The sequence below is a fragment of the Nocardiopsis sp. KDC1DS13DA1 genome, assembly GCF_055632325.1.
Genome location: NZ_JBVMUY010000058.1, coordinates 1 through 42,158, shown reverse-complemented (window position 1 = coordinate 42,158; position 42,158 = coordinate 1). Strand labels below are relative to the sequence as shown.

The following is a 42,158-nucleotide window of genomic DNA, read 5'->3' as shown; positions in this document are numbered from 1 at the left end:
CGACGCCGAGGAGGAACAACCCCTGTCCTTAGGGCGCCCGAACCCGGTCCGAAGCCAAGCGCAGGACCCAGGAAACACAGCCTAGTGCCGGCCCCGCCGGCCCCGCAGGGTGCGCAGCCACTCCCCGAACCGCCGGGGCCCGCGCGGTTCGGGGACGCGGTCCGGTCCGTGGTCCGGGGGCGCGGTGTCCCCGGCGGCCCCGCCCGCGAGGGGCGGACGGGTGTCGGGGGCCGGCCGCGGCGGCGGCGGGACCGAACGGTAGAGCGACAGGTCGGTGAGGGTCTCCTCGCCCGCGTGGATGCGGTAGCGCCCGTGGAGTTCGGCCACCACGTCGCCGAGGTCCTCCCCGTCCCGGCGGACCCGCAGGGCCCGGGCCAGGGCGCGGGTCCGCCAGAGCCGGACCCCGGCGTCGCGGGTGGGCGAGGTCGCGGGGAACAGCTCGGTGATCCCGGCGCGGGCGCGTTCGGCACTGGCCAGCATGCGTGAGACGGCCACCTGCCCCAGCCCCCAGGTGACGGGCACCCGCAGCAGGAAGGGCGAGGGGAACCCGGTCCGGGGGGCGGACGAGGCGAAGGAGACGCGGGGGTCACGCAGGTAGTTGGCCTGGACCAGGCGCAGGTCCAGGTGGGGTCCGCACGGAGGGGCGGACTCGGAGCCCGCGCCCTCCCAATCGGCGACCAGGGTCAGGCCCAGGTCGGTCTCGGCGCTGTCCAGGATGCGGTCGACGCATCCGCGCACCAGGTCGTAGGGGGCTCCGGAGACGTCCACGACGGCGTGCACCAGGGGGACGCGTCGGCGGTGGGCGGGCAGGGGTTCGCGGTAGGCGTGGGGGTGGGGCATGAGCTCGGCGAGCACCTCGGTGCGGAAGCGTTCGGAGGGCAGGCGGGTGCGCGCGGTGGTGGCGCGGCCGATGTGCCAGGCGGTGGCGGCCCTCTCCGGGACCATGACGGCACCCGCCTGCCAGAGCCGGTAGCCGAACTCGGTGTCCTGGCCCAGGTCGAGGTCGGGGTCGACGCCTCCGGCCGCCTCGTACAGGCTGCGCCGCAGGCCCGCCGCGGCGCCGACGTAGGCGTGGAAGCCCAGGTGGTCGGCGTCGCGCAGGTCGCCGCTGTCGCGCAGGAGGTGTTCGACCCACTCGTGGTGGCGGCCGGTGTCCAGGGTGTCGTGGAGGGTCCGGGTCCGGGCGCGCGCGATCACGTCGGCGGGGTCGGTCGGTCCGGTGTCGGCGAAGCGGACGCGACCGAGGGTGACGGCCTCGGCGTGGGTGTGGTGCCACCGGGCCTGCGCCTCGACGAACTCGGGGCAGGCGACCATGTCGGCGTCCATCCAGAGGAGGATGTCGCCGGTGCTGGCGTGGGCTCCGAGGGCGCGCGCGTAGCCAGCGCCCCAGACGCCCTCGGGGGCGCGCACGAGGAGGCAGTTCCGGGGGCGGACGGTGGGCAGCCGCAGGGGTGGCGTGGTGTGGATGTCCACGACCACGACCTCCAGGAGGCGGTCGGGGTAGGTCTGCACGGCCAGGGCGGCCAGCGCGAGGTCGAGGCGGCGCTGGCCGCCGCGCGCGGGGATGACGACGCTGACGCGCAGGTCGGGTGCCCACTCTCCGGGGGACGGCGGCGTCAGCGCGCTCCAGTCGTTGCGGAAGACGCGGGTACGCACCCGTTCCACACGGCCTCGGTGGGAGACCCCGTCGACATGAGACGCTACGTGATTATTCAGTGACACAGGGTCACTATAGCCATGATTACCCACGGCGGGGCGCCGATCACCGATGTGTTACGAATCGGTCGTGTCCGCCGATCCCGGCGCCGGTCGCGTGCCGGGCGCCGTCACGTGCGGCGCGTTCCGCGGGAGCCGGCCCACCTCAGCGCGCGGAACCGCCCCCACCGGCCCCGAGCATCCTGATCCCGAGCCAGACCACGCCGACGAGCAGGGCGATCATCAGACCCCACACCAGCACGCCGACCACGATGGACAGCAGCCAGAAGAACACGAGCACGACCGCCAGACCCGCGGCGATTTTCAGCAGAAGACGTCCCATTCGACACAGAATACGCGGATGCGCCGGTGTCCGCAGTGGTGATCCGCCCCGGACACCGGCGCACCGTCAGGCCCACGCCCCTAGCCGACGCGCACGGCGGCGGTGAACACACCGTCCCAGTAGTCGGCCAGGGCGACCTCCTCCAGCGGCTTGGACGGGTTGGAGCCGTGGATCATGTTCCCGTTGCCCGAGTAGATGCCCACGTGGCTGGGCGCCGACTCGTCGTAGAAGAACAGCAGGTCACCGGGCTGCACCTGGTCGCGGGAGATCCGTGTACCGGCGTTGACCTGGTCGTAGGTGGTCCGCGGCAGGTTGACACCCGCCTGGGCCCAGGCCGCCTGGACCAGGCCGGAGCAGTCGTAGGAGTCCGGTCCGGTGGCGCCCCACTCGTAGGACTTGCCGATCTGGGCGCGGGCGAAGTCCAGGACCGCCTGCACGTCGCCGGAGGCGGCGACGGGCGCGGCCGCAGCGGTGTCCGCGCCCGCGGCCGAACCCGAGGTCGGGTCCACCCCGCCCAGCTCCGCCAGGACCTCGGCCTGTTCGTCGAGCGCGGCCTCACCGTCGGCCTGGGCGGCCTCGGCCTCCTCCAGCGCCTCGGCGGCGGCCGTCTCGGCCTCCTCCGCCTCCTCCCGCAGGTCCTCGGCCCGTTCGACCTCGGTGACGTAGTCGGCGAGGACGACCTGCTGGCCTACGGACAGGTAGTCCAGGTCGGCGACGCTCCGGAGGGCGTCGTCCGGCGCGCCCTCGAAGATCACGTTGAGGAGGCTGTGGGTCCCTCCGGTGTAGGCGGCCTGGGCGATGTGGACGACGTCGCCGGACATCGCGTCCAGGTCCTCCTGGGCCCGGGCCAGGCGTTCCTCGACGTCCTCCAGTTGGGCCTGGGCCGCCTCGTGGTCCTCTTCCGCCTGGTTGTAGGCCTCGTTCAGCTCCGAGAGCTCACGCTGGAGCTCCTCGTAGCGGCCCTGGGCCTCCTCCTGGGAGGTGTCGGCCAGGGCGGCGCCGGACGAGAGCAGCACGGCGCCGGCGGCCACGCATCCGACCGTCGCGAGTCGGTGCCGTACGCGTGCACGGGGTTCCGGGTTGCGAGTCAAGGGATGACTGCCTTTCTCCCACACCCGTCTACCGCCGCCGGGCAGCGCCGAGGGCACGCCGGTGTCGGGCGTGGGGCTCTGCGTGGGCGGGGGATCCGGCGTCGGCGCGAAGGGGCCGCGGGAGGTGGGCCGGGTCTGCTGCGGCGGCCTCTGCTCGTGGGAAAGAGGACTACGAGCGAGCAGAGTGCAACGGAAACCGGACACTGTCCCCCTTGTGGGGATCACTCGGGCGTTCCGGCTTGGTGGGAACACTAAACCATCATGGAAGGATTCGCGACCCGTTCGTTACCTTCCCTTGGGCAACCCTCTTGACCTGCGAACATACCCCTCCGAAGGGGTGGATCGCCGTCCACGCCGAGGACGTCGCGGCGCGGACCCCGCGCGCACCGCCCCCCGAACCGGAGCGGACGACGCCGCATGGTGTGACATGTATCACACACACCGCGGGAAGGGGGCGGGCCCCACGGACCCGCCCCCTGAGCTGGTCAGATGTGGCGTGACCACCAGTCGAGGATCGCCTCGAAACGGGCGACCCGGTGGCTGGGCAGCCCCGACCGCGACAGCTCGTGCCCCTCACCCGGGAAGAGCAGCATCTCGGCCTCGTGCCCGCGCGTGCGCAACGCCACGAACAGGCGCTGGGCCTGCTCCACCGGACAGCGCCAGTCCTCCTCCGAGTGGATGATGAGGACCGGGAGGTCGATCCGGTCGGCGTAGGTGAGCGGGCTCTCCTTCACCCACGTCTCCGGTGGCCCGTACAGGGGGCCGGGGAAGAAGGCGCCGATGTCGGAGGAGCCCTGGAAGCTGTCGATCGCGTTGACGGCGCGCTCGGTGACCGCGGCCCTGAACCGGTCGCCGTGGTGCGCGGCGAGCCAGGTGGTCATGAAACCGCCGTGCGAGCCGCCCATGACACCCACGCGCGAGGCGTCCAGGCGTTCGTCGCGCAGGGCCTCGTCGAGGAAGGCGAGCACGTCCGTGGCGGTGACCGGGCCGACCGACCCGATGATCGCGCGGCCGTGCTCGTGCCCGTAACCGGACGAGCCGCGCGGGTTGCACATGACCACCGCGTACCCGGCCTCGACGTAGACCTGGGTCTCGTCGAAGAGCTGCCAGCCGTACTGGGCGAGCGGACCGCCGTGGATCATGAGCACGACGGGGTGCGGCCCCTCTCCCTCCGGCAGGGTCACCCAGCCGTGCACGGGGTAGCCGTCGGCGGTGCGGGCGGTCAGCTCGGTCATCGGCCGGGGGTCCAGACCCTCGGAGAAGGAGGTCAGGTCCTGTTCGCCGTCCTCGGTCACGCGCACCAGCTCACCGCTGCCCGCGCCGTCGGCGACCACCGCGACGGTCACACCGCCCCGGTGGTCGAAGGACTGGGCCTCCACGGCGCCGCCGACCAGCGTGGTCGGCTCCCCGCCCGCGAAGGGCACCCGGACCAGGTGCACCGCACCCCGGTCCTCGATCCGGGTCACCAGTCCCTCGTCGGTCACCCGGACCTCACCGGTCGCGCGCGGGCCCTCCTCCGGGGTCAACCGGGTGGGGGACGCCGAGCCGTCCGCCGGGACCGACCACACGCCCGTGGTCCGTCCGACGAAGTCGTTCAGGTCCGAGCCGAGCTCGTCGGCCAGGAAGTACACGGTGGCTCCGTCGGCGGCGAAGACGGGCGCCCCCGCGAACAGGTCGCCCGCGGTGAGGCGGCGCGGCACGGCGCCCGACTCGGGAGCGCACACCCACACGTCCTCGACCAGGTCGGTGTCGCGGGTGTCGTGCCGCGCCGCCGCGAAGACCAGCAGGGAGCCGTCCGGGCTCCACGCGGGGGCGCCGTGGTCGGTGTCGGCACCGGTGACACGGACCGGCTCGCCCGGCTCACCGGAGGGGTCGATCGGCGCGGTGACGAACACCTGGGAGCGGCGGTCGCCGGTGAAGCCGAGGCCGTCGAGACGGTACTTGAGCCGGGTGATCCTGCGGGGCGGCTCCTTGCCCGGCTCGGCGCCGGCGTACCGCCCGTCCTCGGGGATCCGAGCGGTGTAGGCCAGGCGGGTGGAGTCCGGACTCCACCGCACCGCGGAGACACCGAGCGGGTGACCGGTCACCTTCCAGGGCTCACCTCCGTCGGCCGGCAGCACGTGGAGCTGGGCTCTCCTGTCGTCGTCCGGACGCAGGAAGGCGATCCACCTGCCGTCGGGCGACCAGACGGGCGCGTCGTCCCTCGTGCCGCGGGTGAGCTGGCGGGGCGGCGCGGAGCCGTCGGTGGGAACCGACCACAGGGCACCGGTGTAGGTGTCCTCCTCCAGATCCGGGCGGATCACGGAGAAGACGGCGTGTGTGCCGTCCGGCGAGAGCGTGGGGGCGCTGATGCTGTGCAGGTGGACGATGTCAGAAGGTCGCATACGCCGATCTCGGCCGTCGCGGCACGGGGGTGAGCCGGACGGCCCCTCCTTTTCCTTGGCGGCGGGTCCGTTGTCCGGGGGCACCGCGTGGCTGGCACGACGGAGGGGTGGTCGTATCCCGAGCAGGTGGGACGGGACCGCCATCCGGACGGGCCGACTCCCACCGGTCCGGAGGGAACCGACCCACGGGGACCCTATCCGCGTCCCACTCGGGAAATCCAGGACGCAGGACCCGCCGATCCGTGCGCGCGGCACCGGAGCCGTGCCGCGCGCCACGCGGCCGCCGCGCGGGGCGGCCCGCCCCGCGGGCCCCGCCTCACCCCGGGGTCTGCCGGGACCGCGCCAGCGACCCGTGCACGCGGTCGGTCTCCAGGAGGGTGCACACCCACCGGCCGCCCGCGCGGTCGACGCGGAAGGCGAACGCCCGCGCCCGCAGGTCGCAGGCGATGACGGCGCTGACCTCCAGCGACGCGGGAGGACGGGCCTGGTGGAAGACGCGCCCCAGCCTGGGCGCGATCCCGCACGGGACGCTGCCGCGCAACCGGCGCAGCTCCTCCCGGACCGGGGCGGCCAGTTGGTCGCGCATCACCTCCGGGGCGCGGCGGCCCACCAGGACCTCCGCCATCCGCTGGGCCAGGTGGTACACGTCGCCCGGGGTGCGGTGGCCCTGGAGCGGAGCACCGCACCGTCCCCCGCGCGGTCGGCGCAGCGGGGTCCTGGCGGGGGTGGCGACGGGCCGGTGCGCGGGAGTGCGGCCGTTCCGGCAGTCGGGGCGCGGGCACAGCGGGTGTCGGGCGGCGTGGGCCATGGAGGGGTGTCCTTCCGGGAGAGGTCGTGCACCTTCACCCGGACTCGGAGGACCCGACGCCGCCGACACGCCACCGGGAATTCCAGGTTTCTTGGCCACGGCGCCACACGTCCGGGGAACGGGCCGTCCCGGACAGGCGGCATACTGCCAGTGTGACCAACGCGTACCTTTCCTCCCCCACTCCGTTGGCCCTCGCGCACCGGGGCGGGTGGTTCACCGACGACCGGGGCGTCCGGCGCACCGAGCTGGAGAACACCGCCGTGGCCTTCCAGCACGCCGTCGACCTCGGGTACACCTATCTGGAGACGGACGTGCACGCCACCAGCGACGGCGTCCTCATGGCCTTCCACGACGACACGCTGGACCGGACCACCGACATGAGCGGCGCCATCGGCGACCTCCCCTACCGGGAGGTGGCGCGGGCCCGGGTCGCCGGACGCGAACCGGTGCCGGTGCTGGAGGACCTGTTGGGGTCCTGGCCGGAGGCGCGGTTCAACATCGACCTGAAGTCGGACTCGGCCGTCCTGCCGATGCGCGACGTGCTGCGCCGCACCAACGCCTGGGACCGGGTGTGCGTGGGCTCCTTCGACCAGTTCCGCCTCGACCGCGCCCGGCGCCTGTTCGACCGCCCGGTCGCCACCTCCTGCGGCCCCGTCGACGTGGCGCGCCTGCGGGTGGCCTCGCTCTCCCCCCTGCTGCGCGCCCTGGCCAGCCGGGTGCCCGTGTGCGCGCAGATCCCCCTGTGGCAGGGCACGTTCCCGGTGCTGAGCCGTGACCTGATCCGCACCGCGCACCGCCTGGGCCTCCAGGTGCACGTGTGGACGGTCAACGACACGGACGTGATGAGCCGTCTGCTCGACGCCGGAGTGGACGGGATCGTCACCGACAACACCGTCGGGCTCAGGCGGGTCCTGACCCGGCGCGGCCGGTGGCGGGCCCCCTCCCGCGGCACCGACGGCACCCTGAAGAACGGATAGCGTCCCCCATGGCCAACACCCAGGAGCCGACGACCCAGGGCTCCCCCTCCCACGACGCCGCCCAGCGCAGACGCGAGCAGCGCGGCTGGTACGTCTACGACTGGGCCAACTCGGTGTTCATCACCTCGGTGGTCACCGTCCTCATCGGCCCCTACATGAGCAATCTGGCGTGCGCCTCGGCCGGAGCCGCCGACGCCGGCGCGTGTCAGGACTCCTCGCTGTCGATCACGCCGCTGGGCGTGGACGCGGTCACGCTGCACCCGAACGCGCTCTACCCGGCGCTGACCACCGTGGCCATCCTGCTCCAGATCGTCCTGCTGCCCGTGGTCGGCGCGATGGTCGACCAGTCCAGGCACAAGCGGCGGTGGCTGTTCTGGCTGGCCGCGGGCGGTTCGGCGTGCACGGCGGGCCTGTACGCGGCCACCGGGGGCTACCACCTGGCCGCCGCGCTGTTCGTCCTGGCCAACGTGCTGTACGGGCTGTCGATCGTGGTCTACAACGCGTTCCTGCCCGAGATCTCCACCCCCGACGAGCGCGACCGGGTGTCGGTCACCGGCTGGGGGATCGGCTACCTGGGCGGCGCCCTGCTGCTCGCCGTCCACCTGGGCCTGGTCCTGTCCGCCGACTCGCTGGGGATCGGCACCGACCACGCCGTCCGGATCGCGTTCGCCTCGGTGGGCCTGTGGTGGGTGGGCTTCACGGTCCTGGCGGTCCGCCCGCTGCGCGACCGCTACGGCGCGCTGGCCGCGGGGACGCGGGGGCGGCCGAGGGTCGGAGCGTCGCTGCGCCAGTTCGGGCACACCCTGCGCGACATGCGCCAGTACCCGAACACCATCCTGTTCCTGCTGGCGTTCATCTTCTTCAACGACGGCATCCAGGCGGCCATCCGGTACGCCGCGCCGTTCGCCAGCCAGGACCTGCGACTGAACGAGAGCGCGCTGATCGCGACGATCCTGGTCATCCAGTTCGTCGCCTTCGTGGGCGCCTTCACCGCCGGGCGGGTGGCGCGCGCGGTCGGCACCAAGGCGACGGTCCTGGGATCGCTGGCGGTGTGGTGCGCGCTGGTCGCCCTGGCCTACTTCCTCCCCGTGGGGAACGTACCGCTGTTCGTGGCCATGGGCGTGGGTATCGGCCTGGTGCTGGGCGGCACCCAGTCACTGGCCCGGTCGATGTTCTCCCAGCTGATCCCCAAGGGCCGCGAGGCGGAGTACTTCAGCCTGTTCCAGATCTCCGACCGCGGGTCGACGTTCCTGGGTTCGCTGGCCGTCACCATCGCCGTCAGCCTCACCGGCGGCTACCGGACGGCGATCCTCTCCCTCATCCTGTTCTTCCTCCTGGGCGGCGCCCTGCTGTGGCGGACCCGGATGCGCGAGGGCATCGCCGCGGTCGGCAACGAGGTGCCCAGCCGCCTGTGAGGCGGCGGTCCCGGCCTGTCGTCGGGCCCGGTCATACTGGGGCGTGGTCCGCGGACACCTACCCTGCCGCGCGACGGGCGGCGTCCACGGGACACGCCCTGAGAACCGACGACAGGACGGGGAGGCGCGGTGCTGGTCCTGCACGGGTCGTGGGTCGGGGACGCGCTGGCGGTGTGGGGTGAGCGGCCCCGCCCGGCGTCGGCTCCCCCGGGCCCGGCCGGGACTCCGGAGCGGCACCCCTTCGCCCTGCCCGCCGACGACCTGCGCTCCCTGCTGAGGCCCCTGGGCGCCGGGGGCCCGCCCGCCGACGACCTGCGCCTCGTCCTGCCCGGAGACGGCCGGGCCCCGTCACACTCCGCGGCGGGCGCCGACGGCCCCGGAGGCGCCCCCGCCCACCTGACGCCCTGGCGGGTCCCGGCGCTGTTCCTCGACGCACGGACCGCCGAGACGCTGCTGGCGGCCCTGGACACCCCGCGCGACGGTCTGGCGGTGGGTCCCGCCCTGGCGCACCTGAGGGCGGTACGCGGCTTCGCCGAACGGCTCGTCGAGACCGGGTGCGTCCTGCCCGACCTGGTCGGCGACCCGCCGCGCGCCCGGTGGCGGCCCGCCCCCGTCGAGGCCGCCGAGGAGCACCTGGCGGCGCTCACCGACTCCCTTCCGACCGCGGCCCGCGCCCACCTTCCCGACGAGGCCCCGGACACGGTGGCACGGGCCTGCGTGCTCGCGCCCCTGGAGCTGCTCACCGACGCCGTGGCCCGCCGCCTGGCCCGCCGCCCGGAGGCCGGCGGACGGACCGGGGCGGACGGACCGGCGGAGCACCTGGCGGCCGCACTCACCGGCGGGGACACCCGGGTCGACGCGGCCACCGCCGGGGCACTGCGCGCTCCGCTGCGCGAGTGGCGGTCGCGGGTCCGCGGCTCCGGCCGGGCCCAGCTGCTGTTCCTGCTGCGCGAACCGGACCGGGAGGGGCCGTGGGAGGTCGGGTTCTGGGTGCGCTCGGTGAGCGACCCGAGCCTGCGCCTGCCCCTGGAACGGGTGTGGCTGGGCGAGGGCGCCGCGTGGCTGCCCCGCGACGTGGGTGAGACCGCCCTGGCCGACCTGCGCCGGGCCGCCCGCCACTACCCCGCCCTGCACCGGGCGCTGCGCGACCTGGCGCCCGCCCGGCTGCTCCTGGACACGGCCGGGGCGCAGGCGTTCGTCTCCGAGGCGGCGCCGCGGCTGGGCTCGGCGGGGTTCGGGGTGGTGCTGCCCGAGTGGAGCGGCCGCCGGGCGCTCGGTCTGCGCATGACCGTGGAGGAGCAGCCGCGGCGGCGCAAGGGGGGTGTGGGCGTCGACGACCTGGTCCGGGTGTCCTTCGAGGCGCTGGTGAACGGGTCCGGGTCCACCGAGCCGCTGTCCGGGGAGGAACTGGACGAGCTCGCGGAGCTGGCCCGGCTCAAACGCTCGTTGGTGCGGGTGCGCGGCAGATGGATGGAGATCGACCCGGAGAGGGTCGGTGCCGCCCTGGAGGCGCTCCGGAAACGGGGCCGGGGGTGGACGCGCAGGGACGAGGCGGTGCGCGCCGCCATCGGGGTGGCGGACGCCGCCCCCCTGCCCGTGACCGACGTCGTCGCCGAGGGGCCGATCGGCGCGCTGCTGGAGGGCGGTGTCTCGGCGCGGCTGCGTCCCGTGGGCACACCGGAGGGGTTCGCCGGCACCCTGCGCCCGTACCAGGACCGCGGTGCGTCGTGGCTGCGCTTCCTCGGTGAACTCGGGTTGGGCGCGATCCTCGCCGACGACATGGGGCTGGGCAAGACGGTGCAGCTGCTGGCCCTGCTGACCGACGAGCGGGACCGCTCACCGGCCCCGGGTCCGACACTGCTGGTGTGCCCGGTGTCGCTGGTGGGCAACTGGTCGCGCGAGGCCGCCCGGTTCGCCCCGGGCCTGCGCGTGCACGTCCAGCACGGCCCGGACCGGCCGTCCGGGAACGCGCTGGCGCGGCTGGTGGGCAACTGCGACCTGGTGGTGACCACCTACGGCGTGGTCACCCGCGACGCCGAGGAGCTGGCCGCGCTGCCCTGGCACCGTCTGGTGTGCGACGAGGCCCAGGCGCTCAAGAACCACGGCACACGGCAGGCGCGGGCGGTGCGGTCGCTGCCCGCCGCCACGCGGATCGCCCTGACCGGGACCCCGGTGGAGAACAACCTGGGTGAACTGTGGTCGGTCATGGACTTCGCCAACCCCGGGCTGCTGGGGTCGGCCCAGGACTTCCAGCGCGCGGTGACCGACCGCGCCGACGATGAGGAGGCGGGCGCCGCCACCGACCTGGTGCGCCGCCTGACCCGGCCGTTCGTGCTGCGGCGGCTCAAGACCGACCGGTCGATCATCGCCGACCTGCCGGAGAAGTTCGAGATGCGGACGTGGTGCACGCTCACCCCGGAGCAGGCCTCGCTGTACAAGGCGGTCGCCGACGACATGGCCGAGCGGATGTCCGAGGCCGACGAGAGGGAGCGCAAGGGCCTGGTCCTGGCGACCATGGCCCGGCTCAAGCAGATCTGCAACCATCCGGCCCAGTTCCTGGGGGACGGGTCGGCTCTGGCGGGACGCTCGGGCAAGCTCGACCGGTTGGAGGCGATCCTGGGCGAGGCCGCGGCCGAGGGCGACAAGGCGCTGTGCTTCACCCAGTACGCGCGGTTCGGGGAACGGCTGGCGCCCTATCTGCGCTCCCGGTTGGGGGTGCCGGTGCTGTGGCTGCACGGCGGCACCCCGCGCTCCGAGCGCGAGGAGCTCATGCGCCGTTTCCAGGACGCTCCCGGACCCATGGTCTTCCTGCTGTCGCTCAGGGCGGCCGGGACCGGGCTGAACCTGACCGCCGCCAACCACGTGGTGCACGTGGACCGGTGGTGGAACCCCGCGGTGGAGAACCAGGCCACCGACCGGGCGTTCCGGATCGGGCAGCGGCGGGACGTACAGGTGCGCAAACTGGTGTGCGTGGGCACCGTGGAGGAGCGGGTGGACGAGATGATCGAGCGCAAGAGCGCACTGGCCGACGGCGCGGTGGCCACCGGGGAGCAGTGGCTGGCGGGGCTGGCGGTGGAGGACCTGCGCGCGGTGGTGCGGCTGGCGCCGGAGGCCGTGGCCGGATGAGCGCGACGTGGTCGGCCCTGGTGGCCGGGGCCCTGGGCAGCGGGGACGGCGACCCGGGTGGCGGTGTGGAGCGGTTGGCGGTGCGCCCCGGTGAGGTCCTCGCCCGGGTGCGCGACGCCCGCGGCGCCGTCCACGAGGCGAGCCTCATCCGTACGGTGCTGCCCGACTCCGAGTGGGAGCGGGCGTGCGCGGCGCTGGCCTCGCAGCCGGTGTTCCGCGCCCGGCTCGCGGCCGGGGAGCTGCCGGTGGCCGCCGCACGGGTCTTCGGGGTCCTGGGGCTGGACCTGGTGCCGCGCGGGTGGGCCGACCTGGTCGCCACCTGCTCGTGCGACCGGTGGGAGGGCCGGTGCTCCCACCTGTCCGCGACGGCCGCGGCACTGGGCGGTGAGGCCGACCGGGACCCGTTCGCCCTGGCCAGGTGGGCCGGGCGGGAGCGTCGCGCACTCGTGGAACGGGTGACGGCGCTGTCCGGCCCGGGAAAGGGGACGTCGGCGGATCCGGTGCGGAGGCTCCCCGGGAAAGCGGAACCGGATGCGGGGGAACGGCCCGGCGGAAACGTCCGGGTGGGAGCGCCCTTCCGCGCGGCCGACTTCTGGTCGGCGCCCGAACCCCCCTCACCACCGCGCTTGCCGGAGGCGGCGGGAACCCGTGTGCGGGCGGCGGCGCCGGGCGCGGTCGCCGACGGACTGCCGATGTTCCCCCGGGGCGGAGGCCCCTCCCGGAAAAGCGAATAAACGCCGTCGGATTTTCTGTGGAAAACGCCGATGGGTGCGTAGTTCCACGGTTACGATTCCGGTGGAGACCGCACCGCGCGAACGAGCCGCGGGGGTGTGCCTCCGCTGCGGTGCCCGCTTCCGCCGCCCCTGTCGTGGAGCCAGCCACTCCACGCGAGGGTGTCGACGCCCGCCGCGTCCCGCACCCGCCCCGGCCCGCTCGTGCGATCGGCCTTCCCGCCGTGACCCGCGCCGACGCCCACCCACACGACCGTCGGTCGCACCGCACCCGGCGGCCGTACCCGCATCGCACAGAAGGAGGCAGGGATCCGCCCCGGCTCCAGGAGTCGGCGCGCCCCGGACCACACATGGCCGATCGCTTCCCCCCCGACATCGACATGGACACCCCCAGCATCGCGCGCATGTACGACTACCTGCTGGGCGGCAAGGACAACTTCGAGGCGGACCGGGTGGCCTGCGACGTACTACTGGACCGTGTCCCGGAGGTGCTGTCCCTGGCCAACGACAACCGCGCGTTCCTCTCCCGCGCGGTCGAGTACGTGGCCGCACGGGGCGTGGAGCAGTTCCTCGACCTGGGAGCGGGCCTGCCGACGGCCGACAACACCCATCACGTGGCGCAGCGGACCAACCCCGAGGCCCGGGTCGTCTACGTCGACAACGACCCCATCGTGGCCGTCCACGGCCGCGCGCTGATCAGCGACGAGGGCCGCACCGCGTTCCTGCACGACGACATCCGCGCCACCGACCGGATCCTGGACGCGCCCGAGACACGGCGGCTCATCGACACCGGCCGGCCGGTGTGCCTGATGGCCGTCTCCCTGCTGCACTGCGTGCCCGACGAGGACGACCCCTTCGACGCCATGCGCGCCCTCATGGACCGGCTGGCGCCCGGTTCCTGGCTGATCTTCTCCCACTGCGTCACCGACGACCCGGCCGCCGGGGACTGGATCACGCGCAAGATCCTGTCCTTTGGCACCCCCTGGGGCCGGGTGCGCGGTGAGCGGGAGGCGTCGGCGGTCTTCCGGGGTCTGGAGCTGGTCAGCCCCTGGAACGACGATCGCGACCACGGGCCGCGCACGGTCGACTGCGCCACCTGGCGCCACCCCGAGCGCGCCCCCCTCCCCCGCCCCTCCGACCCCGGGGTGAAGCTGTGGGAGATGGCGGGGGTGGCCGTCAAGCGCTGAGCGGTGGCCGTGCCCCGCCCGGCGCGTCGTCGCCTCCCTGCGGGGAGGACCCGGGACCGGGACGGGGAGGGCGGCGGGCCGCGACGCGTCCGCGGCCGGGGGCTGCGCGTGTCCTCAGCCGGTGAGGTGCTCGGTCAGCAGACCGTTGACCCTGGCGGCCCGTTGCCAGGAGAGCAGGTGGGCGGCGTCGTCGAGGACCACCATGCGGGCACCCGGTACGCGCTGGGCGATGAGGTCGCCGTGGCCGCGCGGGGGCGTGGCGGGGTCGTCGGCACCCGCCACGACCAGGGTGGGCGCCCTGATCCGGGACAGCTCCTCGCGCACGTCGTGGTGTTCGATCGCCTCGCAGCAGCCCGCGTAACCCTCGGCGTCGGTGGCGGCGATGTCGTCGCGCATGAGGATCACGTCCTTCGGGTGCTCCTCGGCGAAACCGGGGGTGAACCACCGCTGCACGACCGCGTCGGCGAGTGCGGCCGGGCCCTGGTCGCGGGCGACGGCGGCACGGTCGCGCCACGCGCTCGGCGGCCCCATGTACGGGGAGGTGGCCAGCAGGGCGAGGCGGTCGATCCGGTCGGGCGCGTGGACGCCCAGCCACTGACCGACCATCCCGCCGATGGACAGCCCGGCGAAGTGGGCGCGCTCGACGCCCAGCCGGTCCAGGAGCCGCAGGACGTCCCCGCCCAGGTCGGCCATGGAGTAGGGGCCCCGGGGCGCCGGGGTGCCCCCGTGGCCGCGCTGGTCGTAGCGGATCACCCGGAACGCGGTCGAGAGCGCCTCGACCTGGGGCCCCCACATCCGGACCGTGGACCCCAGTGAGCCCGCCAGCACCAGTGGCGGGGCGTCCTCGGGCCCGCTCTCGACGTGGTGGACGTCGACGCTCATCGGGTTCCTCCTCGTTCGGTGTCGGTACCTTCCACGCCGCCGGTCCTACCCCTCTTCCGGCTGGCTGATCCGCGCACCGGGGGAGTGACGACAGCCGGACGGTGTGACAGCATCGCAGCCAACACGGGCGTTCCCGCTCCCGCCCGCCCCCAGTCCCGACCAGGAAGGCCCCATGTCCACCGAAGCCGAACCGGCCCGCGGCACCCACTTCGTACAGTCCCTGGAGCGGGGACTGACGGTGATCCGTGCCTTCTCCGCCGAGCGGCCGTCCATGACCCTGAGCGACGTGGCCCGTGCGACCGACCTGACCCGCGCCGCGGCGCGGCGCTTCCTGCTCACACTGACCGACCTGGGCTACGTGCGCACCGACGGGCGCCTGTTCTCCCTCACCCCGCGCGTACTCGAACTCGGCTACGCCTACGTGTGCTCGGCCGGGCTGCCCGACGTCGCCCAACCCCACCTGGAGGACCTGTCGGCCCGGGTGAGCGAGTCGGCGTCGGTGTCCGTCCTGGACGGGGACGAGATCGTCTACGTCGCCCGGGTGGCCACCCTGCGCATCATGACCGTGGCGATCACCGTGGGTACCCGCTTCCCGGCGGCCGCGACGTCGATGGGCCGTGTCCTGCTCGCCGGATTCGACGACGGGGCGTTCGACGCCTTCCTCGCCAGGGCCGAACTCCCCAAACTCACCCGGCACACCATCACCGACCGGGCCGAACTGCGCGCCGAGGTGGTCCGCGTACGCGGCCGCGGCTACGCGGTCGTGGACCAGGAACTGGAGGAGGGCCTGCGCGCCCTGGCCGCACCCGTGCGCGACGCGTCCGGCCGGGTGGTCGCGGCCGTGAACGTGTCCGCGCACGCCGCCCGTTCCTCCCTCGAGGACGTCCACGACCGCCTGTTGCCCGCCCTGTTGGAGACCGCGGCGCTGATCGAGGCCGATCTGGTCGCGGTGGCGCGCCGGGACGCGGAGCGGTGAGCGGGGCCGCCCCTCGGCGGTACGCCTATGTCGGACCCGCCGAACCGCTCACCCTGGTCCGCGCCGGGGCGGGCGGTCGGGCCGTGCGCGGGACGGACGACCTGGCCGCGTGGCTGGCCGCGCGCGCACCCGGCGAGCGGGAGGAGCCGTTCACCTTCGTCGTCGGGCTGGACGGCGTGCTCCGCGTGGCTCCCCGGCGCGGTGAGCACGTGGTCTGCGCTGGTGGGGAGCGGGTCCTGGCCGCAGGGGAGATCACCTTCGGGTGGCGCCGGGGCGACTGGCGCGTGGTCGGGGTGAGCAACCAGTCGACCGGGTACTGCCCCGATCCCGACTGCTGGCCCGCCGTGGCCGCCGCGCTGGACCGGGCCGGGATCGTCCGTCCCGACGGCCTGACGTCGCCGTGCGTCTTCCGGCGCTGCCCGGCGTGCGGTGAGCGCAACCTCGTCAAGGACGGCTTCTTCGTCTGCGCGCTGTGCGACGCGGACCTGCCCGCGGTGTGGAACCTGGACCCGCCGGGCGGAGGGCGCGGGGACCACCCGGGCGGCTGACCCCTCACGGGCGCACGTACACCCCGGCCCGGGCGGCCTCGAAGGCGGCCCGGGCCGCGCGCCGCGCGCTCTCCTCGTCCAGCGGGTCGCCGCTGGCGAGCGCACGGTAGTACAGCGGCGCCGACACCGCCCGGACCACCTCGCGGGCGTCGGTGCCCCGCGGCACCTCCCCCCGCCCGACGGCCGCCTCCACGCAGGGCGCCCACTCGCCGACGCGGGCGGCGTAGAACCGGTGCAGGGCGCTCGCCGTCCGGTCGTCGCAGGTGGCCGCGGCGATCACCGCACGGAACAGCGCCCCCTGGCGCGGGTCGGTCAGGGTGTCGCGCACCAGGCGGGCGTTGGCGGTCAGGTCCTCCAGCAACGACCCCGTCTCCACCCTGGGCAGGGACTGCTCGGCCATGTCCTCCAGCAGGTCGGCGACCAGGGCGGGCACACTCCCCCAGCGCCGGTAGACGGTCGTCTTGCCGACTTCGGCGCGCCGGGCCACGTCGGCCAGGTCGAGCCGGTCGACGCCGTGCTCGGCCAGCGCGTCACCCGCCGCGCGGAGCACCGCCGCGCGCACGCGCGCCGTCCTCCCGCCGGGCCGTACGGTGCCCGGTTCCTCACCCGTCACCATTAAAGGGACTCCTGTTCCGTTAATGCGCGTTCCGTGCTAGCGTACATCGCGCACTAACGGAACCAAAGACCCGTTAGTGGTTGAGGGAGGATCGTCATGCAGTACCGAACCCTGGGTGCGAGCGGCCTGCGCGTGCCCGAACTGAGCCTGGGAACGGGAACCTTCGCCGGACGGGGGCCCCTGTTCGGTGAGTGGGGCACCAACGACCACCGCCAGGCCCGCCGCCTGGTCGACATCGCCCTGGAGGCGGGGGTGACCCTGTTCGACAGCGCCGACGTCTACTCCGACGGCGCCGCGGAGGAGGCCCTGGGCGCGGCCCTGCGCGGCCGCCGCGACCAGGCCCTGGTCTCGACCAAACTCGGCCTGCCCATGGGCGAGGGCCCCCAGGACGCGGGCACGTCCCGCTCACGGATCATCGAGAGCACCGAACGGGCGCTGCGCCGCCTGGACACCGACCGCGTCGACCTGCTCCAGCTGCACGGGTTCGACGCCGCCACCCCGGTCGAGGAGAGCCTGTCCGCGCTGGACACCCTGGTGCGCGACGGCAAGGTCCGCTACGTGGGCGTGTCCAACTACGCCGGGTGGCAGCTGATGAAGGCCCTGGCCGCAGCCGACCGCCTGCACCTGCCCCGGTACGTCGCCCACCAGGTGTACTACTCGCTCGTGGGCCGCGACTACGAGTGGGAGCTCATGCCGCTGGCCGCCGACCAGGGGGTCGGCGCCCTGGTGTGGAGCCCGCTGGCGTGGGGGCGTCTGACCGGGCGGATCCGGCGCGGCGCGCCGCTGCCCGAGCGCAGCCGCCTGCACCGGACCGCGTCCCTGGGGCCCGCCGTGGACGAGGAACTCCTGTTCGACGTGGTCGACGTCCTGGTCGAGGTCGCCGAGGAGGCCGGACGCACGGTGCCCCAGGTGGCGATGAACTGGCTGCTGCGCCGGCCCACGGTCTCCTCCGTGATCGTCGGCGCGCGGGACGAGGACCAGCTGCGCGAGAACCTGGGCGCGGTCGGGTGGGAGCTGACCCCCGGACAGGTGGCGCGCCTGGACGCCGTCAGCCACCAGGAACCGCCCTACCCCCGCTCGCCGTACCACCGGCAGGAGGGCTTCGCCCGGCTGGACCCGCCGATGTTCGCCAAGGCGTGAACACGCGCGGGCGGCCGTGTCCGTCAGGTGGGGCGCATGCGGAACACCTGGAGGCGCATGCCGTAGTACTTCTCGGTCTCGCCGACCCACTCCATGCCGAGCCGGCGCGCCACCGAGATCGCCCGCTCGTTGTCCGGCCGCGCGACCGCGAAGAGCTCCTCGATGCCCTGTTTGAAGGCCCAGTCCGAGACGGCCTGGCTGGCCTCGCTCGCGTACCCCTGGCCCCACAGGTCGGGGCGGATCGCCCAGGTGAGTTCGAAGTCCTCCTCGAAGGGCGGGAGCAGTTTGAGTGAGAGTCCTCCCACCAGTTCGCCGTCGGAGACGCGCACGATCGCCCACCGGCCCGCGGGCGGAACCAGGTTGGGCCCCGCCTCGATCCAGGCGTGCAGCACCGAGCGCATCGCGTCGATGTCGGTCACCGGTTGCCACTCCGGCGTCAGCCAGCGCGCGATCTCCTCGGCCCCGTAGATGCGCAGGGCCGCCTCCGCGTCGTCCAGCTCCCACTCCCGGATGAGGAGTCGTTCGGTCGGCAGCTCAAGGCTCATACGATCCACGGTAACCCGGACGGCCCGGCCGCGACAGGGGGCCGCCGCACATACGTGCGATATCCGCCGGACCCACCGTGACCTGGGCGGTCATCCCGACCAGACGTCCTCCACGTACCGGTCGGAGGCGATGAGGCCGTCCAGCCAGCGCCGCGCCCCCGCGTGGTCCGACCCCGTCATCTCCCGGTGGATCCGGGCGAGGGCGTCGCGCACCCCGGGCGCCATGGCGCGCCCGTCCCCGCACACGTGCACGCGGCCGCCCTGCTCCAGCAGCGACCAGACCTCGGCGGCCTCGGCCACCAGCCGGTGCTGCACGAACCGGGCGCCGTCCACCGGCGCCTCGCTGAAGACGGGGCGGAGGCTGACCGCGCCGGACCGCTCGGCCGACTCCAGCTCCTGGCGGTGCAGGAAGTCCACGTCCGGGTGGTCGCACCCGAAGTAGAGCAGGGCGGTGCCGTCCGCACCCGCGTGGACCCGGTCGGCGACCGCGCCGCGGAAGGGCGCCAGACCGGTGCCGGCGCAGACCATGATCAGCGGGGTGCCGTCCCGGGACGGCCGGAACCGGTCGGCGCAGGGCAGGACGCGCGCCTGCACGGTGTCCCCGGGGGCCAGGCGGGCCGCGTGCCGGGAGGCCGTCCCGTGGTAGGTCCCCCGGCCCCGGCGGTGCGGCCCGGTGAGCTCGGCGACCATGAGGTCGACGGTGTCCGGGTGGGCGTCCGCGGAGGAGGAGACCGAGTAGCGGCGGGGGCGCAGCTCCGGGAGCATCCCCAGGTAGTGCTCCAGGGGGAGCTGGCAGGAGGGGTGGTCCTCCAGCAGGTCCAGGACGCTGACGCCCGGTCGCGTCACCCGCCCGGCGAAGTCGTCGTCGGACAGCCCGGCCAGTTCCAGGAGCGGACGGCGCTCGGGCGGGCAGGGCGTGTGTTCGGCCAGGACCGCGACCTGGGCCGGGGTGGCTGGCGCCTGGAGTTCGACGTAGTCCGACAGCAGTCGCTCCAGGGTGAGGGGTCGGTCGACGGGCAGTGCGCCGCGGGTCCGGCGCCGGGGCGTGATCCGCACCGTGCGCCGCAGGTCCAGGCCGAGGCGGGCGGCGGCCCGGCGCACCAGCTCGGGGGCGTTGCTCGGGAGGACGGCCAGGTGGTCGCCGGTCCGGTAGGCGACGCCCTCGGGAAGTTCGAGGCGGACGAACCGCTTGGACCGGCCCAGGAGATGGCCGGTGTCGACCAGTTCACCCGTCTCCAGCACCCGCATGGGCCGCAGGCCGTGGTGGTGGGCGAGCTCCTCCCCCGCGGACGCGGCGGCGTCGGTCACGGTGTAGGGCGGGGCCTGGGCGCCGTCGCGGTCCGCCTCCGCGGAGGGTGCGCCCGCGACCTCCTCGCCGTGGCGGTCCAGCAGGAGTGCCCGGGTGGAGGCCGTCCAGGCGTCCACGGCGGTGGCGAAGTCACCGGAGGTGTCGGCCTCGCCGCGCGGCCCCAGACGGGTGGCGCCGGCGGCGTGCAGGAGGTCGTCGACGAGGGTGGGGACGCGCTGGTAGGTGGCCGCCCAGTTGCGGTCCCCGATGCCCAGCACCGCGTACTCGACCCCGTCCAGCGCCCCGGGGTCCAGCCCCTCCAGCCAGCTGACGAACTCCGCGGCGTCGTCGGTGGGCCTGCCGTTGTAGGAGGCGGTGGTGACCAGGACGGGGCCCGAGTCCTCGGTGAGGCGGTCGACGGACTGGTCGAGGGTGGCGGTGATGGGCGCGAAGCCGTGCTCGGCGGCGTCCTCGGCCAGGTCGCGGGCGATCGCGGCGCAGGTACCGAGGTTGGAGCCGTACAGGACGGTCAACGCCGTGCCGGGGGCGCGGCGGGTCGTGGCGGTGCCGGCGGCGTCGGTTCCCGCGGCGGGCCCGGCGGCGGCCGGCGCCGGGGTGGCGGCGCGTGTCCGGTCGGCGCCGGTACGGCGGGCCAGGCGCAGCGTGAACCCGTCGGGTTTGACGGTCAGGGTCTCCTTGACCCTGAGCTCGTAGTCGGCGTGGTCGATGAACCGGTAGCGGTGGATGAGCAGACCCAGCACCATGACCGCCTCGTGCAGGGCGAACTGGCGGCCGATGCAGGCGCGTTCACCGTTGCCGAACGGCTTGAAGACGTGCGGGGGCCGGGCCTCGGCCCGGTCGGGAGCGAAGCGGTCGGGGTCGAAGAGTTCGACGTTGTCGCCCCATTCCGGTTCCCGGTGCAGCCCGGGGATGAAGACGACCAGGGGCGTGCCCGCGGGGACGCTGTGGCGGCCGCCGACCACGGTGTCCTCCAGGGGCTCCACGGAGAAGGCGGGTGCGGTGGGCCACAGCCGCAGGGACTCGTTGAGGATCTGGCGGACGTACGGGAGCCGGCCCACGTCGGCGTAGGTGGGTTCGGGCAGGTCGGTGTCGCCCCACAGGGCGTCGACCTCGGCCTGGGCCCGGGCGAGGACCTCGGGGTGCTTGGTGAGGTAGTGCAGCGCGAAGGACAGGGCGCCGCTGGTGGTCTCGTGTCCGGCGATGAGGAAGGTGATCACCTGGTTGCGGATGTTGACGTCGTCCAGGAGTTCGCCGGTCACCGGGTCCGGGGTGTGCAGCATCCGCCCGAGCAGGTCGGAGGTGTCGGTGTCACCCGAGCGGCGGCGCCGTCCGATCACCTCGTCGACGGTGGTGTTCATGTAGGCGACGTCGGCGTGGAAGGAACGGTTCGCCCGGACGTGGAGGGGTTCGGTGCCGGGCAGGTAGGTGCTGCGCTTCTGGGCGTACCCCAGGCTCCCCGCCATGGCGGTGACGAAGGGGTGCAGGTCGTCGCGGTCGAAGGAGCCGAAGTCGTAGCCGAAGCCGCAGCGGCCGATGGTGTCGAAGGTGAGCCGGGTCATGTCGCCGACCACGTCGACGGGCCCGTCGCCCGCCCGGTCCCACTTGGCGAGCAGGCCGCGCGCGACGTCGAGCATCGTGTCGTGGTAGTCGCGCATCGCGCCCAGGGAGAAGGCGGGCATGAGGATGTCGTGGGCCTTGCGCCAGTTGGGTTCGTCGCTGAAGGCGGTGAACAGTCCGTCCCCGACCATGGTGCGCAGGAACAGCAGGGCGTCGTGGACGCCCTTGCGGAACCGGGTCTCGTCACAGACCTCGGCCACCAGGTCGGCGCCGGTCACACTGAGGAACTCCTCCCCGGGCACGCGGACGCGGATGATCGGGCCGGTCTCCCGGTGCATCCGGGCCAGGCCGCCGACGAATCCGCGCTGTCCGGCGATCTCCAGGGTGTGGCCGAGCAGGGGCAGGCCCTGGGGTTCGGGAATCGGGGCGAGCATCGGTGCGGATGTCATGGTGTCCCCCTCGGACTCAAGGAATACGACTGACTTTGTCACATGACAAAGTTACATGACCAAGTCATGGTTACAAGTAGGGGTGGTGCCCTCGGTACGATGGGCGCCATGGCACACGTCCCCGCGGCCCGACGGCGCGCACAGCTCATCGACACGGCGATCGACCTCATGACCAGGGAGGGAGCCGCGGCGGGCAGCACGCGGGCGATCGCCGCCGAACTGGGCGTGGCGCAGATGACCGTCCACTACGTGTTCGGCTCCAAGGCCGAGTTCACCCGGGCGATCATGGACGAACTCAGCCGCCGGGTGGTGGACCGGGTCCGCCCCACCGCCGAGCGCACGGGCGGCGAGAGCTTCGGCGGAGACGTCGCCGACACCGTCGCCGAGCTGTGGCGCGACGTGCGCGAGGACACGGCGGAGAAGCTGCTGTGGATCGAACTGTGCGTCCAGTCCCTGCGGGATCCCGTGCTGCGCGCCGCCATCGCCGAGCACAACGCCAACATGTACGCGGTGGCCGCCGAGCTGCTGGGCACCATCGGCCGTCGGCACGGGGTGGCCTTCGCCGTGCCCGTCGAGTCCGTGGCCCGCTTCCTCCTGTGCGGACTGGAGGGGATGATCAACCAGCACCTGGCGGAGCCGGACGAGGCCGCCGAGCGCACGTGCCTCGACCAGCTGGTCGCCGCCACCACGGCCCTGGCCCTCGGCGGCTACACGCCCTCCCCCGCCTTCCGGTCCTAGGAGGATGGCCACGGGCGGCGGCGCGTGTCAGGGTGGACGGCGACCGGGGCGGCCCCCGCGGCCCGCCCGTCCCCCACCGGCGAAGGACACCCCCCATGCCGTCAGCCCCCCGACGACGCGCCGTACTGGGCGCCACGCTGACCGCCGCGCTCGGCCTCCTGGCCGCTCCCCCGCCCGCGTCCGCGTCCGCGGCCACCGCCGCACGCACCTCGTGGATGGGACGCCTGCCCGACACCACCCGCCTGACCGCGCTGTCGCTGCCGGGCACCCACGACAGCGGCGCGTGGACCGGCAGCGTGTGGTCGCGCACGCAGGACCTGACGCTCACCGGCCAGCTCGACTCGGGCGTGCGCTTCCTGGACGTGCGCACGCGCCACTACCGGGACGCGTTCACCATCCACCACGGCGCCGAGTACCTCCACCTCAACTTCACCGACGTCGTGCGCGACGTCAGCGCCTTCCTCGCCCGGAACCCCACCGAGACGGTGCTGATGCGGATGAAGAAGGAGCACACCGAGGAGGAGAACACCCGCACCTACCAGGAGACCCTGGAGCACTACATCGGTCGGAACCCCGACACCCGCGACCTGCTCGCCGCACACCTGTGGGTTCCCGGGCAGCCGGGCGGCGACCGCGTGCCCGACCTGGGCGAGGCGCGGGGGCGGATCGTGGTCGTGCAGGACTTCGCGGCCACGCGCGACTACGGCGTCCGGTGGAACGGGAGCGCCCTCGACATCCAGGACGACTACCGGGTGCCCACCCTGTTCGACATCCCCGACAAGTGGGAGAAGGCGCGCGCCCACCTCGACGCCGCCGCCTCGGGCCCGCAGGACGTCCTGTACGTCAACCACCTCAGCGGCAGCGGCGCCCCGTGGGCCAACCCGCGGGAGGTGGCCTGGGGCGCGTTCGGCCTGTGGGGGGTGAACGACCACGCCCTGGACCACCTGCGGGGCTCGACCGCCCACCGGACCGGGGTCGTGGTGGCGGACTTCCCCAGCCAGGAGCTCACCGACCTCGTCGTGGCCCGCAATCCGCAGGTCTAGGGCCGGTCGTGCGCAACGGTCACCCGGGGGGTCGCCGTTCGGGCGTCGGGGCTGTGCACGACGGGTGGAGCCGCGGGCGGGGATCGAGCCTCAGGCCAGGAGGGGGAGCCCCTGCCTCCCGGGCGCCCGGGCCCGGTCGACAGCGCGGCGGAGGATCCGACGGCACCGGCCGGGTCCTCAGTCGTCGACCACCAACTGCCACGCCGTCACGGCGACCTCGCCGCCCTCGGCGATGTCGGTGGGGACCGGCCAGGACTCGCGGACCATCCCGGCGTGCGGTGCGACGTACAGGACCGAGGTGACGCGCACGCCCGCCGTGGCCATCGCGTCCCAACCGAGGACGAACTGCGCCGTGCCGCCCGGCGGCACGCTCAGTTCCACGGCACCGGCGTCCTGGGCCATGAAGGAGCTCCCCCGCACGAGGGTCACCCCGGGAACCTCCCCGCCCTCGTCCGCGAAGGCCACGTCGGGGTAGCCGTTCAGGACGCAGGGCTCGTCGGAGTCGTTCGTGAGCCGTACCGGGAGTCCCCGGTGGCCGGTCGCGGGGACCGGTTGACCCTCCGGACGCAGCGTGCTCTGCTCCGGTCCGCACCAGGCGGGGTCGGGTTCGGGAACTCCGGGGGCCACCTCGGGCAGCGGGACGGTCTCCGTCCCGGCAGACCCGGTGGGCTCGGGCGCCGAGGACGCGCCCGTGTCCTGGAACTGCTGATCCAGGCCATCCTCGGCGAGCCGGTCCAGGAAGTCGCGCGTGGCCGCGGCGGAGACGACGGCGGACAGGAGCACGGTCAGGACGAGCAGGACCGCCAGGACGATCCGGCCGGTCACCACCTCGCCGCGGGCCGGAGGCCGCGCGCCGGAGGCTCTCCGGGCCAGGAGCGCGGGCAGCCACCCCCACACCAGGCCCCAGTAGGCCCCCGCGAAGGGGGCCTCGTCGGAGAGGAGCAGGAACGCCACCGAGCCCATACCGAGGTCCGCCGCGGTCGCCCCGGCCACCGCCGCCAGGCTCGCGGTGGCCCCGGCCGCGACGGCGGCCGACCACAGGGCCGGCAGACGGTACGCGCGGGGCGCGGAGGGCCCGGTGGGCAGGAGGGAGGCGACGAACAGGTAGGCCACGAGCAGGACCGCGGTCGAGGCGGCCACGAACAGGAGGGTCCAGGCGGAGGGCCACCCCCAGACCACCGTGGGGATCGTCCGCGGCACCGCGTAGCCGAAGACGCGGTTGAAATGCGGTCCGACACCGCCCAGGAGGACGTGGGCGTAGGAGCAGCCGACCCACAGCGCCGACGCGGTGAGCCCGGCGGGCCAGAGAGCTCGGAGGTCTCGTGTCACAGCCATGCGGGGAGGGTAGCGGTTCGCGTTCCGGGGCCCGCGCCGGGGTCGCACCCCAGCCCGGCGGCCCGTCGGCTCCTCCCGCCGCCCCGGCACTTCCGGAAGTTGCCCTGTTAGGCAAGCCTTGCTTTACTGGACGCCGCCCCGACCCCGAGGAGGACCCCATGCGCGCCGCGATGTCCGGCCATCAGACACGGGATCATCGGACACCGCGCACCGGGACCGCCGCGTGAGCGCCCCCGGACGCGCCGTACTGCGGGACGCCCTCAGGGGCCAGCGCCGCCGTGTGGCCGGCGCCTCCGCCCTGGCCGCGGGCCACCAGACCGGCGAGGCCCTGGTCCCGGTCGTCATCGGCGCGGTCATCGACCTCGCCGTGGCCACCGGGTCCGGCCGCGCCCTGCTGGGCTGGCTGGCGGCGCTCGCCGCCGTGTTCGTCGTCCTGTCGTTGAGCTACCGCTTCGGCGCGCGGATCGCCGAGCGCTCCGCCGAGCAGGCCGCCCACGACCTGCGGCTGCGCGTGACCCGCCGGGTCCTGGACGCGCGCGGCGGCGCCGAGCGCGGCCGCCTGCCCGGCGCCCTGACCAACATCGCCTCAGGTGACGCCGAACGGGTCGGCCAGGCCGTGGGCGGGTTCCCCGTGGGGGTGGCGTGCGCGGCCGGCCTGGTGGTCAGCGCCGTGGCCCTGCTACGTCTGTCGGTCCCCCTGGGGTTGCTGGTGCTGCTGGGGACACCGCCGCTGCTCTACCTCACCCATCTGGTCGGCCGACCGCTGGCCCGTCGCAGCGAGGGGGAGCAGGAGCGTGCCGCCCAGGCCTCCGGTACCGCGGCCGACCTGGTCGCGGGTCTGCGCGTGGTCAAGGGTCTGGGCGCCGAGACCGCCGCCGCGGACCGCTACCGCGCCACCAGCCGTGCCTCCCTGACCGCCGCGCTCCACGCCTCCCGCGCCCAGGCCGGGCACGACGGAGCCGTGCTGGCGCTGACCGGCGGCTTCATCGCGGCCGTGGCCCTGGCCGGGGCGGTGCTGGCCATGCGGGGCGACATCACCGTCGGCGGACTGGTCGCCGCCGTGGGCCTGGCCCAGTACCTCCACGGGCCCTTCCGCGGGCTCGGCTTCGTCAACGGCGTGTTCGCCCGGGCGCGTGCCTCCGCCGACCGGGTCGCCGAGGTGCTCGACTCGCCGTGGGCGGTGCCCGACGGCACCGCCGCCCTGCCCGCGGAACCCGAGGGCGCCCTGCGGCTGCGCGACCTCCACCACGGAACCCTGCGCGGAGTGGACGCCGCCGTCGACCCCGGCGGTCTGGTCGGCGTGGTCGCACCCGACCCGGCGGCCGCCGCCGACCTGCTCGCCTGCCTGTCCCGCGACGTGGACCCCGAGCACGGTTCGGTCGAGGTGGACGGTGTGGACGCGACCACACTCGCCCTGGCCGACCTGCGCCGCGCGGTCCTGGTCGCCGAGCACGACGCCGCCCTCTTCGAGGGGTCACTGTCCGACAACGTGGCCGTCGCCGCGTCGGGGCCGGTGGAACAGGCCCTGGTCGCGGCCACCGCCGACGAGGTCGCCTCCGCACTGCCGCACGGCGCGGCCACCCGGCTGACCGAGCGGGGACGGTCCCTGTCGGGCGGGCAGCGCCAGCGCGTCGCGCTCGCCCGTGCGCTGGCGGCCGACCCGCCGGTGCTGGTCCTGCACGAACCGACCACCGCCGTCGACACCGTCACCGAGGCACGTGTGGCCGAGCGTGTGGCGGCCGCGCGCCGGGGCCGGACCACGGTTCTGGTCACCACGAGCCCCGCCCTGCTGGACGCGGCCGACACCGTGCTCCTGGTGGAGGAGGGCACCGTGACGGCCCGCGGGCGCCACGCCGACCTGGCCCGCCACAGCGACTCCTACCGAAGGGCGGTGCTCTCGTGAGCGCGGACCACCTGCTCCCCACCGCGACGTCCGCCCGGGTCCGGGAGACCGTCAAAGCCCTGCTGCGCGAGCGCTGGGCCACGGCGCTCTGGTCCGTGGGCGCGCTCACCGGCGCCACCGCCGTGGGCCTGGCCACCGCCGCGCTCCTCGGCCGCATCGTCGACGCGGTCGTGGCGGGGAACGGAACCGACGCGCTGGTCGTTCCGGTCGTCGCGCTGCTGGCCGTCGCCGTGGTCAGCGGTGCCGGGAACGCGTTGGGTGTGGCCGGAGTGGCACGCCTGGGGGAGAGCGCGGTCGCCGAACTGCGCGAGCGGTTCGTGGACCGGGCGGTGCGACTGCCGCTGGAACGCGTGGAACTGGCCGGCTCCGGCGACCTGACCTCCCGGGTCACCGGAGACGTCACGGCGGTGACCCGGTCCGTGCGGGACGCCTTCCCCCAGCTGGCCCAGGCACTGCTCACCATCGTCCTCACCCTGGGCGCGCTGGCGCTGCTGGACTGGCGGTTCCTGCTGGCGGCGCTGCTGTCGGTACCGATCCAGGTGATCGCGCTGCGCCGTTACCAGCGCGGGGCCGCACCGGTGTACGACGAGCACCGCCGCGCGGCGGGCGCCCGCCAGCACCGCCTGCTCGACACGATCAGCGGGGCGCGGACCGTGCGGGCCTTCGGCCTGGCCGACGCGCACACCCGGGGGGTCGGCCAGGCCTCGCAGCGGGCCGCTGACCTGGCCGTGGCCGGGACGGCCGTGGCCACGCGGTTCTTCAGCAGTCTCAACCTGGCGGAGTTCGTCGGTCTCTCCGGCGTGCTCGTCGCCGGTTTCTGGCTGGTGGAGCGGGATATGGCCACGATCGGGACCGCGACCGCGGCGGCGCTGTACTTCCACAACCTGTTCAACCCGATCAACACGGCCCTGGGGCTGGCCGACGAGGCGCAGAAGGCGCGCGCGAGCCTGGCCCGGATGATCGGGGTCTGCGACCTGCCCGCCAAGGAGGAACCCGGCCCCCTCCCCGCCCCGGACGGCTCACTCGTCCTGTCGGGGGTGGGCCACTCCTACCTCCCGGAGGTCCCCGTCCTGTCCGACGTCGACCTGGAGGTACGCCCCGGGGAGCGGGTGGCCCTGGTCGGGGCGAGCGGAGCGGGCAAGTCCACCCTGGCCAAACTGGTCGCGGGGGTCCACCCCGCCGCGGAGGGCTCGCTGGGCGTGGGCGGCCTCGACCTGGCCGACACGGGCACGGCGGCGGCGCGTCAGGCGGTCACGATGGTCAGCCAGGAGGTGCACGTGTTCGCCGGGCCGCTCGCCGAGGACCTGCGTCTGGTCCGCCCCGGAGCGGACGAGGCCGAACTCCTGCGCGCCCTGGAGACCGTGGGGGCGCGGGCGTGGGCCGAGGCACTGCCGGACGGGATCGCCACGGTGGTGGGCGCGGGCGGACACCGCCTGACCGCGGCCCGGGCACAGCAGCTCGCGCTGGCGCGCCTGGTGCTGGCCGACCGCCCGATCGCGGTCCTGGACGAGGCGACCGCCGACGCGGGCAGCGCGGGCGCACGCGAACTGGAGGAGTCCGCCGCCCGCGCCCTGGACGGCCGCACCGGTCTGGTGGTCGCCCACCGGCTGACCCAGGCGGCCGAGGCCGACCGTGTGGTGGTCCTCGACGGGGGCCGGGTGGTGGAGTCGGGCCCGCACGAGGAGCTGGTGGCGGCGGACGGACCCTACGCCGCGCTGTGGAGGGCCTGGTCCCAACGGCGCTGAGGTGTCCTCCCGCCCGGCGACGGTGGCGATCAGCGGGCGTCACCACCCGAGGCTGCCGACGGTCCCGGTCGACAACGCACACGACGCGGCCCGGGCCCGAACCCTGTACACCGGCGTGGGTGCCGCCGTTCCGCGGGACCTGGCGGACCGGGGATGATCCGCCCCCCGCACGGCACGATCCGGCGGTGCACGGATGAGCCGTGCACGATCCGTGCAGGAGGCTTCTACGATCCAAGTCGGTCAACGACCGCCTCGGCCGGATCCCGGCCCGCAACGCCTCCCATGGAAAGGCCAGACAGTGCGTCCCCTCCGACTCGCCCTGCCGCTGACGTTCGCGGCCCTCTCGCTCTCGGCATGCAGTTTCGCCGCCGGCCTGACGGTTTCCGGAGAGGCGCTCGCGGACGCGGCGGCGGACGCGCTCGAGCAGCAGACCGGGGAGCGGCCCGACGTCGACTGCGGCGACGACAGCATCATCGCCGCCGAGGGCGAGGAGGTCGACTGCGCGGTGACCGACCCCGGGACCGGCGACGCGTACGACGCCGTCGTCACGTTCACCGGGGTCGAGGGCGACCAGTGGAACATCAGCGTCGAGGTGGCCTCAAGCCCGCAGGGGCAGGGCGCTGAGGAGACCGAGCAGGCCGAGCCGGATCCCGCCGCGGCCTCGGAGGACCCCGACGACCAGGCTGGCTCGGGCGGTGCGGTGGACACGGTCGCGGTCACCGCGGTCGAGGCGGCGGCCGCGGACGCGTTGGAGGCCCAGGTCGGCGAACGCCCCGACATCGACTGCGGGGATCTCAACGTCAACCCGTTCAACGGCAGGACCGTCGACTGCACGATGACCGACGCGGCGACCGGCGCGGAGTACGACACCACCGTCACGTTCACCGGGGTCGAGGGCGACCAGTGGAACATCAGCGTCGAGGTGGCCCCCACACCCCGTTAGGAGCTCGCCTCCAGGGCCGACCGCGTGTTCGGCCAGGTGCCTTCGGCAGATGAGGACGCGAGGATCCCGAGGGCGGCCGGGAAGCCGGAGGCGCCGCGCTCCCAGCGCACGTTCGGCCTGGCCTGGCGCCCGGTCGGGCGATCCGGAGTTCGGTCCTGCACCGGTGTCCGCCCGACCGGTGTGGGCGCTCGGCGCCGGTGCGGGCCGGACGCACCCCGATGACGCGTTCGCGCCGCCACCGGCACCGGTCCCGGAAGGGGCCCTGTCCCCCTGCGGCGACGCCGCCACCGACGGCCGAACCCGGCACGGGACACGGCGCCGGGTGCTTGGGCGAACACGCTGACCGGTCGCATACTGGTCACGATCCCGCCGGGCGGTCGGACGGTTCTTCCACACCTGGGTCCAGCCCCCGGCAGGCTCCCTGTCAACACGCGCCTACTGCGGCATCCCGGCCGGGGGTGACGCGCACGATCTCCGGACGGACGTCAGGGGCGGGGGCGAAGGTCCGGTGTCCGTACCGGTCGGCTCCGGGTCCCTGGTCCCGGGTGCGAAGGTCGTGGTCGGTCACCGTCACCGTGGTCGCCGCCCACCCTCGCGCCTCTTGCCGCGTTCCATCGATCCTGTCGGTGCACGGCCCAGTCCGGCCGGGCGCGGAGGGAATGCCGAACCGAGGGAGGCCCCATGACCGCCCGCCCGCGCGCCGTCGCCTTCGACGTGCTCGAAACCCTGGTGAACCTGGATCCGCTCCGCGCCCGGCTGGAGGACATCGGCCAGCCCGCGCAGCTGTTGGAACCGTGGTTCATGCGTTTCCAGCGCGACTCGATGGCACTGACCCTCGCCGGGGACTACGGGTCGTTCGAGCCGGTGGCACGGCAGGCGTTGCGCACCAGTACCGGCCACACCGCCACCGAGGGCGACATCGACCACGTACTCGAGGGGTTCGGCAGGCTGCCCGCGTATCCCGACGCCGAACCGGCGCTGCGCCGGCTGTCCGACGCCGGGCTGCGGGTCGGCTGCCTGACCGTCGGCAGCACGGAGAACACGGTGCGCTGCCTGGAACGGGCGGGCCTGGCTCGCCACGTGGACCAGGTGATCACCGCGCAGAAGGCCGGTACGTGGAAACCCGCGCCGTCCGTCTACCGCGTGACGGCCAGCGCACTCGGCACATCACCCGGCGACATGGCCCTGGTCGCGGTACACGCCTGGGACTGCCACGGAGCCAAACGCGCCGGTTGTCTCGCGGGTTGGTGCCAGCGGCTGGAAGGCCGCTACGGCGACGTCTTCACGGCGCCTGACGTCAGTGGCGCCGATCTCGTCCAGGTCGCCGAACGCCTGCTGGAACTGTCCTCCGACTGAGTTCCACCCAGGGTGCGCCGCCCGGGATGCGGTGGAGGCTCGGGCGTGTGTCCGTTCAGGAACGGGTGGGGACAGCAGTTGTCCCGGCCCCTCCCCCGAGGCTTGCCGGTGGGCGGGCGGCTGTTTTCCGTCCACGGCACCGACGACGGCCCCGGCTTCGACCACGTGGGCGCGGTCGGCCGCGATCCGCGCGTCGGGTACCGGGCCCGCCCGGTCGACGTCGAGGAGCTCTTCCCCGAGCTGCGGCCCTGGCGCAGGGAAGCGGTACGCCTGCACCCGCGTTCGGGCCGCCCCTCCATCCAGGACAGCTCCGTCGGCGGCCCGCTCCTGTGGCCGCAAGACCAGCCCTGTCCCGTATACGACGGCCAACACCACGACCCCGACAGCCATACGCCCTACGAAGGAGAGGTCTACCTCGTCCCCGTCGTCCAACTCCACCGGGACCACGCCCCCGACTCCCCCTTCCCCCGGGACTCGACCTCCTCCAGATGCTGTGGTGCCCCTCCGACCACGGCGAACTGCGCTGCCCCCTGACCCGGGTGTACTGGCGCAGCTCACACGACGTAGACCAGGTCAGGGCCACACCCTCCCCGCACGCCGAAGCGTCGAAGGAGTACGTCCCCGACCCCTGCGTGGTCCACCCCGAACGGGTGACCGAGTACCCCGACGGGGATCTGCCGGAGGACCTGTCCGACCTCCTGTGTGAGCGCTTCGACCGACTGAGGCGGGAGACGGGCTGGAGCTACCGGTACCACCTCTCCGACGCGCCCGGGATCAAGGTCGGCGGCTATCCGGGCTGGACCCAGGAGCCGGTGTGGCCGGAGTGCGGTTGGTGTGAGCGGGCCCGCGCGGCGCACAACCCCGCCGGGCTGGTGCTGGGAGACGCCGGAGGCGTGTACGTCTTCGAGTCCCGGTGCTGCCCCGAACGCCCCACCGACCACTGGTTCGGCTTCTCCTGAACCCACCACTCCCCTCGCCACCGCCGAGGCCCCCGTGCCCCGACCACCCCCGCGGCCGGGCCCGGCTCGCGCCACGACCTCCGGTCCGGCGGGGCTCACGCGTAGGCGATTCCCGCGGCCGGTACCGCGAACTTCGCGGGTACGTCGGTGTCGTGGTCCGCCTCGGGGCCGTCGCTGACCGGACCGCCGTCGCCGCCCATCGACACCCGCGGCATGGGCGGACCGCACTCCTCCACCGCACCGGGGAGACCGACTCCCGCGGATCGCCCGGCGTGGTTGAATGACCACGACCGCCGGGAGAAGCCCCCGCCCCTCCGCCGGTACCGGCTTCCCCCAGATCCTTTCGGCGCTGCCAGGAGGCCCGCATGGCGACCCCGCCAGGGATACGCAGGATCTGCCTGATGCTGGACATCGAGCGCTACGGGGCTCGGGCGGGCGCGGACCAGGTATGGATGCAGGAGCACCTGGCGCGGGTGGTGTTCACCTCGCTGGAGCACGCCGGGACGCTCGGGCGCGGCACCGACATCCAGGAGCAGGGCGACGGCCTCCTCGTGCTGCTGCCGCCCTCGGTCGACGAACCCCGGGCGCTGCCCCGCCTGTTCGGCGGTTTGGGTGCGGCCCTGGGCCAGGTCAACCGCCGGGCGCTGAGCCGCAGGCGGATACGTCTGCGCCTTGGGGTCAGCCAGGGCGTCACCCAACGGGGCGCCACCGGCTGGGTCGGCACCGGAGTCATCCGGGCGTGCCGCCTGTGCGACGCCGAACCGGTGCGCGACGCCCTGGCCCGGGCACCGGGCCTGGACCTGGCCGGGATCATGTCGCACGACGTCTACCAGGACGTGGTGGAGCAGCGACATCCCGGTCTGGGACCCGACGCGTTCACCAGAGTCACGGTCACCACCAAGGACTTCGCCGGCGACGCGTGGACCTTCGCGCCCCGGCAGGATCCGGACACGGCACCGGTGAAGCGGGCCGGGCCGGGCCGGACCCGGCTGTGGCCGGGCCGGGCCGCCCAGCGGATGGGGCGGTACGCCGCCGGAGGGGCCGCCAGCGCCGGGGCGGGGTGGCTGTTGGACCAGTGGCTCACCGAGGACACCACCGGTGCGGACCACGCGGCCGAGAACGGGATCGACGGTTCCTGAGCCCTGGGGCCGGGCCGGACCGCACGGCCCCAGGGGTGTGGTCCTCCCGGCGCGTCGCTTCCGGTGCGCCGGGAGGAACGGACGGGGAGCCGTTCCCGAACGCGGCGCCGCACCACGGGGGGTGGCTCGGGCGCCCACGGGACCGGGGCCCCGGGCGCCCGGGCGAGAAGGGAGCGGCGCCGGAGGCGTCCACCGGTCGGCGACGGGTGGGCGGGCAGGCCCGGAGCCTAGGCCAGAGCCCAGCCCTGGATCACCGCGGCGGCCCTGCGGTCGACCTCGGTGAGGGTTCGGCGCATCTCGAAGAGCCGCTGCCGGGCCCGCTCCGCCGACCCCTTGGCCTCCTCGCGCGAAGCGAGGACGAACTGGACCTGCTCGTCGATGGCATCGATCGCCTCGGCGAGGTTGTGGTCGATCCGGCGCCTCTGCTCGTCGAGCTGTTCGTGGGCCTTCACAGCGATGTGTCCCGCCCGCTCCCGGGCCTCCTCGCTGAGCTTGTCCGCCATCTCCTTGGCCACGGTCTCGACGATCCTCCGGTTGATCCGGTCCAACTTGACCAGCGTCTGCGTCAGTCCCGCCCCCAGCAGGACCGCGGCGAAGAAGAGCGGGTTGGTGAACCCGAGCAGGGCCAGGGCCACCGAGATGCCGATCTGCGGCAGCAGGCTCCTGACCATCTCCTTGAAACCGAACTGGGTCCCGATCACGGCGGCGCCGGGGTTGAGGAGCAACCCTCCGACTCCCCCGCCGATCCGCGACCACGTGGACGGCGTGTCCGGCTGGGAGACTCCGTCCACCTCCAGCAGGGCGCTCTTGACATCGTCGAGGTCCCGGGCGAAGGCGACCAGGCGCTCGCCGATCCGCTCCTCCAGGTCGTCGGCGCGCGCGGTGAGCAGGTCGGCGAGGTCCCCCTCCAACCACTCCTCGGAACGGGCGATGACGCGTTCGCTCAGTCCGTCGACCACCTCCCGGACCATGGCCTCCATGTTCTGTTTGGCCTTGAGCGGGTTCATCGTGACAGCGTTGCCCACCTCCATCTCCTCGGCCCAGACGGGGCACAACGCGGCGGTGGAGCGCAGGAAACGGGAGGCCTCCTCCTCGATCTGGGAACGCGTGGCCGTCAGGTGGTTGTCGATGGTGCGGCCGATGCTCTCCCGGTCCCGGCGCAAGCGCTCCAGAGGCTCCCGCTGGCGCTCGTACTCCTCGGTGAGCCGGACCACGTCCTTGTCCAGGAGAGCGGACATCTCGTCCACGTCGGCCCGTGCGATCTCGACCAGCCGCTGCACCTGGAGGGCCGGGGGGACGATCTTGAGCCGGCCGCGGTTCGTGGTGAGGAAACGCTCCAGCTCCTCCTCGAACCGCGGCAGCCCCGACCTCTCGACACGGTCCGGTTCGCCCGCCTTGCGGCCCTTGAGCGCGGTCAGGGAATCGACGAACATCACCCGGTCCTCGCCCAGGCCCCAGTACTCCTTGATCCGGGAGCGCAGATCGTCGACGACCTCGTCCACCTCGTCCTCGTCCACCTGGTTGACCCGGTTGACCAGAACGAACATGTTGTCGTGGCTGAAGGCGCGCAGCTGCTGGTCGACCACCTCACGCTCACTCTCCGACAGCGCCTGCAGCGCACTGAGGACGAGCACCACCGCGTCGGCCCGGTTGACGAACTCCAGGGTGACGCGGGCCCGGTCGGCGTTCTCGTTGAGGCCCGGGGAGTCGACGATCTCCACCCCCTGCCGGCACAGCTCCAGCGGCCAGCCGATCTCGGCCTTTCCCCAGGAGTCGGCCCGTCCCGGCCCCGCGTCCACCGTGATCGTCCTGTCCAGGTCCGCGACCGGGACGGACACACCGTTCGGGTCGAGCCCGTCGGGGTGGTGGGGGTCGATCCGGTAGAGCACCGCTCGACGTTCCTCGGCCCAACCGACGACGGTGAGGACCGCCGTGGTCGGCTTTCCGGTGGCCGGGAGGACCTTGTGCCCCAGCAGGGCGTTGATGGTGGTGCTCTTGCCCACGTTGAACTCACCGAGCACCAGCACGCTGAAGGTGTCGGTGGCCACCCGTTCACGCAGTTCCGCGGCGGTGTGCGCCAGGGCCTCCTGGCCCATGTCCTTGCCCACCTCGCCGAGGCGGGCGATGGCCTGGTCGAGTTCCCGGCGCATCCCCTGGAAACGCTCGTATCCGGCGTCCATGGTCACCCGTTCTCCTTCGTGTCGTGGTCCGATGCGGTGTCGATGACGGCGATGAGCTCGGCGGCCCGCGCCGCGACGGTGTCCCAGTGCGAGGCGCCGGAGGGGATCTCGACCGTCGCGGCGCCCCGCCGGTGCTCCTCCCTCAAGCGCACGACCTCCTCGCGCATGTGGCCGTACAGGCCGTCCAGACGCGCCCGCACCACCTCGGCGTGTTCGTGCAGGGCCCGGTCCACCAACGGGGGCAGCTTGGAGCGGACCGCCTCACGCTGTTCCTCCACCAGGTCGCGCAGCCGGATCTCGGCCAGACCCGTGCCGACCAGTGACGCGCTGAGCGCCACCGCCGGACCGATCCCGGGCAGGATGAGGGCGCCGAGGACCGCGGCTCCGGTCGGTCCCATCCGGTAGGTCAGCCTGCGCCGTCGCAGGTCGAGCCGGGCCGGGGAGTCGTCCACGGCCACCGGGGGCGGCTCGGCCGACTCCCGTGTCCGGTCCGGAGCTCCCAGGCGCACTCCGAAGGCAGCGGACAGCTCCTCGTCCAGGGACGCCAGGTCGGTCAGGGCCGCGTCGCGCACCTGGACGCCCGCGGCGCGGTCCCACTCGGCCAACTCGGCCTCCAGCCGCTCCCCCAGTTCCCTCTCCCACCACCGGCGGGGGTCGGATGAGGAGTCCACGCCACGGACCAGAGCCCGCACCAGCGTGTGACGGAACCGGTCGCGTTCGCGCATGAACCAGGCCAGGGACTCGTTGTGCCGGGCCCGGACGTCCTCACCGAGCCCGTCGAAGCAGCGCAACTCGTCGCCGAGCACCCCAGCGGCGGCCTCGGCCCCGGCCAGCGCCTGCTCGCGCAGGGCCCGTACCCGGTCACGGCCCCGATCGGCCTCGGACTCCACGCGGCGCAGGCACGCGACCAGCCGTCCGGACAGGTGCCGGACACGGGCGTCGCCCGGTTCGTCGAGGACCCGGCGCATCCACGGCCAGACCTCGTCTGAGGGGAGCACGCGCAGTTCGGGGGAGATCCGCGCCGCGCGCTCGCGCACGTGCGCGGTGACCTCCGCACGGTCCCCCTCGTCCACCAGGTCGAGCCGGGTGAGGGCGACCAGCACGCGGTCGGGCGTCAGGCCCCGGTCGAGCAGGTCGGCCAGGAGCCGCGTCTCCTGGAGGGACATGGCGGCGGCGGCCATGACCGGTACGACAACGGCATCGGCGGAGGCGACCATCGACGGCTCGCCCGGCGCGACGAGAAGCTCGCTTCCCTCCGGCAGCGGGGATTCCCGCGCCGTGACCTGGACGCGGAAGGACAGCACGGCAGGATCGCCCTCCTCCCACCAGGCCTCGCCGGGGACGGGCGACCGGCGGTCCCATCCGTTCGAGGTCTGGATCTCCACCCACTCGTCGGAGCCCGGGGAGATGAGGACGGGGGCGTCGGGTCCGACGTCGGACGGCAGGACCCGGCGGTCCAGCAGACCGTTGACGAACCGTGCGCGGGCGCGGGTGTGCAGGCCGGCCACGGCGATCCGCTGCGCCGCTCGGTCCGCATGGGCCGCGATCATGGTCAGCTCGGCGACCAGTTCGCCGGTTCCCGCCTGCTCCACCAGGTCTCGGGTGGCGGCGATCCAGTCCGCCAGGTGGTCGGTCATCGTTCTCCTCCGAAGTGGTCGACGGGGGTGGTGTCGGCTGCCTCACGCAGTCGTCGGCGTTCGTCCGCCACGGCGGACCGCCTCAGCGCCGCCTCTTCCCGCCTGTGGGTCAGGGCCAGGCGCCTGCGGTCGAGCAGGTCGTGCTCGACCCGTTGCGCGTCGGTGACCGCTTCGACGGTGGACAGGTAGGCCTCGCGGTAGCGCTCCACCCTCCGGTGCAGCTCCTCGCGCGCCCGGCGGGCCCGTTGAGCGGTGGAGCCGCGCAGCTGTCCGCGCACGTCCTCGAAAAGCGGGCCGACGGCCCCGACGGCTTCGTCCGTGACCCGTTTCTTCACCTTGGACACCGAGGGGGCGAAGACGGTGTTGGCCAGGACGGACCCGAGGACCCCGCCGACGAACACGCCGAAGCCGGGGAGGACGATGCCGCCGATCACCGCGCTGGCCAGGGCCACACCCGTCCTGGTCGCGCCGTCGCGGAGCCTGCCCTGCCAGGCGGCGGTGCTCGCGCCCTGGAAGGTGTCGTCCGCCACCGCCACGGCGGTGCCGGAGGACGGCCACGCGACGTGCACCGCTTCGACGTCGGGGGCCACGCGCTCCAGCCGTGTGTGGACGGCGCCGAACGCCTCCTCCAGCCGGGCCCAGGCCCTCTCCGCCTCTCGGTGCAGGACGGTGGCGGTGGTCGCGGTCCGTTCCCGGACGAGGTTCTCCACGGCCGAGGCGACCAGAGGGGCGAGATCGTTCTCGGCGGCCCGTTTGACCTCGTCGTGGGTGGTGCACGCCTCGATCAGCGCGCCGATGACCTGCTCGACACGTCGTTCGGCCCCTTCCACCGCCCGGTCCGTGTCCCGGTGGACCGCCTCCTCGGCCGCGGACAGGGCGATCATGGCCTGCCCGAGTTCGTCGGCGAGCAGTGCGCCGGGATCGGCGGGGGTGAGGGCGACCAGTGCGGTGCGGCGTCGCTCCAGGTCCTCCACCTCGGCACCCAGGCCTGTCTCCAGGTCGGCGAGCAGCCCGTCCACCAGCCTGAGCACGGTGTCGGCGATCGCCGCGGGGCGGTGCCGGGCCACCAGGCCGCGGAGGAAGGAAACGGTCCTGTCGAAGCGGTCCAGCCACACCTGGTCGGCCTCGGCCCCGCGCAGGGCCCGCACGGTCATCACGGGCACCGTCCACAACACGGGCACCCGCACAGCCAGACACTCGCGAACCCTGCGCACGGCCGCCCCGTGCAGGTCCTCGATGTTCTCCGCCTGGTCTGCCCGGGTGACCACGAAGGCGCACCGGGCCAGGAGTCCCTCGTCGAGGCTGTCGGTGAGGAAGTCGACCAGTGTGGCGGCCAGGAACTTGTCCTGGCGGCACACCACGACGGCGGCGTCGGCCTCCTCGACCGCCGCGCGGGCCGCCCTGGTGTGTCTGCGGCCCTCCTCCCCCTCCGAGGCCGTACCGGGGGTGTCGATCAGCACCAGTCCGTCGGCGAGCAGCGGTGAGGGGAACTCGACCCGGACCCGGGCCACCCGCGCGGCCACCGTGGGGTCGGTGGTCAGCACAGCCAACGCCCGACGCGCGTCCATCCGGTCGAGCAGGCGGCTGATCCGCGCGCTGTCCAGTCCCTCGCCGATCTCCTCCTCGACCGGGCGCAGCCGCTGCCAGCCCCCCGCCGGGGCGTGGTCGGTCCACCAGTGGCCGCCGTCGTGGAAGTCGGCCAGGACCCGCAGCCGCGGCCCGTGGGAGATCCGCACCGCGGCACCCGTGGTGCGCCGGGTGTGGGAGGCGAACAGCTCCGCACCCACGAGCGCGTTGAGGAACGTGCTCTTGCCGCTGGACACCTCCCCGAGCACCGCGAGATGGTAGTGGTCGTCGGCAAGGCGTTCGCGGACGTGCCGGATCCGAGAGTGCCATGCGTCCCGCCTGGGGTCCTGCGGATCGAACAGGTCGACCAGCCGCTCCACGAAGTCCAGGTGCTGTGCGCTGGTGTCCGACAACCGTCCCATAACAGGTTCCCCTCGTTCCCGTGGCCGCCCTGCGCCAGATCCAGTAGAGCGCCCCGGCTGGCTGCGAAACACGGAAAATGAAGGGATTGTCGGAAAATATCCACCGACCGTTCCACCGCTTCGCGGCTTCCGGGGCTTTTGGGGTGGTTAAGCTTTCCCCATCGCGTGAGCGGAGGCGCTATGGGTGAACGGTGGACCGGTCAACCCGACCTGCCTGCACCCGGTCGCTGGCCGTCGGTCTCCCTCCTGGGCGCGCTTCCCCGCGAGGCCGAACGGGCGCTGCTGAGCCTGGGCACACCACGCACCTACGAGCCCGGTTCCACGCTGATGATCGAGGGCGACCGCACCACCCACGTGGTCCTCCTGCTGGAGGGCTGCGTGAAGGTCATGGGAACCACGGGCGGTGGACGTCCCTCGCTCCTGGCGATCCGCGCCGGCGGCGACCTGCTCGGCGAGCAGGCGGCGCTGGACGGAGGCACCCGCTCGGCCACGGTGGTCAGCGCCTCGCACTCCCGCGCCCGCGACATCGGCCAGCGCACGTTCCTCGGCTTCCTGCACACCCACCCCGAGGCGGCCCTGGTGCTGAGCCGTTATGTCTCCGCCAAGCTGCGCCGCTCCACCCGCCATCGTGTGGACCTGGGCGGCAGCCCGGTTCTGGCCCGCCTGTGCCGGGTACTGCTGGAACTGGCCGACAGCCACGGACGGCAGGGGCCCGACGGGTTGCTGATCGGCTTGCCGCTCACCCAGCCGGAACTGGCGGCGCTGGTCGGCGCGGCGGTGCCCAGCCTGGAGCGGGCGATCCGGCAACTACGCGACGAGGGTGTGCTCACCACCGGATACCGCAGAGTGGTGCTGCGGGACAGCCAAGCCCTGACCCGGCACCTGGGGCAGCCGCCGGCGTGAGGGGACCGGTCGGGACCGGTGTGGCGCGCCGCTGGCCGGTGTCCGCCCGCACCGCACAACGTGTCCGCACCGGCCGTCCCGAACCGGAGTGCCCGCGATGGGCCCACCTGCCGTTCACCACCGTTGCCCGCCCCCAGCCCCGCAGGGCCTGACGGACCACGACCGGATGCCGTGAACAAGGCGGGATGGATCGGTGCGCTGACAGCCGCAGTCACGATCGTGGCCGCGCTGGGAGCCGGACTCCACCTCGGCGGCGGACCCACCACGCGCGATGGGCGGGAAGCCGCCTCCTGGGCCGTGGTCGTCACCGCCGCCACGGCCGCCCTCGCTCCGGCCGTCACCGTGTGGGTGGGGAGCAGACCGCCTTGACCCACCGCTGGGACGACCTGATGTGGTCCATCCCCGCGTGCGCGGGGAGCAGAGGTCCTACAACGCGCCCGCGTCGGCGGTGCCGGGTCCATCCCCGCGTGCGCGGGGAGCAGTCCTCGCCTCCCGGGGTGGCAGTCGCGGATTCGGGTCCATCCCCGCGTGCGCGGGGGGCAGGGGCACCACACGGCGCCGGACTGGGTGGTGGTGGGTCCATCCCCGCGTGCGCGGGGAGCAGGAGGACATCAGCTGGTCGTCACCGCGCGAGCTGGGTCCATCCCCGCGTGCGCGGGGAGCAGTATCCGCCCCGTGCGCGCGGGTGTTCGCGGAAGGGTCCATCCCCGCGTGCGCGGGGAGCAGGTTGATCCGTCACATACAGACATCGGGGGGATGGGTCCATCCCCGCGTGCGCGGGGAGCAGCCGCACGCGAAGTGTCTGGAGCAGTACCGCCAGGGTCCATCCCCGCGTGCGCGGGGAGCAGACTTCCTGACCTGGACTTTTACTCTCTCCGGTAGCTCAAATTTGCAAGTTGTTGAAAATCAGACACAAGAAACAAAAATGAACAAATATCCACACTAAGCCCCATAAGCCACGAAATCCCGCTCATCATCATAGAGTCCGTCCACCCCGATCACCTCACATCATCCACGGAATGACAACCTCACCCCGGAGAACACCCTCGACACCCCACCAACACCGAGAACCTCGCGAAGTGCCATCGGACGCCGCCCACCAGCCGTGTGTGCTCCGTTTATGCTCCGCAGTTCCGTACTGACACGACACCCGGCGGCATCCCACGGCCTCAGACAGCACGACGGATCGGGTGGGGTGACACGAAACGGCACGAAATGACGCCTGGCGGCACCAGATCACCGGACTTCTCATCCGATGGCCACAGGTTCGAATCCTGCCGGGTGCGCCACAAAACCCCAGTTCAAAAGGGGTAAACGGGGGCCTCGAACGAGGTCCTCGACGCGTTTTCGGGGCGTGTGTGCTCCTGGTGTGCTCCCCAGTGCAAGATCCCGTGCAAGACAGCCCCCGCCTCTGGAGCACTTTGCCCTCCCGTGACCCGACGGCCCTGCCCTGGGCATGACCGTGCGCCCACCAGGCTCCTATAGCCGACCGATAACCGGGCCCATGTAGCGCCCCGTCGCTCCGTCGGAGCGAACACGGCCGTTTCAGCCGGGACCCCTTACCCCGATGGGTTTCACACGCCACAATCTTCCCCATGGACAAAGCGAGGCGTACATGCGCCAAGGGGTAGTCCTCAACGACAGGTACCGGCTGGACTCCAGGCTCGGCCACGGAGGAATGGGCCAGGTGTGGCGTGCCCTGGACCTCACCCTCGATCGGTTCGTGGCGATCAAGCTCGTCCTCGACCACGAATCCGAGGAACTGGAGCACCGTCTACGACGCGAGGGCCGGGCGGCAGCTCGCCTGGACCACCCTTCGATCGCCAAAGTGTTCGACATCGGCAGGCACGACGAGCACGTGTACCTGGTACTCGAGCTTCTCCGGGGAGACGACCTTGGCCGGATACTCACCGGTCGCACCCGGGGCCTGGATCTCGGCTCCGTTCTGGACATCGGCGCCCAGGTCGCTGAAGGGCTGGCCGCCGCCCACCGGGCAGGTGTCATCCACCGTGACATCAAGCCCGCCAACCTCTTCAGGACGTCGGACGGCCGAGTGAAGATCTGCGACTTCGGCATCGCGTGGCTGGACAACGCCACCCATGGCCTCACCCGGGGAGCGCTCGGCAGCCTGCCCTACATGGCGCCCGAGCGCTTCGACTCACGACCGGTCGGCGCCCGGGCCGATCTCTACGCCCTCGGTTGCACCCTGTACGAACTGTTGACGCTGGAGCCGCCCTTCACGGGCGACATGCCCGCCGTCATCCACGGGCATGTGAACAGACCGCCCCGCCCGCTCTCGGCCCAGAGGAAGGATGCCCCGGAACAGCTCGACCACCTCCTGCACGAACTCCTCGCCAAGGATCCTGGCGAACGTCCGCGGAACGCCCGAGAGGTGGCCGAGCGGCTCCGAGACATTCCGTTCGATACAGGGAAACGCTCATCGAGGCCCGTCGGTATCGACCTCGGTACGACGAACTCGTGCGTCGCGGTCCTGGAGGGCGGCGAACCCA

At 73.5% G+C, this 42,158-nt stretch carries 33 protein-coding genes and 1 CRISPR repeat array; of the genes, 20 read left to right on the top strand and 13 right to left on the bottom strand.

All coding sequences use genetic code 11. From position 1 onward, the window contains the following. Nucleotides 1-81 precede the first annotated feature (81 nt). From ACTVAJ_RS29325 to ACTVAJ_RS29305, 5 genes are all read right to left on the bottom strand, one after another. Nucleotides 82-1,665, bottom strand: coding sequence for a glycosyltransferase family 2 protein (locus ACTVAJ_RS29325; RefSeq protein WP_470391548.1), 1,584 nt, complete (start codon nucleotides 1,663-1,665; stop codon nucleotides 82-84). Between the two features lie 196 nt (nucleotides 1,666-1,861). Continuing rightward, nucleotides 1,862-2,038 carry a hypothetical protein gene (locus ACTVAJ_RS29320; protein ID WP_470391547.1) on the bottom strand — a complete coding sequence of 59 codons (177 nt, stop codon included), beginning with the start codon at nucleotides 2,036-2,038 and terminating at the stop codon, nucleotides 1,862-1,864. A gap of 80 nt (nucleotides 2,039-2,118) precedes the next feature. Continuing rightward, nucleotides 2,119-3,129: a C40 family peptidase gene (locus tag ACTVAJ_RS29315; RefSeq protein ID WP_470391546.1), complete on the bottom strand. Its 1,011-nt coding sequence runs from the start codon at nucleotides 3,127-3,129 to the stop codon at nucleotides 2,119-2,121. A 485-nt stretch (nucleotides 3,130-3,614) separates the two neighbouring features. Continuing rightward, nucleotides 3,615-5,513 carry a S9 family peptidase gene (locus ACTVAJ_RS29310; RefSeq protein ID WP_470391545.1) on the bottom strand — a complete coding sequence of 633 codons (1,899 nt, stop codon included), beginning with the start codon at nucleotides 5,511-5,513 and terminating at the stop codon, nucleotides 3,615-3,617. Nucleotides 5,514-5,829: 316 nt separating this feature from the next. Further along, nucleotides 5,830-6,321: an Rv3235 family protein gene (locus ACTVAJ_RS29305; protein WP_470391544.1), complete on the bottom strand. Its 492-nt coding sequence runs from the start codon at nucleotides 6,319-6,321 to the stop codon at nucleotides 5,830-5,832. Between the two features lie 152 nt (nucleotides 6,322-6,473). On the opposite strand from ACTVAJ_RS29305, the gene ACTVAJ_RS29300 reads away from it, so the two are divergent. The 5 genes from ACTVAJ_RS29300 to ACTVAJ_RS29280 all read left to right on the top strand — a co-directional run bounded on the left by ACTVAJ_RS29300 (nucleotide 6,474) and on the right by ACTVAJ_RS29280 (nucleotide 13,757). Beyond that, nucleotides 6,474-7,298, top strand: a complete 825-nt coding sequence (locus tag ACTVAJ_RS29300) for a glycerophosphodiester phosphodiesterase (protein ID WP_470391543.1) — start codon at nucleotides 6,474-6,476, stop codon at nucleotides 7,296-7,298. Between the two features lie 8 nt (nucleotides 7,299-7,306). Beyond that, nucleotides 7,307-8,713: an MFS transporter gene (locus tag ACTVAJ_RS29295; protein WP_470391542.1), complete on the top strand. Its 1,407-nt coding sequence runs from the start codon at nucleotides 7,307-7,309 to the stop codon at nucleotides 8,711-8,713. A gap of 129 nt (nucleotides 8,714-8,842) precedes the next feature. Continuing rightward, nucleotides 8,843-11,839 (top strand): SNF2-related protein, encoded by a 2,997-nt coding sequence (locus ACTVAJ_RS29290; protein WP_470391541.1) that lies wholly within the window; start codon nucleotides 8,843-8,845, stop codon nucleotides 11,837-11,839. Further along, nucleotides 11,836-12,573 carry an SWIM zinc finger family protein gene (locus ACTVAJ_RS29285; protein WP_470391540.1) on the top strand — a complete coding sequence of 246 codons (738 nt, stop codon included), beginning with the start codon at nucleotides 11,836-11,838 and terminating at the stop codon, nucleotides 12,571-12,573. The genes ACTVAJ_RS29290 and ACTVAJ_RS29285 overlap by 4 nt, the downstream gene beginning before the upstream one ends. 347 nt (nucleotides 12,574-12,920) lie before the next feature. Then, a complete protein-coding gene (locus tag ACTVAJ_RS29280; RefSeq protein ID WP_470391539.1) occupies nucleotides 12,921-13,757 on the top strand; it encodes an SAM-dependent methyltransferase in 837 nt (278 codons plus the stop codon). A gap of 114 nt (nucleotides 13,758-13,871) precedes the next feature. Here ACTVAJ_RS29280 and pcaD read toward each other — a convergent pair whose 3' ends face one another. Continuing rightward, on the bottom strand, nucleotides 13,872-14,639 hold the full coding sequence (gene pcaD / locus ACTVAJ_RS29275; RefSeq protein ID WP_470391538.1) for a 3-oxoadipate enol-lactonase: 768 nt from the start codon (nucleotides 14,637-14,639) through the stop codon (nucleotides 13,872-13,874). Nucleotides 14,640-14,811: 172 nt separating this feature from the next. Here pcaD and ACTVAJ_RS29270 point away from each other — a divergent pair, with 172 nt between their 5' ends. After that, nucleotides 14,812-15,615 carry an IclR family transcriptional regulator domain-containing protein gene (locus ACTVAJ_RS29270; protein ID WP_470391537.1) on the top strand — a complete coding sequence of 268 codons (804 nt, stop codon included), beginning with the start codon at nucleotides 14,812-14,814 and terminating at the stop codon, nucleotides 15,613-15,615. After that, nucleotides 15,612-16,163: a hypothetical protein gene (locus ACTVAJ_RS29265; protein ID WP_470391536.1), complete on the top strand. Its 552-nt coding sequence runs from the start codon at nucleotides 15,612-15,614 to the stop codon at nucleotides 16,161-16,163. Before ACTVAJ_RS29270 ends, ACTVAJ_RS29265 begins: the two co-directional genes overlap by 4 nt. Nucleotides 16,164-16,167: 4 nt before the next feature. Here the strand turns inward: ACTVAJ_RS29265 and ACTVAJ_RS29260 are convergent, their stop codons facing one another. Next, on the bottom strand, nucleotides 16,168-16,779 hold the full coding sequence (locus ACTVAJ_RS29260; protein WP_470391535.1) for a TetR/AcrR family transcriptional regulator: 612 nt from the start codon (nucleotides 16,777-16,779) through the stop codon (nucleotides 16,168-16,170). 96 nt (nucleotides 16,780-16,875) lie between these two features. Between ACTVAJ_RS29260 and ACTVAJ_RS29255 the strand changes: the two genes are divergently transcribed. Next, entirely contained in the window at nucleotides 16,876-17,919 is a 1,044-nt protein-coding gene (locus ACTVAJ_RS29255) for an aldo/keto reductase (RefSeq protein ID WP_470391534.1), read from the top strand. A 23-nt stretch (nucleotides 17,920-17,942) separates the two neighbouring features. Here ACTVAJ_RS29255 and ACTVAJ_RS29250 read toward each other — a convergent pair whose 3' ends face one another. Both ACTVAJ_RS29250 and ACTVAJ_RS29245 read right to left on the bottom strand, forming a co-directional pair. Then, nucleotides 17,943-18,464 carry a GNAT family N-acetyltransferase gene (locus ACTVAJ_RS29250; protein ID WP_470391533.1) on the bottom strand — a complete coding sequence of 174 codons (522 nt, stop codon included), beginning with the start codon at nucleotides 18,462-18,464 and terminating at the stop codon, nucleotides 17,943-17,945. 90 nt (nucleotides 18,465-18,554) lie between these two features. Then, nucleotides 18,555-21,779: a bifunctional cytochrome P450/NADPH--P450 reductase gene (locus ACTVAJ_RS29245; protein WP_470391532.1), complete on the bottom strand. Its 3,225-nt coding sequence runs from the start codon at nucleotides 21,777-21,779 to the stop codon at nucleotides 18,555-18,557. Between the two features lie 108 nt (nucleotides 21,780-21,887). On the opposite strand from ACTVAJ_RS29245, the gene ACTVAJ_RS29240 reads away from it, so the two are divergent. Both ACTVAJ_RS29240 and ACTVAJ_RS29235 read left to right on the top strand, forming a co-directional pair. Then, a complete protein-coding gene (locus ACTVAJ_RS29240; protein WP_470391531.1) occupies nucleotides 21,888-22,517 on the top strand; it encodes a TetR/AcrR family transcriptional regulator in 630 nt (209 codons plus the stop codon). 95 nt (nucleotides 22,518-22,612) lie between these two features. Further along, nucleotides 22,613-23,560 (top strand): phosphatidylinositol-specific phospholipase C, encoded by a 948-nt coding sequence (locus ACTVAJ_RS29235; protein ID WP_470391530.1) that lies wholly within the window; start codon nucleotides 22,613-22,615, stop codon nucleotides 23,558-23,560. A 177-nt stretch (nucleotides 23,561-23,737) separates the two neighbouring features. Here ACTVAJ_RS29235 and ACTVAJ_RS29230 read toward each other — a convergent pair whose 3' ends face one another. Then, the gene (locus ACTVAJ_RS29230) at nucleotides 23,738-24,895 is read right to left on the bottom strand and encodes a DUF4232 domain-containing protein (RefSeq protein WP_470391529.1); all 1,158 of its coding nucleotides are present in this window, start codon (nucleotides 24,893-24,895) and stop codon (nucleotides 23,738-23,740) included. Nucleotides 24,896-25,118: 223 nt separating this feature from the next. Here ACTVAJ_RS29230 and ACTVAJ_RS29225 point away from each other — a divergent pair, with 223 nt between their 5' ends. The 7 genes from ACTVAJ_RS29225 to ACTVAJ_RS29195 all read left to right on the top strand — a co-directional run bounded on the left by ACTVAJ_RS29225 (nucleotide 25,119) and on the right by ACTVAJ_RS29195 (nucleotide 32,940). Continuing rightward, a complete protein-coding gene (locus ACTVAJ_RS29225; protein ID WP_470391528.1) occupies nucleotides 25,119-26,798 on the top strand; it encodes an ABC transporter transmembrane domain-containing protein in 1,680 nt (559 codons plus the stop codon). Next, complete coding sequence (locus tag ACTVAJ_RS29220) at nucleotides 26,795-28,543, top strand: ABC transporter ATP-binding protein (RefSeq protein WP_470391527.1); 1,749 nt, start codon at nucleotides 26,795-26,797, stop codon at nucleotides 28,541-28,543. The genes ACTVAJ_RS29225 and ACTVAJ_RS29220 overlap by 4 nt, the downstream gene beginning before the upstream one ends. A gap of 298 nt (nucleotides 28,544-28,841) precedes the next feature. Continuing rightward, nucleotides 28,842-29,486 (top strand): DUF4333 domain-containing protein, encoded by a 645-nt coding sequence (locus ACTVAJ_RS29215; RefSeq protein WP_470391526.1) that lies wholly within the window; start codon nucleotides 28,842-28,844, stop codon nucleotides 29,484-29,486. Between the two features lie 681 nt (nucleotides 29,487-30,167). Then, nucleotides 30,168-30,842 (top strand): haloacid dehalogenase type II, encoded by a 675-nt coding sequence (locus ACTVAJ_RS29210; protein ID WP_470391524.1) that lies wholly within the window; start codon nucleotides 30,168-30,170, stop codon nucleotides 30,840-30,842. Nucleotides 30,843-30,950: 108 nt separating this feature from the next. Then, nucleotides 30,951-31,376, top strand: a complete 426-nt coding sequence (locus tag ACTVAJ_RS29205) for a hypothetical protein (RefSeq protein WP_470391523.1) — start codon at nucleotides 30,951-30,953, stop codon at nucleotides 31,374-31,376. Further along, a complete protein-coding gene (locus ACTVAJ_RS29200; protein ID WP_470391522.1) occupies nucleotides 31,331-31,801 on the top strand; it encodes a hypothetical protein in 471 nt (156 codons plus the stop codon). The genes ACTVAJ_RS29205 and ACTVAJ_RS29200 overlap by 46 nt, the downstream gene beginning before the upstream one ends. Before the next feature lie 365 nt (nucleotides 31,802-32,166). Then, nucleotides 32,167-32,940, top strand: a complete 774-nt coding sequence (locus ACTVAJ_RS29195) for a hypothetical protein (protein WP_470391521.1) — start codon at nucleotides 32,167-32,169, stop codon at nucleotides 32,938-32,940. A 227-nt stretch (nucleotides 32,941-33,167) separates the two neighbouring features. Here the strand turns inward: ACTVAJ_RS29195 and ACTVAJ_RS29190 are convergent, their stop codons facing one another. Genes ACTVAJ_RS29190 through ACTVAJ_RS29180 form a run of 3 tightly spaced genes read right to left on the bottom strand, consistent with a single transcriptional unit; the run spans nucleotide 33,168 to nucleotide 38,736 of the window. Beyond that, the gene (locus ACTVAJ_RS29190) at nucleotides 33,168-35,120 is read right to left on the bottom strand and encodes a dynamin family protein (RefSeq protein ID WP_470391549.1); all 1,953 of its coding nucleotides are present in this window, start codon (nucleotides 35,118-35,120) and stop codon (nucleotides 33,168-33,170) included. A gap of 2 nt (nucleotides 35,121-35,122) precedes the next feature. Next, nucleotides 35,123-36,757: a hypothetical protein gene (locus tag ACTVAJ_RS29185; RefSeq protein ID WP_470391520.1), complete on the bottom strand. Its 1,635-nt coding sequence runs from the start codon at nucleotides 36,755-36,757 to the stop codon at nucleotides 35,123-35,125. Then, nucleotides 36,754-38,736 (bottom strand): dynamin family protein, encoded by a 1,983-nt coding sequence (locus tag ACTVAJ_RS29180; protein ID WP_470391519.1) that lies wholly within the window; start codon nucleotides 38,734-38,736, stop codon nucleotides 36,754-36,756. Before ACTVAJ_RS29180 ends, ACTVAJ_RS29185 begins: the two co-directional genes overlap by 4 nt. Before the next feature lie 189 nt (nucleotides 38,737-38,925). Between ACTVAJ_RS29180 and ACTVAJ_RS29175 the strand changes: the two genes are divergently transcribed. The 3 genes from ACTVAJ_RS29175 to ACTVAJ_RS29165 all read left to right on the top strand — a co-directional run. Further along, nucleotides 38,926-39,648, top strand: coding sequence for a Crp/Fnr family transcriptional regulator (locus tag ACTVAJ_RS29175; protein WP_470391518.1), 723 nt, complete (start codon nucleotides 38,926-38,928; stop codon nucleotides 39,646-39,648). 171 nt (nucleotides 39,649-39,819) lie between these two features. Further along, a complete protein-coding gene (locus ACTVAJ_RS29170; protein ID WP_470391517.1) occupies nucleotides 39,820-40,017 on the top strand; it encodes a hypothetical protein in 198 nt (65 codons plus the stop codon). Between the two features lie 23 nt (nucleotides 40,018-40,040). Next, a CRISPR array of direct repeats spans nucleotides 40,041-40,496; the repeat unit is 29 nt; unit sequence GGGTCCATCCCCGCGTGCGCGGGGAGCAG. Nucleotides 40,497-41,326: 830 nt separating this feature from the next. Beyond that, nucleotides 41,327-42,158 (top strand): serine/threonine-protein kinase (locus tag ACTVAJ_RS29165; protein WP_470391516.1); only part of this gene is annotated, 832 nt, incomplete at its 3' end.

Bases quoted from the DNA above. Each gene is read 5' to 3' on its own strand.
- ACTVAJ_RS29235 (WP_470391530.1), top strand. From the start codon at position 22,613: ATGCCGTCAGCCCCCCGACGACGCGCCGTACTGGGCGCCACGCTGACC.
- ACTVAJ_RS29175 (WP_470391518.1), top strand. From the start codon at position 38,926: ATGGGTGAACGGTGGACCGGTCAACCCGACCTGCCTGCACCCGGTCGC.
- ACTVAJ_RS29305 (WP_470391544.1), bottom strand. From the start codon at position 6,321: ATGGCCCACGCCGCCCGACACCCGCTGTGCCCGCGCCCCGACTGCCGG.
- ACTVAJ_RS29190 (WP_470391549.1), bottom strand. From the start codon at position 35,120: ATGGACGCCGGATACGAGCGTTTCCAGGGGATGCGCCGGGAACTCGAC.
- ACTVAJ_RS29310 (WP_470391545.1), bottom strand. From the start codon at position 5,513: ATGCGACCTTCTGACATCGTCCACCTGCACAGCATCAGCGCCCCCACG.
- ACTVAJ_RS29255 (WP_470391534.1), top strand. From the start codon at position 16,876: ATGCAGTACCGAACCCTGGGTGCGAGCGGCCTGCGCGTGCCCGAACTG.
- pcaD (WP_470391538.1), bottom strand. From the start codon at position 14,639: ATGAGCGTCGACGTCCACCACGTCGAGAGCGGGCCCGAGGACGCCCCG.
- ACTVAJ_RS29280 (WP_470391539.1), top strand. From the start codon at position 12,921: ATGGCCGATCGCTTCCCCCCCGACATCGACATGGACACCCCCAGCATC.
- ACTVAJ_RS29200 (WP_470391522.1), top strand. From the start codon at position 31,331: ATGCTGTGGTGCCCCTCCGACCACGGCGAACTGCGCTGCCCCCTGACC.
- ACTVAJ_RS29210 (WP_470391524.1), top strand. From the start codon at position 30,168: ATGACCGCCCGCCCGCGCGCCGTCGCCTTCGACGTGCTCGAAACCCTG.
- ACTVAJ_RS29295 (WP_470391542.1), top strand. From the start codon at position 7,307: ATGGCCAACACCCAGGAGCCGACGACCCAGGGCTCCCCCTCCCACGAC.
- ACTVAJ_RS29185 (WP_470391520.1), bottom strand. From the start codon at position 36,757: ATGACCGACCACCTGGCGGACTGGATCGCCGCCACCCGAGACCTGGTG.
- ACTVAJ_RS29240 (WP_470391531.1), top strand. From the start codon at position 21,888: ATGGCACACGTCCCCGCGGCCCGACGGCGCGCACAGCTCATCGACACG.
- ACTVAJ_RS29260 (WP_470391535.1), bottom strand. From the start codon at position 16,779: ATGGTGACGGGTGAGGAACCGGGCACCGTACGGCCCGGCGGGAGGACG.
- ACTVAJ_RS29270 (WP_470391537.1), top strand. From the start codon at position 14,812: ATGTCCACCGAAGCCGAACCGGCCCGCGGCACCCACTTCGTACAGTCC.
- ACTVAJ_RS29230 (WP_470391529.1), bottom strand. From the start codon at position 24,895: ATGGCTGTGACACGAGACCTCCGAGCTCTCTGGCCCGCCGGGCTCACC.
- ACTVAJ_RS29285 (WP_470391540.1), top strand. From the start codon at position 11,836: ATGAGCGCGACGTGGTCGGCCCTGGTGGCCGGGGCCCTGGGCAGCGGG.
- ACTVAJ_RS29250 (WP_470391533.1), bottom strand. From the start codon at position 18,464: ATGAGCCTTGAGCTGCCGACCGAACGACTCCTCATCCGGGAGTGGGAG.
- ACTVAJ_RS29195 (WP_470391521.1), top strand. From the start codon at position 32,167: ATGGCGACCCCGCCAGGGATACGCAGGATCTGCCTGATGCTGGACATC.
- ACTVAJ_RS29245 (WP_470391532.1), bottom strand. From the start codon at position 21,779: ATGACATCCGCACCGATGCTCGCCCCGATTCCCGAACCCCAGGGCCTG.
- ACTVAJ_RS29320 (WP_470391547.1), bottom strand. From the start codon at position 2,038: ATGGGACGTCTTCTGCTGAAAATCGCCGCGGGTCTGGCGGTCGTGCTC.